Below are 57,671 nucleotides of genomic sequence, written 5' to 3' on the forward strand. Positions count from 1 at the left end.
AAAACGCCGACGTCTTGCTCAACCCTTCTTTCAAAGGGCGAACAGAACGCCGAGGATCTGGTAACTGCAGAAGCGAACCGTTCGGTCCGTCGCTGCGGTTCGGTCTCTCTAGAGGGACATATTTGGGTCGTCAACGACTATTTTGAAAAAGATCCGCCCGTCGACCGATTTCCTTCCTCTGGCAGAGATGCGTCCCACGCCCCCACCGTTCCCGGACCCGCCCGTTCCGCCAGCCCCTTCCGCGCGGCGCGCGCGATGATCAACAGTCCTGCACCGGCTGCCCCCACGATCGCCGCATGGAGCAACCAGAAGTGCGCGGGAGACAGCACCTCGTACAATCCGCCCAGCCTCCCGCTGATCACGCTGCCTGCGAAGGTTGCCAGCGTGTTCACTCCGATCATCGCGCCACGCAATCCGGAAGGCGATCGGGTTGCGTAGAGCGCGAGCGCAATCGGCGTGAAGTACAGCCAGCCAATGTTCGACAGCAGGTGGAACGCTACTGCCCAGACCAGCGGCGCTCGTCCGTCCGCGCCCGACACCAGCGGCGCGAGCGCCAGCCAGGCGGCTCCGCCTGCGAAGACGAGGCAGCCAATCGCCATCTTGGCGATGTCATCGGGCTCGCGCCCGCGGGCCGCCTGCCAGCGCCACAGCGCCAGGAACGCCGGCATCACGATGATCGGTGCCAAACCATCCAGCGCCTGCAGCCAGGGCACCGGAACCATGAACCCGCCGACGCGCAACGCGACATGATCACGCACCCACAGGTTATAGACATTCCACACCTGTGACTGCGCGATCCAGAAGCCGACGCAGAACGGCAGCAGTGCGACCAGCCAGCGTATCCGCAGACGCTCGTCCGCGGTCAGCGCCTCCCGCCGTGCCCGCACGCGCCGATCCGGATCGCGCGGGAGATAGCGCGCGCCGGCAAGATACACGGCAAGACCGACGAGCATTCCAAACCCCGCGAACGCAAACCCGGTGTGCCAGCCATAGGTTGCCGCCAGCGCACCCGTCAGGATCGGCGCGATGAACGCGCCAAGATTGATGCCGACATAATAAATCTGGAACGCGTCCGCCTCGCGTCGATCACCATCGGCGTACAGCGCCTTGATCTGCGCCGACAGATTGCCGCGCAGCAAGCCCGCGCCGAGGATCAGCAGCAACAATGCGAGCAGAAAGGAGCGATCGAACGCAAGCGAGAAGTGCCCCGCAGTCATCAGCAGCGCCCCCGCCGCGACCGCGCCACGCCGCCCCGTGATACGGTCGCCGATCGCGCCCCCGATGACGGGGGTGAAGTAGATCAGCCCGGTGTAGAGCCCGAACGTCTGCGCTGCGAGCGCCTGCGTCGAGAGCGGGCCGGTGATCGCCTCGACGATTGCGCGGTAACGGTCGAACCCGGCAATCCGCTCGATATGCCCGGGCAGAAGCAACTGCTCGACCATGTACAAAACCAGCAGCGCCTGCATGCCGTGGTAGGAAATCCGCTCCCACAGCTCGGTCGCGGCCAGCAAGTACAGGCCGCGCGGGTGATCCAGAATGCCACGCCAGCGCGCTGGCAATGCGACGTTGGTAGCCATCGGTCACCGACGATAGAAGCCAAGCGCGCGGCTGTCTCGACAAGATTGCGGGGCGGACGACCATCTTGCAGGTTCTTGGATCCCAACCCGCGGTTGCCTCACGCAACCGGCGTGGGTCGGCCCGAGGCGGTCGGCGCCTGCGATCACGATCGCAGGCGCGACGCCCGAGCCGGACCTTCAGTCCGCCTCCACCGCAGCGGCTTCGTGCCGATCCGACCATATGCCGTCGGATTGGCGGCGAACCAGCGCGTGGCCGAGGACGGCATGCTGCGCCGAAAATGCGTTCCCGGCACGCCGCGAGCGGATTTCGGCGCTTAGCAACTCGACCCCTGCCCGCGCCATCTCGGCAATCGGCTGCCGGATCGTCGTGAGTTCGGGCCAGATCGCGGTTGCAAGGATGGTGTCGTCAAACCCGCAGACGGTAAGATCGGCTGGAACGGCGAGCAACTTCCGATGCGCAACACTCACGATCGCCGCTGCCATGTCGTCGTTGCTCGCGAATATTGCCGACGGCGGATCGGCAAGGCTGAGCAACTCTTCCGCGGCATCCAGTCCCGAGCGGTACGTGAACTGCCCCTGCGCCACGTACCTTTCGTTCACCACCAGCCCAGCCTCGCGCAACGCCATGCGATAGCCGTCAAGCCGCCGGATGCTTTCGCTGTGGTTCGGATCGCCCACGACAAAGCCGATCCGGCGATGCCCGAGCGACAGGATATGCTGCGTCATCGTCCGCGCTGCGGCAAATTCGTCGATGCTGACCGCGAGCAAATCGGGCGACGGCGTGCCGCTGCCGATGGCGAGCGCGGGGACGCCCTCGCCGACGATGGCGGCGATCAGCTCGGCAGAATCGCAAAGCGGCGACGGCAGCATCAGGCCATCGATCCCGCCTTCGATCAACTGTCGTGCCACCGCGATCGCGTGATCGTCGGGCTGGCATTTCTGGACGATCATCTGGACGTTCAACTGGCTCGCCATGTCGAGACCACCCACCAGTAGCGCGCTGAGATAATTCGTACTGGGGTTGGTGAACAACAGTCCGATCCGGATCTGTTGCGCGCCGGTTAGAATGCGCGCGGCGAGATTCGGCGAATAGTTGAGCCGTTCGATCGCCGCCACGACCCGATCGCGGGTGCCGGGGCGGACCGTCGCTTCCTTGTTGACCACGCGCGAGACGGTCATCGCGGACACCCCCGCCGCCGCCGCGACATCGCGGATCGTCGCGGCTTTCGCCGGGTGCTGAGCTGGTCGCGGTTTCATTCTTACCCCCGGAGGGTGCCGCTACGGTTTTGCGCCGCGATGCGCAACGGCAGGTCCGCCCCGGTTCGGCGCATATCCGGGCCGGGCGCGTTGTGCGAAGATGCATATTGATCGCATCAGCGGCCGCTACGAGTCCTTGACCTGCGCCTCCCGCTTGCCGATGGTAACGGTATCAAAATAAGAGAGGGTGCTGTTATGACTGGATTTACGCGACGCGAAACCATGTTCGGGACGATTGCAGGCCTCGCGGCGGCACCGCTGGCCGCCGCGGCGCGGGAAGCCCCCTCCCTGGATACGCTGGCGCGGCGCAAGGGGATACGGTTCGGCTCCGCGATCGCCTGGGGCGCGCCGGGCGCGGACCGTGGTTCCTTCGCCAACCCGGCGTACGCGCGCCTCGTCTCCTCCGAATGCGGGTCGATCGTTTCCGAGAACGAGATGAAATGGCAGTGGTTGCGACCGAGCCCGACGACCTTCGCGTTCGAACGCTTCGATGCGATCCTCGGCTGGGCCGAGCGCGAACACCTCGCGGTCCGCGGGCATAACTTGCTGTGGCACCAGCCAAAGTGGTTTCCCGCCTGGCTCAACAGCTATGATTTCGGCACCACGCCCGGGCGCGAAGCCGAGCGGGTGCTGACGACGCATATCGACACGGTGCTCGGCCGCTACGGCACGCGGATCACGAGCTACGACGTCGTCAACGAGGCGGTCCGCCCCGCCGATGGCGTTCTGTACGACACCAGTCTTTCGCGCGCGCTGGGCGGTGCCGAACCGACGCTCGACCTCGCCTTCCACACCGCGCGCGCCGCCGCGCCGGGGGCGCAGCTCGTCTATAACGACTATATGAGCTGGGAGCCGGGGAATGCCGCACACCGCGTGGGCGTGCTCAAGCTGCTCGAAGGGTTCCGCCGCCGCGGCACGCCGGTCGACGCGCTGGGCATCCAGTCGCATCTCGTCACGCAGGGGCTGGATTCGAAGGCGAGTGTGGCCACGCTCGAACGCGACTGGCGGCACTTCCTCGATGCGGTCACGCAGATGGGGTATCGGCTGCTGCTCACCGAGCTCGACGTGCGCGACAATGCGCTGCCGGCCGACGTCACCACCCGCGACCGCGCGGTCGCGGACTTTACGCGCGGCTATCTCGACGTGACGCTGAGCTACCCGGCGGTGCGCGACGTGCTGAGCTGGGGCCTGTGCGACCGGTACAGCTGGATCGAGGGGTTCGAGCCGCGCAAGGATGGCGCGCGGCGCCGCCCGACTTTGTACGATACGCAGTTCCGCGCCAAGCCGATGCGCGAAGCGGTCGCCGCTGCGTTTGCGGCTGCGCCGCCCCGCTGACGGGATCGGCGATCGTGTGCCGGGGGGCTTGGTGCCCCCCGGCAGCGACGATCAGAAGTTGCCGCGCAGGATGAACGAGAAGCGGCGGTCGTTGACGAAATAGGACCTCGGCGCGAGCGTGTTCGGATCACCGCTGTACGCCTGCAGCGTCTTGGTCACCGAGTTGGTCAGATTGACGCCCTGTACCCCGATCTTCACATATTTGTTGAGATTGAGGAACGCCGAGGCATCGAGCTGGCCCGACGCGTCCTGGAAGATCGACGTGTAGGGATAGATCACGTCGGCTGCGGTCAGCAGATATTTCGACCGCCAGTTATACGCCGCGCGGACCGAGACCGGGCCCTTCTCGTAGAATAACGTCGCGTTGACGTTATGCTTCGACAGGCCTTCGAGCGGCAGGCTGCCGGTCTTGGTCTGCGCCGCGACGTTGGTCACCGGCGATCCGCCGTTCAGGAACGAGTTGGGCAGACCGGTGCTCTGGATGAACGTATAGTTGCCGGTAAAGCCGAAGCCGCTGAGCAGGCCAGGAAGGAAGTTGAAGGTCTGCTGATAGGCGACTTCCGCCCCCTTCACCTTGCCGTGCCCGGAATAGTTGGCCGGCCCGCGCGTCAGCAGGTCGAACGTCTGGCCATTGTTGGTGAGCGGCAGGCTGACCAGCGACTGGTAGAAGAAGCCGCTGATGTCCTTGTAGAAAACGTCCGCGGTCAGCGAGCCGACCCGCGAAAAATACCACTCAGCCGTAATATCGAACTGCCACGCCGTCGCCGGTTTCAGATACGGGTTGCCGACCTGGCTCTGGAAGTTGCCGTTTCCGTCGATCGAGATCTGCTGGAAATTGCGCACCAGATTGGTGTCGGGGCGAGTGAGCACCTTCGAGCCTGCGAAGCGCAGCAGAAGCTGCGGGGTAAGGCCGACCTTGAGGTTCACGCTGGGCAGCCAGTAGGTGTAATCGTTCGACGCCTGACCCAGCACGATGGTCGGGTTGGGCGCGGCGAACTGCTGCAAGCGGGCGTAACCTGCGGGACCGAGCAGGCAGACGCCACCGGGCGCCGCAGGCGTATAGCCGGCCGGCAGATTGGTCGGCGCTGCGGGGACGCACCGGCTCTGGTACGAGTCCGCGATCCCGAGGGTTGCCTGGCTCGGAATGATGCTCCCGCCGAAATTGTCCATGCCGGTATGGACGTAGCGAACCCCGACGTTGCCCGCGATGTCCAGCCCCTGGACCAGCGTCTTGGTATTGAACGAGGCCATCACATACGCGGAACTGTCGCGCTGGTGCACGCGGGTGACTTCGTTGGGCAGATACGGCGAGTCCGCACCGACGCCAGCCCGCAACGCTGCCGGCGACCAGCGAGTCGACGGGTTGGTCTGGGTTGCGGCACCGGCAGCCTCGACCTGGTTGATGAAGCCGACGGTCTTGTCATAGCCGTCAATCATGTTGCCGTTGTAATAATAAGCGCCAGCCGGCCCCGGGGTCGCGCCGCGGAAGAAGTTGTTGAAGTTGTAGAAGCTCGCGTTGCCGCCGTTGACCTGGTTGATCGAGACGGGGCTTCCGGCCCAGACCTCGCTGAGCATGCCCCAGTTATAGGCCGAATATTTCACGGTCTGGTCCCGGTCGGCATAGCGCGCGCCGAACCGGATCTTGTCGAGGAAGCTGCCGTCGACGTCATAGGTGACGTCGCCCTTGAACTGGAACTCCTTGCCGCGGCTGTCCTCGAAATGGTCCATCGCCGCGCGCCAGAATTCGACGTTCGGATCGCCGAAATATTGCGCGTCGGTCGCATTGACCAGCGCCGGGTTCGCCGGCCCCGCCCACGCCGCCGCCAGCGTCGCCGGCTTGTGCGAGACGACCGTCGGCAAATTGCCGGTGAGGTTCAGCTCCTGGTCGGCATAGGTCTCGCCGAAAATATTGAGCTGGCTGACCTGGTGGTGCGACTCGGTGTAATCGGCATCGAGTGCGATATGCAGCCGCTCGGTCGGGTGAAGCAGCGCGTTCAGGCCATAATCGTTGACCGTATTCTGCTCGTACGACTGTCCGCGCGACAACGAGATCGGTGCGCCGCCGGTGGGGATGAACGTCTGCAGCGGCGTGCCGCTCAGGTTGCTGCGATAGCCGGTCCCGGGCGTCGTGATGTAGCCGCTCTGGAACAGGCCGTTTGCGTCATATTTGTAGTTGGTGAATTGGCCGACGGGGCATTGCGCACGCACCGTGCCGGAGTTGACGTCGGTCGGGTTGGTCAGCGGGCCGGCGTTGTTCTGCTGGCAGCCGATCGGATAAGTGCTGTATTCCGAAAGGTCGGGCGCCGCCTCGAACGTATGTTCGTCCGACAGGTTGGTCGTGTGCGAGCGGATGTACTGCCCGGTAATCAGGAATCGGCGGTCCTTCGATTCGAACTGTGCGGCAACCGCGATGCCGTCGCGCTTGCGATCGAACTCCTGGGTGCGATACTGTCCGCCCAATGGCGAATACAGGCCGGACTGCGGATCGGCGAACCCGTCCGCGCCCGGGGTCGATGCCGCGCCGCAGGCGGCATTCGCGCCCGGCAAGGTGGTCGTGTCGGAATTGCCCGGCAGCGGATTGCGGCAGATCGTCGTGCCGCCCTGGCTCTGATACGTCACCAACGAGTTGTCGCGCGCCTGGAAGTTGGTGATCTGCAAACCATCAGCGCGGCTGCGCACGCGGGAGTAGGACACGTCGCCGAGCAGGCCGAACGTCCCGACACCCGTATCCCAGGTGTTGCTGACCAGGATCGACCCGGTCGGGGTCCATTTCTTGCGCAGGTCACCATAACTCGCCTCGGTATCGACGCCGATATGGAAGCCCTTGTTGTCGAACGGCTTGCGCGTGTTGAGGTTGACCGTCCCGGCGAGCCCGCCCTCGATCGAGGCGGCGGTGACGTTCTTGTACACCTCGACCGAGCCGAGCAGTTCGGCGGGCACGTCCGAGAAGTTGAGCGACTGGCCGCCGATCCCGGCAGAGAAGGCGTCGCGCCCGTTGAATTCGGACCGGACGAAGTTGAGGCCACGAATGACCACGCCCGAACCTTCGACCGAGAAATGGTCGGGATCGTTCGAGGCGGCGAAGCGACTGATCGACACGCCCGGCACGCGCTGGAGCGCTTCGGTCACCGAGCGATCGGGCAAGGCACCGATGTCCTGCGCAGTGATCGCGTCGACCACCGTGTCGGAGTTGCGCTTGATGTTCTGCGCGTTGGCGAGGCTCTGGCGGATCCCGGTCACGACGATGTCGTCGGGGTCCTTGGCGGTGTTCGCCGGCGTCGCGGTCTGCCCGTCGACGCTCGACGTCTCGCTGGAGGACGTCGGTGCCCCGGCCGTACCCGCGGTGCCCTGCCCTGCAACCGCTCCGGTTGGCGACGTCGGGTTCGATCCGGCGGTCTGCGCGTGTGCCGTCCCGGCAAGCGCGACGCACAACGCGGTGGCGGAAGCGCCGTGGAAAAAGTGGACAAGACGACGAACAGCCGCCGTCTGTGGCGTTAAGCTACGCATACACAACCCCTCACTGAACACGACGCTGTATCCGCGTCTGATTTTTGACGACGCCGTCGGTTTGTCCGATGCGCGCCAGCTATGTTTGCGGTAACATTTTGGGGAAATCAAACGCTAAATTCGAAGGAATGTGACAATCCTGCAACGCTGCTGAAACAATCAGCTAGCGGTTGACGCGGCGTTTGGAATGAAGGAGCACCCGATGGGAGCGCAAGCATAAGGCGCCGATGGAGAGCAGCGATGCCGTTGACAGCAAGGGCAAAAGTACGGGTCGTGGTGGTCGGCGGCGGGACGGCCGGCTGGATGACCGCCGCTGCGCTCGCGCGGCTGTTGCCCGATCACTGTTCGGTCCATCTGGTCGAATCCGAGGCGATCGGCGTGGTCGGCGTCGGCGAGGCGACACTGCCGCATATCCGCGCGTTCAACGAACGGCTCGGGATCGACGAAGCCGAGTTCATGGCGCGCACGCGGGCGACCTTCAAACTCGGGATCGAGTTCCGCGACTGGGGCCGGATCGGCGACAGTTACATCCATCCGTTCGGCACCTTCGGGCGCGGGTCCGGCGCGGTCGATTTCCACCACTATTGGACAAGGTTGCTGCGCGAGGGGAAACCGCTGCCGTCGCTCGACAGCCTGTCCTACGCCTGCGCACTGGCGCGCGGCGGCAAGTTCGACCGGCCCGCGACCGACCGGACGCTCGCGGGGACCTATGGCTATGCCTATCAGTTCGATGCGCTGCTGTTCGCGCCATACCTGCGCCAGATCGCCGAGGAGACCGGCGCTCGTCGCACCGAAGGGACGGTCGCCAGCGTCGAGCGCGATGGCGAAAGCGGGGACATCCGGGCGATCGTCCTCGACGGCGGCGAACGGATCGAGGGTGACCTGTTCATCGACTGCTCGGGCTTCCGCTCGCTGTTGCTTGGGTCGAAGCTCGCGGAACCGTTCGTCGACTGGTCGCACTGGCTGCCGACCGATCGCGCGGTGGCGATGCCGTGCCGGACGCACACCGCGGTAACGCCTTATACCAGCGCGATCGCGATGCCCTCGGGCTGGCGCTGGCGCATCCCGCTGCAGCATCGCACCGGCAACGGCTATGTCTATGCAAGCGCGTTCGTCTCCGACGACGACGCCCGCCGCGCGCTCGAAACCGCGGTCGAGGGCGAGGCGCTCGCCGCACCGCGCATGCTGCGGTTCAAGGCGGGACGGCGGCGGCGCAGCTGGGTCGGCAATTGCGTGGCGATCGGGCTCGCCAGCGGGTTCCTCGAGCCACTCGAATCGACCAGTATCTACCTCGTCCAGCAGGCGATCACGGCGCTGATCGAGCTGTTCCCCGAGCGCCACATCAGCGCCACCGACCGCGACGAATTCAACCGCGTGATCGACCTCGAATACGACCGGATTCGCGACTTCCTGATCCTCCATTATCACGCCACCACCCGCAGCGATTCCCCGTTCTGGGATTATGTCCGCACCATGCCGATCCCGGACACTCTGTCCGAAAAGCTCGACCTGTGGCGCACCCGCGCGCGGATCGTGAAGTATCGCGAGGGGGTGTTTCTCGATCCCAGCTGGGTCGCGGTCTATCTCGGCCAGGGAATCGTGCCCGAGGGATGGGATCCGCGCGTCGACACGGTCGCGACGGATGCGCTGCTCCACAGCGTCGAGACGCTGCAAGCCGAAATTGCGGGCGATGTCGCGCGCCGCCCCGATCACCGCAGCTTCATCGAGCGCTATTGCGCGATGGCGCAAGCCGCCTGATGCGCGGCGACCGGCTCGAGCGGATCGTGGTGGCAGGCGGCGGGATCACCGCCTGGTGCGCCGCCGCCGCAATCAAACGGCGCGCGCCGTTCCTCGACGTGACGATCCTCGCGTGCGCGGCCGCGCCGGATGCATTGGCCGACCGGATCGCCTGTACCCTGCCCTCGCTGCTGGGGTTTCAGGAGGATCTCGGGATAGGCGTCGCCGACGGGATCGTGCGGACCGGCAGCGGTTATCGGCTGGGGACGCTGTTCGCGGGCTGGGCAACCGGGCTGCCGGACTATGTCCACGCCTATGGCCGCTACGGCGCGTCGTTCGGGCCGACCGCCTTCCACCTCCACTGGGTGCGCGCGGCGCAGGACGGGACCGCGGCACCGTTCGACAGCCATTCGCCCGCAGCCGCGCTCGCGCGCGCCGGGCGGTTCGTCCCGCCGACCGCCAATTCACCGTTCGCCGATCACGAATTCGGCCTGACGCTCGACCTGCCCCGCCACGCCACGATGCTGCGCGCATTCGCGCTTCACGTCGGCGTGCACGAGATCGCGGGCGAGATCGCCGGGGTGACGCTGACTGCGGACAAGGCCATCGCCTCGGTCGCTCTGACCGACGGTACTGCGCTGACCGCTGACCTGTTCATCGATGCGACCGGCCCCGAAGCACGGCTGCGCGGCGCGATCGACACGGTGCGCGACGACTGGAGCGCGTGGCTCCCCTGCGACCGCGTCCTGCTCGCCGAACCGGGCGGGGAGCCGGCGGTTCTCACCACCGTCACCGCGCACGAAGCGGGCTGGCGCTGGTCGAGCGGCGGACAGGCGGGCTTTGCCTATGCCTCGCACGCGATCAGCGACGGCAAGGCGGCGCGCGTCCTGCGCAACGCCTCGGGTGCCACGCCCGGCGAACCGATCCGCATCCGCCCCGGCACGCGCCCGCAGCCGTGGCAGGGCAATTGCCTCGCGATCGGCGATGCCGCGACGGAGATCGAGCCGCTCGAATGGTGTAACCTCCACCTCGCGCTCAGCGCGATCGACCGGCTGATCACGATGCTCCCCGGCCGTGTCGCGACCTCGGTCGAGGTGGCCGAATTCAATCGCCAGACCCGCGCCGAAGCCGAACGCGTCCGCGATTTCCTCGTGCTGCATTACCGGACCGCGCGGCGCGACGATCCGCTGTGGCGCAGCCTCGCCGCGACCGAACCGCCCGCCACTCTCGCGCATACGCTCGCGCAATTCGCCGAACGCGGGCGCCTCCCGTTCCACGAGGAGGAAACCTTCGCGCGTGACAGCTGGGCCGCGGTCATGATCGGCCAGGGCTTCCTGCCGCGCCGCGTCGACCCGCTCGTGTCGGCCATCCCCGTCGCGTCGGTGCGCGCGGCGATGGCGCATCAGGCATCCGCGATCGCCGCCGCCCTGCCGCATGTTCCCACCCACGCCGCCTATCGTGCGACCCAGACGAGACACCTCACCCAATGAACGAGCATTCGATCCGCCGCGTGGTCATCGTCGGCGGGGGCACCGCCGGCTGGATGGCCGCCGCCGCCTTCGCCCGCTTCCTCAACAACGGCTATACCCAGGTCACCCTGGTCGAATCCGACGAGATCGGCACGGTCGGCGTCGGCGAGGCGACGATCCCACCGATCATCAACTTCAATCAAATGCTCGGGATCGACGAGAACGCGTTCCTTGCCGCGACGGCGGGGACGTTCAAGCTCGGGATCGAGTTCGTCGACTGGGGCGCGCTTGGCGAGCGCTACTTCCATCCGTTCGGCAAATATGGCCACGATTTGCAGGGGATCCATTTCCACCAGCTCTGGCTACGCGAAAAGGCACGGCGGCCGATCGAGGACATTGCGGCCTGGTCGATGAGCGCGATGGCCGCGAAGAACGGGACCTTCGGCCGCGCGAACGAGGATGCGCGCTCGCCGGTGCGCGAGCTGTTCTACGCCTTCCATTTCGACGCCTCGCTCTACGCGCGCTATCTGCGCGATTATGCCGAGAAGGCGGGGATCGTCCGGGTCGAAGGCAAGATCGCGACGGTCAACCAGCGTCCCGGCGACGGCTATGTCGAGGCGGTCACGCTCGAGGACGGGCGGCGGGTCGAGGGCGACCTGTTCATCGACTGCTCGGGCTTCCGCGGCCTGCTGATCGAGGAAACGCTCCACACCGGTTATGAAAGCTATGCACACTGGCTGCCGTGCGATCGCGCGATCGCGGTGCCGTGCGCGCTGCCCCGGCCGGGCGAGCCCGATCCGTTCACCCGCTCGACCGCGCATCAGGCGGGGTGGCAGTGGCGGATTCCGTTGCAGCACCGCATGGGCAACGGCCTCGTCTATTGCAGCGACTATCTCGACGACGAGGCGGCCGAGGCGCAACTGCTCGCCAGCCTCGAGGCCGAGCCGCTCGCCGACCCGCGCCGGATCCGCTTCACCGCGGGGCGTCGTCGGGACTGCTGGAACCGCAACGTGGTCGCGCTCGGCCTGTCGAGCGGCTTCATCGAACCGCTCGAATCGACCAGCATCCATCTCGTCCAGGCGGGAATCCAGCGACTCCTCGCGCTGTTCCCCGACAAGCGCTTCGACCCGACCGAACGCGACGAGTTCAACCGGCAGATGCACGACCTGTACGAGGACATCCGCGACTTCATCATCCTCCATTACAAGGCCACGCGCCGCGACGATTCGCCCTTCTGGGACAAGGTGCGGACGATGGAGGTGCCCGAAAGCCTGCAACGCAAGATCGACCTGTTCGCGGGCAAGGGCCGGCTGTTCCGCGAGGGCTACGACCTGTTCAGCGACCCGAGCTGGGTGGCGGTGTGCCTCGGCCAGGGGATCATCCCCAAGAGCTGGGAGCCGGCCGCCGATGCGCTCGACGAGCAGAAGGTCGCGATTGCGCTGGAACAGATGCGACGCGGCTATCTCGACACCGCGCAACGTTTGCCGACGCACGGCGATTTCCTGCGGCGGACCGCGCCGTCGCCGCTCGCCGCGCCCGCCCCTGCCCCGGCGCCCAAGCCAAAGGAAGACGTGCCGTTCTTCTCCTTCACCGCGGAATCGCCGTTCGATGTCGGTGGCGGCGGATCGCCGCTGTGACGCGGGCATGATGCCGCTCCCCACCCCCGCCCCGATCGCGGAACTACACGGCATCGACCGCGCGCGGTTCGATACCGAGATTCGCGCTGCCGCCCAACCGGTGGTGCTGCGCGGGCTCGCCGCGGACTGGCCAGCGGTCCGCGCTGCGCGGGAGTCGGACGAGGCGCTGGTCGGCTATCTCAAGACCTTCAGCCATGCCGAGCCGGTCGGCGCGATCGTCGGTGCGCCCGAGATCGAGGGGCGCTTCTTCTACGAACCCGGTCTCACCGCGCTCAATTTCACGCGCGGCCGTTCCCCGCTCGATCCGTTTCTCGACCGGCTGCTGCGCGATCGCGCGGTGCCGCGTCCCTATGCGATCGCGGTCCAGTCGATCCCGGCACCCGACCTGCTCCCCGGGTTCGCCGCGGCGCACGCGATCGACCTGGTCGATCCCACGGTCGTGCCGCGGCTGTGGCTCGGCAATGCCATCCGCGTCGCGACGCATTACGATTTGATGGAGAATATCGCGGTCGTCGTCGCGGGCCGCCGTCGCTTCACGCTGTTCCCGCCCGATCAGGTCGCCAACCTCTACATGGGCCCGTACGAACTGACCCCGGCGGGCACGCCGGTGAGCATGGTCGACCCGGACGCGCCCGATCTCGAGCGCTACCCGCGCTTCGCCGAGGCAATGGCGCATGCGCGCGCGGCGACGCTCGAGCCCGGCGACGCGCTCTACATTCCGTTCCACTGGTGGCATGCGGTCGCCTCGCTCGCGCCGGTCAACGTGCTGTGCAATTACTGGTGGGACCCGGCACCGGCGGGGATGCCCAACCCGTATGACGCGCTGTTGCTCGGGCTTTTTGCGTTGCGCACGCTACCGGAGGACCAGCGCAAGGTATGGCGCACGATGTTCGACCATCTCGTGTTCCAGACGGGCGGCGATCCGGCGGCGCATCTGCCGCCACACGTCAAAGGCGTGCTGGGTGAGGCCGACCGCGACGGACTGGAGCGGATGCGCGTGACACTGCTGCAAAGCCTGGGGCGGACCGGATAGCGTTCCAGAGACGACCAGAACTTTGACGCCCCCAAACCGACTTCGCTCGAACCGAACGGGGAGAATTGGTGAGCCGATACGATCGAAGGGTGCGCGCGCCGACGACTGCAGCTCACGGCCGCTGCAGCATCCGGATCAGGAACTGGCGGATCCTGCCCGTCCGCTCGACGCTCGCCGCCCCCAATATGCCGCGCGCCGCTTCCGGCAAATGGTCCGCAGCGCGCGCCGCGTCGGGCGCGAAGACGAGATGGTCGTACCAGCTCCGCCACGCCGTCTTCTCCGCGACCGGCAGGTCGCGCACCGCCTCGATCGCATGGACCAGCGCGAGGAAGGCGGCGCTCGAGCGATGTTCCCACCAGTAATTGACCAGCACGTTGAGCCGGTCGAACGCGCGGACATGGTGCCACCAGATCGGCGGGATGAAGATCGCATCGCCCGGTCCGAGCTCGGCGACCTCGGCATGCGCCAGCGCTTGCGCGAAGCGCGGGTAGCGTTGCAGGTCGGGCGCGTCGGGATCGACCATGCTCGAAGGCGGCCCGGCCATCGTGTGGTCGAGCGGCCCGACATACAGGTTGGCGAGCTGCTCTGGCGGGAACAGCGTGAACCGCCGCCGCCCCGCGACGACGCACGCGATGTTGATCGACGTGTCGTAATGCGTCGCGATCCGCGTGGCATTGCCTATCCACAGCCTCGCCGGTGCGTCGACCCCGAGCGCGAGCGGGTTCGCCGCCTCCCAGCCCGGCAGATGCTCGGGCGCGGTCGCGGCGTTGGCATAAAGCGCGTGCGGTCGTTCCGCTGCCGTTTCGGAGAACCGCAACAGCTCGGCGACCAGCGCGCCGATCGGCACGGGCTGGCGATGGAAGTTGAATTCCGTCAGCGTGTCATCGGCGTAGAAGAAGCGCCCTTCCGCCTCGGGTGGCGCGATCAACACGTCGAGCGGCTTGCCCCCCGCCGTCGCAAAGCCCGCGAGATATTGCGCCATCGCCCGGTCGCCCCCCGCCCCCGCGGCGACGGCAGGCCAGTGCGCGACCTGGCCGCGCAGCACGACCGGTCGATAGGCCGTCACGACCTCCCGCGCGAACGTCGCCGCGTCCACGGCAGCGCGTTCGGCGACGCGGCGTTGGGTCGCGGGCGGGGGAAAGTCCGACATTCTTCCCGACAGTAGCGGAGCAGATGGCGTCGCGACAGCATGTCTTCGGCAAAAACGTACGCGCGTGAAAGGCTTTCTTATCAAGGACACAGCGGGTTGACACGATCCGCGCGGTACGGTGTGATACCGGTAACACGGCCAGCCCGAGACGATCGCAAACGCGACCGGACCCGAGCCGTGGGGAGCAGGATGCGATATGCACGGGTGGAAAGTCCTGACCGCCGGATTGATGGCGGCGCTCGCCGCAGGATCCGCCCTCGCGGCGCCGCCGTCCCAACGGTCGTCCCCCTCCTCCCCCGCGGCAAAGACGCGGTCGGCGCGCCCGCAGATTGCCCTGACTTTCGACGACCTGCCAGCGCATGGACCGTTGCCGGGCGGGGGTGACCGGCTCGTCATCGCCCGGACGATTCTCGCCGCGCTCGCTGCGCATCATGCGCCCGCGTTCGGCTTCATGAACGCCACCTTCGGCGCGGGCGACCCCAACGCCCCCAGGGTGCTGGCGGCATGGCGTTCGGCCGGGCTGCCGATCGGCAACCATACCGCGGGCCACGTCAATCTCGACACGGTCGGGTCGACCGCCTTCCTTGCCGATGTGCTTCGCAACGAACCCGCGATCGCCGCGGTCGCTGGCGACAGCGACTGGCACTGGTTCCGCTACCCCTTCCTCGCCGAGGGGCAGGACGCCAGCGTGCGCGACACCGTCCGCGCCGGATTGCGGGCGCGGGGCTATCGGATCGCCGCGGTCACGATGAGCTTTGGCGACTATGCGTGGAACGACGCCTTCGCGCGCTGCACCGCGCGGCACGATACGGCTGCAATCGCCACGCTGGAGACGAGCTTCCTCGCCGCGGCGCGCGCGCAGGCGCAGCGGTCGCGCGATCTGGCCCGCACCGCGCTCGGGCGGGACATTCCGTACGTGCTCCTGCTCCACCTCGGCGCGTTCGACGCGCGGATGATGCCGCGGCTGCTCGACCTGTACGACCGGATGGGGTTCGGCTTCACGACCCTGCCCGAGGCGGAGGCCGATCCCTTTTACGCGGGCTCGCGCGATCTTTCGCAGCCGGGCCCGACCGCGACGCTCGAAGCGGCGGCGCATGCCAAGGGGCAGCCCATCCCCGCCAATGCCCCCCATCCGGCCGCCGAAGTTTGCGCGTGACACCGGTTGCAAGCGATACCGCTCAAGGAGCAACGCAATGAGGACAATCCCCCGCAGCCTCCGCGTAGCGCTGGCCTGTTGCGCGGCGCTGTTGCCGGTCGCGGCGAGCGCCGCGCCATCCGGCGATGCCTTCGCCACGGCCGCGCACCTGCACCGCGGGGTCAACGTGCTCGGCTACGATCCGCTGTGGAAGGACCCGGCGCGCGCGCGCTTCCAGCCGCGCCATTTCGCGGTCATCCGCAAGGGCGGGTTCGACTTCATCCGTCTCGTGCTGCAGGCGTTCGACCATATGGACGCCGCCAACCGGCTCGACCCCAAATGGCTCGCCACGCTCGATCGCGTGGTCAGGCAGGCGAGCGATGCCGGCCTGTCGGTGATCCTCGACGAACATGATTTCAACACATGCTCGGACGATCCCGAGGCTTGCGCCCCGAGGCTCACGGCGTTCTGGCAGCAGATCGGCGAGCGTTATCGCGCCGCCCCGCGGTCCGTGCTGTTCGAACTGTTGAACGAGCCGCACGGCAAGCTCGACGCGGATCGCTGGAACGCGTTGCTCGCGCAGATCCTGCCCGTCGTCCGCGCCAGCAACCCGCAGCGCACGCTCGTGATCGGGCCGACCAACTGGAACAGCCTTAGCAAGCTGGACGCGCTGACGCTGCCGGCGAGCGACCGCAACATCCTCGTCACCTTTCATTATTACGAGCCGTTCCGCTTCACCCACCAAGGTGCACCGTGGACCGACAATCGCGATCTCCACGGCATCCCGCTGACCTCCGCCGACGAGAAGCGCGTCGGCGCGGACCTCGCAACGGTCGCCGCCTGGAGCAAGGCCAACAAACGCCCAGTGCTGCTCGGCGAGTTCGGCGCCTTCGACAAGAGCGGCACGCCGATGGCGGACCGTGTGCGGTACACTGCGACCGTCCGGCGCGATGCCGAGGCGCACGGCTTCCCCTGGGCCTATTGGCAGTTCGACAGCGATTTCATCGTCTACGACATCGACCACGACAAATGGGTCGAGCCGATCCGCCAGGCGCTTGTGGGGAAACCATGAGCGCGCGCCGGCTCGTTCTGGTCGCGCTGCTGCTCGCCGCAGCGGCGGCGCCGACCCCGCCCGCGGCGATCCGCATCGATCAGGCCGGATATGAGACGCGCGGCCCCAAGACGGCCGTTTTGCTGTCCGCCGCGACGACCCCGCTTGGCTGGACGTTGCGCAATTCGCGAGGACGGACGGTCGCGTCCGGGTCCACCGTTCCGGTAGGCCCCGATGCGGCCTCCGGGCAAAGCGTGCACCGGATCGCGTTCGGCGAGTTCCACACCCCCGGCAGCGGCTATGTCCTGCATGTCGGCCCGGACGCCAGCCACCCCTTCGCGATCGCGAGCCGGCCGTTCGCCCCCGTCGCGACCGCGGCGATGGCGTTCTTCTACCAGCAACGCAGCGGGGTGCCGATCCTGCCCGCGTTGGTCGAACGGCGTGACCTGTCGCGCGCGGCGGGTCACGCGCCCGATCGCGCCACCTGCTTTGCGGGGCGCGACCAGAAAGGCGTGCAATGGCCGGGCTGCGGGTACACCCTCGACGCGACCGGCGGCTGGTATGATGCGGGCGACCAGGGCAAATATGTCGTCAACGGCGGCGTGTCGGCCTGGACCCTGCTTGATCTGCACGAACGGCTGGGCGCGTTCGGCGATGCGGCGGCCTTTGCGGACGGGCGGCTCGCGCTTCCGGAACGGGCCAATGGACGCGACGACCTGCTCGACGAAGCGCAGGTCGAGGTCAAATTTTTGCTCGCGATGCAAATCCCGGATGGCATGCCGCTGGCGGTGGCCCGGCGAAATGGCGACGCCGGCTTCGAGACGATCGACGCCGGGGGACTCGTCCACACCAAGATCGCGGACGAGCATTGGACGCCCCTGCCGACCGCGCCCGCCGACGACCACGAGCGGCGATTCCTGTACCCGCCATCGACCGCCGCGACGCTCAACATGGTCGGGGTCGCGGCGCAGGCCGCGCGGATCTGGCGGACGATCGACCCGGTGTTTGCCGCGCGGTGCCTTGCCGCCGCACGACGTGGCTGGGCGGCTGCCCTGCGCTACCCCGACCTGCGTGCCAGTTCGGATTTCACCGGCAGCGGCGGCTATGGCGACAAGGACGTCCGCGACGAATTCACCTTTGCCGCGGCGCAATTGTACGCGTCCACCGGCGAAGCCCCGTTCCTCGCGCGGTTGCGCAGCGACGGCGTGTTTGCGGACCCGGGCGACCGGATCGACTGGGGCTATCTGCGGCTTGCGGGCGCGCTGACCCTGGCGACGGTGCCAAGCGCCCTTCCGACCGACCTGCGCGCATCGCTCCGCGCGGGGATCACGCGGCTGGCGGACGGTTTCGTCGCGGAGACACGCCGCAGCGGCTACGGCCTTCCCTACGCCGGAACACGCTATTCCTGGGGATCGAACGCGACGATCCTCAACCGCGCGATCGTGCTTGGTGTGGCGTGGCAGATCAAAGCGACGCCCGCCTATCGCGACGCGGTGGTCGCCAGCCTCGACTACGTGCTGGGGCGCAACGCGCTCGACCAATCTTATGTCACAGGCTTCGGCGTGCGCAGCATGCGTCACCCGCACCATCGCTTCTGGGCCGCCACGGCGAACCCGCGCTATCCCGCGCCACCCTCGGGCGTGCTGTCGGGCGGGCCGAATTCAGACGAAGCGCGCCGTCCGGGGCCGATGCACGGGTGCGCGCCGCAGGCGTGCTGGATCGATGACTACCGGGTCTTTACGGTGAACGAGGTCGCGATCAACTGGAACGCCCCGCTGGTATGGACTGCCGCATTTCTCGACGCGAGCCGGGCGCGGTAGGGGGTGGCGCGGGCAGTGTTCCCAACACGGATTTTTCCTGCTCAAAAGGGGGCAAGCACCAGGTCGGTCAGCGCCACGCGCGTCGCGGTCAAACCCCGGATTGCAGATACCGGCGTTATTGAGCGATCGGAAGGAACGCGATGAGAATTTGTCTGTCCGCCATAAGTCTGGCGCTCGCCGTACCGGCCCTGGCGCAGGGTCCGGCGACTCCCCTGGCTTCGGCCACCACCCCGCCCGTGAACTTGCCGCGCGTGCTGGTCGAAACGAGCGCGGGAAGGATCGTGATCGAGCTGGAAACGGTGAAAGCGCCGGCTTCCGCTGCCAATTTCCTACGGTACGTGGACCAAAAGAAGCTCGATGGCACCGAATTCTACCGCGCTGTCAAAGCTGCCGATCATTTCGGTTTTGTCCAGTTCGGAGCCAATGGTGAGTTCAAGCGCCTTCTCCCGCCCATCGCGCACGAGCCAACAACGCAGACCGGCCTCCACCACACCGACGGCGAAATATCGCTTGCCCGCCTTGCGCCAGGCACCGGCCGCAGCGAGTTTACGATCAGCGTCGGAGACCAGACGCCTTCGCTGGACGCAGGCAAAGGACAGCCCGCGGACAATCTCGGGTATGCCGCGTTCGGCCACGTCGTGGAGGGCATGCCGATTATCGTCGGCATCATGGACGCGCCCGTTTCGCCGACGGCCACGCAACACGGCGCGTTCAAGGGCGAAGTGCCGGTGGCCCCGGTAAAGGTTCTGACAGTCCGTCGCCTGAAACCCTAGCCGCCGCTCTTGCCGATGCCCCGTCGGTGTCACTTGGCCGACCGCCAGCGCGACATTGCGCGCAATCAATCCGGGAGTACCGCGCGCGCCAAGGGAATCAAAGCGGTGGCGCGGGAACTCGAGCGGCAGTTCCCCACGGTGCATGGTCGCTGCGATGAGCACACCGCCCGGATCGCGCTCCACCGGGCGAGCTTCGGTCCGGAGACCCTTTCGGCCACTGCCGATGGCGGCAAGGTCAAACCGACCGGAATGGTCCGCTCTCCGCGCGATTGTTGCCTCCCAAACTCCACCACCTGGAAGGCGCCCGGCACGACCGAAGTCGAGAACGATCCGATCGTCGCCTGACGATCCACTCTCACCGCCGCCCCGGGGAAGATCGCCACGACTATCGAGGCGGTCGAGGGCGCGATTGCATATGCGCGCGGACAGTTCTCGATCGCAAACAAGACGGAGCGCGTTTTCGGTCAACCTCACGACGACAGTGGAATGGGCGGATGGGGTGCCCGTTGAGCCGAGGGGGATGATAACAACGCTGGTTCCAACCCCATCATTCCGGGTGCCGGGATAAGGGGTCCGCGCCGCTGCGCGAGTCGATGGCCTCTCTGTACCTGGTCTAGAGGCTCGCCAGATCTTGCGGCGACATGTCTCCATCCGGCATCCCCGCGTCAGCCCCTGCGCGGTCCGTGGTGGCGAATATCTGCCAGACGGCCATAAAGAAAGCCGCGATTACCGGCCCGACCACGAAGCCGTTGAACCCCATCCCCTCGAACCCGCCCAGCGTCGCGATCAGGACGACATAGTCGGGCATGCGCGCATCGCGCCCGACCAGGATCGGGCGGACGACGTTATCGACGCTGCTGATGATGAAAAAGCCGCAGAGGAACAGCACGCTCCCTTGCCAGATCGCGCCGCTGGCAAACAGATACGCCGTCACCGGCACCCAGACCAAGCCGGTGCCGATCGCGGGGAACAGCGAGAACACGCCCATCGCCACGCCCCATAGCAACGCGCCCGGAATGCCGATCGCCCAGAACACGATCCCGCCGGTCGCGCCCTGCAGGATCGCGACGATCAGACTGCCCTTGATCGTCGCGCGGATCACCGTGACGAATTGCGCGATCAACACCGCGCGCTGATCGGCCGCCAGGGGAATCGCGCGTTCGATGCGGGCGGCGATCGCATGGCCGTCGCGCAGCAGAAAGAACGTCAGGTACAGCATCACGCCGAGCGCCAGGAAGAAGCCGAACGTTCCCTGCCCGATGCTGAGCACCTGCCCCGCCAGCAGTTGGAAGCTGTTTGCAAACCCCTGACCCAATCGCGTTCGCAGGCCCGCGATATCGCCGAGGCCGATGTCGGCGAGCCACCTCCTCGCCCATCCCGGCAATCGCCCCTGCGTCTCGGTGAACAAACGACCGAAATCGATCTCCCCACTGCGGACGAGGGCATAGAAAGCCGTCCCCTCGCGCAGCATCGCCGCCGCCAGCAGCATCGCCGGCACGACGACGACCGTGACGATGACGAGCAACGTGATCGCCGCCGCAATCCCCCGGCGCTCGGGCAAGGCGCGGAGCAGGCGCGCGTTAAGCGGCTCGAACAGGACCGCTGCAATCACCGCCCACAGGATCGCGCCGGAAAAGGGGGCGACCAGCCACACGAACGCCAGCGTGGCGGCCACGACCAGGAACACCAGAAACCCCCGCGCAAGCGTCCGGCCGGGTGCCGCATCCACGCTCACGCCGCGGTGACCGAACCGGGTTGCGAAGCGCGCGCGCCCCGCGCGAGCAGCCTCCGCACCAGCGGCTTGCACCCTTCGAGCAGGACCAGCAGGACGACGCCCAACACCAGCGCCAGCGCCATGTCGGTCCAAGCGATCGAGCCGAATTTCAGCAGCGCCTGTGCTTGCGGCAGGAACAGGATCACCCCGGTCACGCCGGTGATCGCAACCCCGACATAGCGCAGCGCGGCATTGTGCCGGACGAGGGCTTCGCCGAGGGCGGCACTGAACGACCGGTTGACCAGGATCAGCGCGACGATTTCGGAAATCAGCGCAAAGAAGATCAACGCGCGAAGCTCCGCCTCCGGCATGCCGCTCCACGTCTCGACGAAGAAGACGCTCGCCAGCATGGCAAAGGCGAGACCGCCCTGGAACACGCTCCACACGATCATCGGCACGGCGAACAGGGGTTCCGCAGGATCGCGCGGCGGCCGCGCCATGATGTCGGCCTCGTCGCGTTCGGCCTCGAACACCAGCGCGCAGACCGGGTCTATCACCATTTCGAGCAGCGCGATGTGGATCGGCCCGAACAGCAACGGCATGCCGAAGAACAGCGGCAGCAGCGCCAGCCCGGCGATCGGCACATGCACCGCGAAGATGAACGCCATCGCCTTGCGGATATTGTCGTAGATCCGCCGACCGAGCCGGACCGACTGGACGATCGACCCCAAATCGTCGTCGAGCAGCACGATCGCCGCCGCCTCGCGCGCGACGTCGGTGCCGCGCTTGCCCATCGCGATGCCGATATGCGCAGCCTTCAAGGACGGCGCGTCGTTCACGCCGTCACCGGTCATCGCGACCACCTCCCCCGCCGCCTTGAACGCCTGGACGATGCGCAGCTTCTGCTCGGGCATGATGCGGGCGAAGACCGTCACCGACTTCAGTCGAGCCGTCAGCGCGGCGTCGTCCAGCTCTGCAAGATCGTCGCCGGTCAGCACGTCGCCATCGTCGATTCCCGCCTGCGTCGCAATCGACCGGGCGGTCGCGGCATAGTCGCCGGTGATCATCACGACCCGGATCCCCGCACTGCGACATTCCGCGACCGCAGCGGGCACACTCGCCCGGATCGGATCGGCCAGCCCGACAAGTCCCGTCAAAGTGTAGGCGTAATCGTCTTGCGTTTCCGCCCAGTCCCGATCGAGCGGCGTAGCGGTCGCGACGGCGAGTACACGAACGCCGCGTACCGCCATCGCCTCGACCGCTGCCGTCATCGCCGCAAGCGCATCGCCCGTCAGATGGCACAGGGCGGCGATCGCTTCCGGCGCCCCCTTGGCCGAAGTCGCCAGCGTGTCGCCATCCGCCCAGACGTTCGACATCGCCAGCAACTCGGGCCGCAGCGCATAGACATGGACGGGCGCACCGGCGGGCAAGGCGATGTCCGGCCTCTCCGCGCGCGCACCGTGCAGCGCGATGTCCATCGGGTCGGTCGGGACGGCCGCACTCGCGAGCGCAGCGGTCTCGATCAACAGATGATAGGATTCCGGGACCGCGACGCCTGCGCCAAGCTTGAGGGTTTCCCCCGTGGGCAACCACAGTTCCGCAAGCCACATGCGGTTTTCGGTCAACGTGCCGGTCTTGTCGGTACACAGCACCGTCGCCGACCCGAGCGTCTCGATCGCCGCGGCGCGCCGCGTGAGCACGCCGATCTTGCCGATCCGCCATGCCCCCATTGCCAGGAACACCGTCAACACCACCGGGAACTCCTCGGGCAGCATCGACATGCCGATCGCGATCCCGGCAAGCACGGCCTCGATCCACCCGCCGCGGAGCAGACCATACAGCAGCACCACGGTCAGCGCGACCGCGCCACCGCCGATTGCACACCAGGTGACGATCCGGGTCGTCTCGCGGCTCAGACGCGGGGCTTCGGTGTCGAGCGTCGCGAGCGACTGACCGATCCGACCGATCTCGCTCCGCGGGCCCGTCGCCAGCACGCGCGCGATCCCGCTGCCGCGCGCGACGAGCGAGCCCGAATAGACATAGGGTTGACCATCGCCGCCCGGCCGGTGCGCCGCGTCGCTCTCCGCTTCGCCTGCCACGACCTTGCCGACCGGCAGCGACTCTCCCGTGAGCAGCGATTAATCGGTCTGCAGGTCGCTCGCCTCGACCAGCACGGCATCGGCGGCGATCCGGTCGCCCTGTTCCAGCACGATCAGATCGTCGCGGACCACGTCGCGCCCGGCGACTTGAAGGCGTGCGCCATCACGGATCACCAGCGCGCGCGGCGCGGAAAGATCACGCAACGCCTCCAGTACATGCTCGGTACGCGCTTCCTGCACGACGGTGACCCCGACCGAGAAGGTCGCGAAACCGAGCAGGATCAATGCCTCGGTGAGATCGCCAAGCAGCAGATAGGCCAGGCCACCGAGCAGCAGCAGCGCCAGCATCGGTTCGCGCAGGACGTCGAGCGCGATCCGCCAGGTCGATCGCTGCCCCGCGCGCGGAAGTTCGTTGGGGCCGTCGAGCGCGAGCCGCGACGCTGCGTCCACGGACGACAGTCCGATGCCGACGGCGGGCTTCATCGTGACACCAACAAAGGCAACCGCACCGTGTCGAGCAAGCTGCGGGTAACGCCGCCGAGCATCACCTCGCGCAGCCGCGTATGGCCGAACGCGCCGATCGCGAGCAGGTCCGCGCCGTCCTCCAGCGCGAAGGCTTGCAATGCTTCCGCGTCGGATAGCGCCGCGTTGGTCACGGCCTTCCGTTCGGCGCGCAACCCGTGGCGGACCAGGTGACGAACGACTTCGTCTACACTCTCGACAGAGCTTCCTTCGTCACCTTCCTCCGCGCCGACGGTGACGACCGACACCTTCGCGCCGGGCTCGGTCATCGCCACCAGATCGTGCACCGCCCGGCGCGCTTCGGGGCAGTCTTGCCACCCCAGCACCGCGTTGTGGACGGGCGGCAGCGCAGTGACACCCGGAAGGATCAACAGGGGCGTCCCTGCACCCATCACGACCGTCTCGGACGCCCGACGCCGCAGCCACCGCGTCTCCCAGTCCGCATCGCTGCCCATCACGATCAGATCGACCAGCGGGCCAGCACGCCCGGCGCGCCGGGCGAGATCGAAGACGTCGTTGCAAAGGCCAAGCACGCGAAGGACTGCGGGCGACCCGGCGACGCTGGCGGAAATGGTGGTGATGCGCGCGGCTTCGTCCTCGGCCATCGCCCGGTCGGGGACATACATCGTCGTCAGCGGGGCGAGCGCCGGGATCAGCAGCGGGCTTGCGGTCAGCACTTCGATCGTGAGCGTGGCCGCCAACCGTTCCGCCATCGTCACGGCGGCGCGAATGATCGGATCGGCATGCGCCGAATTCTCGACGATGAGCAGGATATCCTTGATCACGATGGCTTCCTCGGCGACGGTTGCTGTTGGTGAAGTACGCTTATCGGTCACCGCCGCCTGATCCCCAGGCCTCGCCCCCTACGCCCGGCTCGCCCTCCTCGACAGAGCACGTCCCCTAAGAGGACATGTCGCGCCATCACGCATCAGGCAGCTCGAAAGTCCGCCGTCAGAGCCAGCGCCGATGCCAACCCAGCCAATACAAGACCAGCGCGACACCAATCAGCAGCCCCGAGACGAACGCAGCGATGAGATACCCTGTCGTCACGGCCAATTTCCCCGTCAGAAGCGCAGGCATGCGGTCGGCGAACGCCGTCGCTGCATCGCCGATACAGCCCCCCTGGGGTCGAGTGCCCCACCGCGAGGCCATGACGCGTGGCGTTGGCACCGAGGGGGAATATTAGGGGGTCGGTTACAGCCGCTCCATACGTAGTTCCCGCGATGCCGCCGCCTGACCGCGCCGACATCCGCCACGCCGTTCCACCGAACATTTATTTTCGATGGCCGTCAGCCTCGCTCATCATCCCCGCGACCTTGCCCGCCAGCCCCTGGCTCGTGAAAGGCTTGGTCCGCGGCTCGATACCAAGTACCGCCTAGCGTTTAGCGGTGCGCAGCGTGCTGCCAGGCTTCCACGCCGGCGCTGCGGGCTGGTCCGCGACACGCTCCACGAGTGCGTAGAAGAACCGGTTGAAGTCCGCCGCAGCATGCCAGTCGATCGGCTGCGTCAAATCGTCCTGCGGCTTGTGATAGCCGGTCTTGTACCACCGTCGATAGATACGCTCGCTCTCCGTCCCCGGCCGGTAGCCGAACACGAACGCCGTCGCGGGGATGCCCGCCTCCAGGAACGGCCATTGATCGGCGCGGCGCAGCAGGTTGCGTTCTGGTTCGGGATCGGGTTGCACCCCGACGTTCATCCCGGCGGCCACGGTGCGCGCATCGTCGCCCAGCGTCGTGTCGGTGAGCGCATGGACGGTCAGCAGCTCAAGCGGAAAGATCGGCCGCAACTGGTCGAGATTGATGTCCGCGGCGATATGATCGCGCGGCAGGGTTGGGTGCGCGACGAACCAGCGGGCGCCAAGAAGGCCTTTCTCCTCGCCGGTGAACGCCGCGAACAGCACCGGCCGCGCGAATCCCGCGCGCTGGCGCCGCTCGGCAAGACGGATCAGCAGCGCGACGTAGGCGGCATCGTCGAGCGTGCCGTTGTAGAGACCGTCGCCCGCAACCGGCTCGCCGAAGCCATAGCCGTCGAGATGCGCGGAGAGCACGATCACTTGCGCCGCGCGCGACGGGTCACTGCCCGGCAGCCGCGCAAGCACATTGGGCGCGCTGATCGTTCGCTCCGACACTTTGAAATCCGCGTGGAAGCGCCCCGGAATATCGAAGTCGGGCAGGGCGTTGCCGGCCGCGCCCGCAGCGACAAGCCGCGCAGCATCGCGGTCGCTGCCAGCATCCAATCGCCCCAATGCATCGGCGTTGAGCGTGAATCGCATCAGCCCCGCCGCTTCCGGCGGGCTGCCCTGGAGCCAAACCGTGCGTGCGTAGGCAAAGGGCCAGCGTGGCGGTTCGACCGTGAAGCCGGGGTCCGCGATGGTCAGGAGCGCGATTGCGCCCGCAGCCTTGACGGCCGCGAGCCGCTCCGCATCTGACGGCAGCCCGGCGCGGTGCGTTCCGTGGCAGATCACCGCCTTGCCGCGCACGTCGCCGAGCGTGCCCGCCTTGCAATAGCCGCGATAGGCCAGCGGCGCGTCGATCCGCGGCGGCATGCCCGGGTACGGGTTGATCATGATGTCGTAGAGGAAGCGCAGCGGCCGGGCGCCGACGCTGAACGTCGCGCGGTCAATCGACAGCGCCTGCATCGGCACGCGCTGCATGTAGCCGCCATTATCGCCCGCGGGCTCGAGCCCGGCGGCCGCGAACCGCGCTTCGACCAGCTTGGCGGCGCGTTCATAGGCGGCAGAGCCCGCGTCGCGTCCCGCCATCGCGTCATCCGACAGCGCGGCGGTCGTCGCCCACCAGGCGCGCGTATCGGGATCGGCAGGCAGCGGCCGGGACGCGCCGATCAGGAGCGGGAGCAGACCAAGCGGCGCGAACGTACGGAAGGGCTTCAGCATGAACGCGAAAGTGCCCAAAACGGGCGGCGGCGGCAAGGCCGTGCGGACGGGGGCGGCGCTGTCGGCGAGCGCGGCTCTGCAGACCGGGCCGTTCGCGGCGAAAAGCCTGCCGGCGCCGTCCGTACCGGGTGCCCGTGCTTTTTCCGAGTGCTACCGCTATTCGCCACGCCGCGATTGCGCCGGCATTGTGCGTAGTGGCCGCCAGACTCCGCTGGATACCTGGTGGCGCGCCATGACCGAACCGCCGCGTTGACCCAGAAGTCGCCGTTCAGGATCCTCCGTATCCCCTCCATCTCCAGGGCACCTTTCCGAACGAGCAAGGCGACTGGAAGCAGATCCCATGGGTTGTCGACTTTGGTCCGCTCGAAACGAACACTTCCGGATAGTGTCGGAACCGATACCGTGCGACGCAAACCAGACCTCGCCGACGATCAGTCACACGGACGCCCATGCAAAGCCCATCTCCTGCCCTGATGCGTCCCGGTCCGGCCCAGTTCGTGCTGTTCGGCGCGGGCGATTTCGCGTGCAACCTGTATTGGCAAAGTGTCTCGCTCTACCTCTTGTTCTTCTACACCGATGTCCTTGCCCTTCCGGCAGCGCTGGCGGGGACGCTCTACATGGCAGGTGCCCTTTGGGACGGGATCGCCGACCTTCTGGTCGGCATCGCAGCGCAACGCCCCGGTGTGCGGTATCGGCGGTTTATCGCAGCGGGCGCGGTGCCGCTCGCGGGGGCGTTCGTGCTGCTGTATGCAACGCCGCACCTGTCGGGCGGCTGGCTCGCGGGGGCGATCGCCGCCACGCAGATCCTGTTCCGTACGCTCTATGCCACGGTCAACGTGCCCTATGCCGCGTGGAGCGCCCGGTTCAGCAGCGACAGCCGCGACCGGACGACGCTCGCTGGGGTGCGGATGGTGTTCGGGACGGTGGCAGCGCTGGTCGTCACGGTCGGCACGCCGTGGATCGCGCTGCGCACCACCGGCGACGCGACCGGACAGTCGGGGTTCGCCGCCGCCGCAATCGTATATGGCGTGGTGGGCAGCGCCCTGTTGCTCACGCTGACTGTTTTCGCCCGCGAAAGTCCTGCCGTACAGCGTTCGCCTACCCCGCTTCCGCTCCTGACGGGGCTGCGCTTGCTGCTCGGCAATCGCGCGTTCGTGACGCTCAATCTCGCGGCGATGGTCGCAGGGCTGGCGGCAGCGCTGCTGACGCAATCGGTGCTCTATTATTTCAAGCATGTCGCGGGGCAACCAGCGCAGGGTCCGCAGACGCTCGCGTTGATGGCGCTTGCCGGGACGGTCGCGGTGCCGGTGTGGATGACGGTCACGCGCTGGATCGGGTTGCGCGGGGTGTGGTTCGTCGCGGTCGGGTGGGGACTGGCGTGCCTTGCGGTGTTCGGCGCTGGTGGCCTCGCCGCGCCGGTCGTCGTGCTCGCGCTGCTCCAGGCGGCGTTTACCGGATTCAACCTCGTCTTCTGGTCGATGCTGCCCAACACGGTCGAATATGGCGAAGCGCTTGCCGGGACCCGGGTCGAGGCGCTGGCGTTCGGTGTCGCCGCCCTCCTGCAGAAGCTCGGGCTGGCGGCGGCGGCGGGGGTGCTTGGGCTGTTCTACCGCCATATCGGCTATGTCGCGGGCGCGGTGCAGACTGGGGCGACGATCGCGGGGATCCGCGACCTGATGCTGTACGCCTGCTCGGCGGGGCTGGTGGCGTCGGCGCTGATCATGCTGGCAAACCCGCTCAAGCGCGGCGTCCATGCCGCGCTGGTCGAGGATCTGGCCGACCGCACCGACGCCTGAGGGTCAGCTCGCGACGAGGTCGAACGTCCCGCTGACACCCTCCGCCTGTGCCGACGGCGCGACCCAGATGCGGAACTGCCCCGGCTCGACCGTCGGTTTCAGCGCAGTGCCGATGAACAGCAGGTCGGCGCGCTTGAGGGTGAAGACCACCTCGACCTGCGCCCCGGCCGCCACGCGGACGCGGCGGAACGCCTTGAGCTCGCGGACCGGGCGGGTGATGCTGGCGGCGACGTCGTGGATGTAGAGCTGGACCACCTCGTCCGCCGCGCGGCTGCCATCGTTGGTGATCGTCGCGCGGACGGTGAGCTCGCCGTCCCACGCGAGCTTCCCCGTGCCGAGTTGCAGGTTGCCATAGGCGATCTTGCCGTAGGTCAGCCCGTGCCCGAACGCGAACCGCGCGGCATTGGGCGCTTCGCGGTAATGCGCCTTATATTCGGTCAGCTGTTCCGTAAGGTTCGGCCGCCCGGTCGATTTGTGCGCATAATGATAAGGCTCCTGCCCGGTCGAGAACGGGAAGCTGGCGGGCAACCGTGCCGATGGTGCCGCCAGCCCGAACAGGATGTCGGCGATCGCCGGGCCCGATTGCGACCCGAGGAACCACGTCACGAGGATCGCCGGCGCATCCAGCACCGCGCCCGACAGTTCCAGCGCGCGCCCGTTGCGGAGCGCGACGACGATCGGCTTGCCCGTCGCGGCGACCGCGGCGGCGAGCGCCAGTTGCGGCGCGGGGATGACGATCGCGTCCCGCGACTGTGCCTCGCCCGACATGTGCTGCCCCTCGCCGATCGCGAGGACGACGATGTCCGCGGCCCGTGCCGCGGCGACCGCGGCGTCGATCCCGCCGGGAAGCGCCTGCTCGATCCCGGAACCGGCGGTTGCGGTCACCATCCCGGCGTCGGCGACGACAGCGCGCACGCCCGTCAGCAGATCCACCGCCTCGCTGTCCGATCCGTAGACATTCCATGGCCCGATCAGATCCTTCTGCCCTTGCGCAAACGGACCGATCAACGCGATCCGCTTGCCCGAGCGGGGCAAGGGCAAAAGGTCGCCGTCGTTCTTGAGCAATACGATCGACCGGCGCCCCGCGTCGCGCGCGAGCGCAAGATTTGCCCTGGTCCGCACCCGCGTCCGCTCGCGCTTCGCATCGATCCGGCGGAACGGATTATCGAACAGGCCGAGCGCCTGCTTGACGCGAAGCACGCGCCGCACGGCCTGATCGAGCCGCGCCATCGGCACCGCGCCCGACGCGACCAGCGCGGGCAGGTGATCGCGGTAGAAGCTGCTCTGCATGCTCATGTCGACCCCCGCCAGGAACGCGAGCCGCGTCGCCTCGCGCGCATCGGCGGCGAAGCCGTGCGCGATGAGTTCCTCGTCACCGGTATAATCCGACACGACCAGACCGCCGAACCCCCATTCCTTGCGCAACACGGTGTCGAGCAGCCACGGGTTGGCGGTTGCCGGCACGCCCGAAATCTCGTTGAACGACGCCATCGTCGACAGCACGCCCGCGTCGAACGCCGCCTGGAACGGCGGGAAATAGACGTCGCGCAAGGTCCGCTCGGACACGTCGACGCTGTTGTAATCGAGCCCGGCTTCCGCTGCGCCATAGGCCGCGAAATGCTTGGCGCAGGCCATCACCGCATCGTCGGCGGCGAGCCCCTTGCGACCCTGGAACCCGCGAACGCGCGCGGCGGCCATCATCCGGCCAAGGAACACGTCCTCGCCCGCGCCTTCGACCCCGCGACCCCAGCGCTGGTCGCGCGCGATGTCGACCATCGGCGCGAAGGTCCAGTCGATCCCTGCCGCCGACGCCTCGACCGCCGCCGCGCGCGCGGTGCTTTCCGCCAGATCGGGGTCGAAGCTTCCAGCCTCCGCGAGCGGCACGGGAAAGACGGTTCGGAAGCCGTGGATGACATCGGCGGCAAAGAGCAGCGGGATCTTCATCCGCGACTCGCGCACCGCGGTGCTTTGCATCCGCTGCGCCATGTCGGTGCCGTGGCCGTTGAACACGCCGGTCAGATGCCCGTCACGGACTTCGGCAAGTTGCGTCTCAAACGTCGCGCCCGCCTTGATCGGGTTGAGCGCGTTCGCAGCACCGCCTGCCCAGGCGGCCGCGTTGAGCGTGAGCTGTCCCGCCTTTTCGGCAACGGTCATGCGCGCGATCAGCGATTCGATCATCGGGGACGCGTCAACTTGATCCGCCGCCGCGAGCAAGGCGCGCGCAGGACTCGTCGCCCAGGCGGTCACCGCGCCTGCGCCAAGCAGCATTGCGCGTCGTGAAATGCTCGACGTTTCCATCGCTTATCCTCCCCTTGGCGGTACGGCCACGTGCCCCCGTCCTTACCGAAACAGCCGGTCTTGAACACCGCTTTTGAATGATGTAACCGGTTACATCAAGCAGGGAGATCGGCACGGGCCACTGCCCCAGCCGACGCAACGGGCTCGCGAACGGTTTCGCGCGCCACACAGGGAAGGACGTTTCGAAAGATGGCGCAGGCCACGATCCGCGATGTCGCTCGCGAGGCGGACGTGTCGGTCGCCTCGGTGTCGCGCGCGCTCAACGGGCACAGCAACGTCCGGCCAGAACTGCGTCTGCATATCGAGACCGTTGCCGCCGCGCTCGGCTACGTCCCGCACGCGGGGGCCCGCAACCTCAGCATGGCGCGCGCCAACGCCATCGGTGTCGTCCTTCCGGACCTGCACGGCGAGTTCTTCTCCGAAACGCTGCGTGGGATGGATCGCGCAGCGTCGGAACGCGGGCTGCAACTGCTGTTGTCCAACCTGCACGACGGCGACCGCGCGGTGCGCATGCTCCACACGATGCGCGGCCGGGTCGACGGGCTGATCATCATGGCGCCGCATATCGACCCCGACCTGCTGCTCGCCGGGCTCCCGCCGAGCATCCCCGCGGTGCTCGTGAATTGCGACGCGCCGGGGAAGGACCGTCCGACGCTGCGCGTCGACAATGTCGCGGGTGCGCGGACGATGACCGAGCATCTGATCGCGACCGGACGGCGCGAGATCGTCCATCTCTCCGGCCCCGACAGCAATGCCGAGGCGCGCGAGCGCATCGCCGGCTATCGCGCCGCGATGGAAGCGGCAGGGCTCGCGCCGCACGTCGTCGCCGGCGATTTCATGCAGGAGACCGGGGTCGCGCTGACCCCGCAGATCCTGCGCGATTACCCGACGGCGGATGCGATCTTCGCGGCCAATGACATGATGGCGCTCGGCGTGCTGATCGCCTTGCGCGCGGCCGGGATCGACGTGCCCGGCCGGATTGCGCTCGCGGGGTTCGATGACGTCCCGCTGTCGCGGCTCATCTCGCCTGCGCTCACCACGATGCACGTCGACATTGCCGGGATCGGCGCGCGCGCGATCGCACGGCTGACCGAGGCGATCGCCGGCTCGACCGATCACGCGCTCGAGGTGTCGTTGCCCGAGCTGATGATCCGCGAAACGACCAAATGAAGCCCGCGTCAGTCGGGTATTAAACAGGGAACACGAATATGAGTATGCGTAACCAGAAGTTTCTTCGGCTGTTGCTCGCCAGCGCAGCCTTCTCCGCCGCGACGACGGGCCTGTCCCCCGCCTACGCCCAGACCAGCACCGCGGCGATCCGTGGGCAGGTGACCGATGCGGCCGGTACGCCGGTCGCCGGCGCAACCGTCGCCGCGGTCAGCAGCGATACCAACCAGACCTATCGCGCGACCACAGATGCAAACGGCGGATACACGCTCAACGGCCTGCGTCCGGGATCGTATCAGGTCACCTCGACCGCGACCGACGGCCAGACCAACACCCAGCTCGTCACCGTCGCGATCGGCCAGACCGCCTCGCTCGACGCGACGGTCGAGGCCCCCGGCTCCGCACCGGGTGCCACGCCATCGGGCGGGAAGGACATCGTCGTCACCGGCAGCCGCCTGCGGGAGACGCGCACCAGCGAGATCGCGACCAACGTCAGCCAGGCGCAGATCCGCGCGCTGCCGCAGACCGACCGCAACTTCCTGTCATTCGCGGCGCTCGCTCCGGGCGTGCGTTACAATGACAGCGAAACCGGCAAGGGCATCCAGTCGGGCGCATCGACCGCCAGCCAGGTCAACGTCTTCATCGACGGCGTCAGCCTCAAGAACAAGCTCAGCGAGGGCGGCATCGCCGGCCAGCAGAACAGCCGGGGCAACCCGTTCGGGCAGCTCGCCGTGCAGGAATTCCGCGTGCTGACGCAGAATTACAAGGCCGAGTACGAACAGGCGGGGTCCGCGATCATCACCGCCGTGACCAAGTCGGGCACCAACCAGTTCCACGGCGAAGTGTTCGGCCAATATACCGGCAAGGGCCTGTCGGAGACGTCGTTCATCGACAAGCGTGACGGCAACCCCAAGCCCGATTTTACGCGCAAGCAATATGGTATCGCGCTCGGCGGGCCGATCATCAAGGATCGGCTGTTCTTCTTCGGCACGTACGAGGGCAACGACCAGAACCGCGCGCTCAACGTCAAGAGCACGGGTTCGGCGGATGCGGTCAACGAATTCAACCAGGTTTCGGGCCGGCGCCTGTCCGACTTCGAGGCTCCGTTCATCAGCCCGTTCCGCGGCGATTTCTACTTCGGCAAACTGACGCTGACCCCGGATGACCGCCAGACCTTCGATGCATCGTTCAGCCGCCGCCAGGAAACCGACATCCAGAATTTCGGCGGCAACGTCTCGTATGAGAATGCCGAGAACAAGCGCAACATCATCGACACCTATCAGTTCAAATGGGCGTATAAGGGCGACAAGTTCGTCAACGAATTCAACGCCAACTATCTGCAATATACGTTCAACCCGACGTCGCTCAATCCCGACCTGCCGACCTACGACTATAGCGGCGTCATCATTTTCGGCGGCAAGGATTCGACCCGCAAGCAGGTCCAGCAGAGCTATACGCTGCGGGACGACTTCACCTATTCAGGGGTGGCGGGCCATACCTTCAAGGTCGGCGGTCGCGTCGAGATCACCGACATCTCGTTCGACAACCGGCTGTATACCCAGCCGCGCTACACCTTCCTACGCGAGCCGCAGAACAACCTCAACTTCACCTTCCCGGGCGAAGCGCGGCTTGGCCTCGGCAACGGGTTGATCCAGGGGTCGAACACGCAGATCGGCCTGTACGCACAGGACGATTGGGACATCACCGGGCGGCTCCAGCTCAACCTCGGCGTGCGCTGGGATTATGAGACGAACGCGGTCAACAACGATTATATCACGCCCGTCGCTGCGGCGGCGGCGCTGCGGTCGTTGCCCGCGACGTCCTATTTCAATCCCGAGAATTACATCTCGACCGGTACGAACCGCAAGCCGTTCGCCGGGGCGATCGCGCCGCGGGTCGGCTTCTCGTGGGACATCAAGGGCGATCGCTCGACCGTGATCTTCGGCGGGTTCGGGCGCTATTACGATCGCAACAACTTCAACAACACCGTCGACGAGCTGTCGCGCTCGATCAATCCGGTCGGGATCTTCCGCTTTTCGTCGGACGGCCTGCCGCGCAACGGCTTGCCGACGATCCGCTGGGATCCTGCGTACGGCACGCGCGACGGCCTGCTCGCGCTGCGTGCGGCGTCGACCAGCGCCGGTGCGCCGGAAATGTTCGCGGTCAAGAACAACGCCAAGCCTCCGGTCAACGATCAGGTCAGCTTCGGCGTTCGGCAGCGGCTCGGGGTGTTCGAGGCATCGGTTACCGGCTCTTACCAGCGCGGTCGCAACGGCTACACCAACCTCTTTGCAACCCGCAACGACGGTGGGTTCGGCACGTGCTGCAATACGTCGACGATCGTGCCGCTGGGCTATTCGAACGTGCTGATCGGCTATGACGGCCTCGACACACGCTACAAGGCGCTGTTCGTAACGCTCGACAAGAATTACACCAAGACGTCGGGCTGGGGCCTCAACGTCGCCTATACGCTGTCGAAGGGCGAGCAGAATGGCGGCGACCTGTTCAGCCTCGATCAGGTCACGCCGGACGCCTATGGCTGGCGGCCCCGCGACGGCGACGAACGGCACCGCGTCGTGGTCTCGGGGATCGTCGACCTGCCGCTCGGCTTCCAGTTTGCTTCGCTCACCACGCTCGGCAGCGGGCAGGCGTTCCGCGTGACCGACGGGACCAACGGCTCGAGCTCCGGTTTCAACAATTTCAGCGCGCGTTATCCGCAGAAGAACTGCCTCGGCGGGGTATTCGCCTTCTGTGAGGTCAACGTGACCTTGTCGAAGAAGATCCCGGTGCTGGGCAAGGACACGCTCGAGGCGGCGGTCGACGTGTTGAACCTGTTCAACAACAACAACTTCTCGGGCTTCGACGATTTTTACAACAACACCATCAACCCCGCCACCGGGCGGATCACCGACCCGCTCGATCCGGCGCGGATCGGCAATTCGCTGCTGACGCTGCCACGGCGGATCCAGTTCCGTCTGGGGTATCGTTTCTAAGGGGGATGTCGTCGCCCCCTTCCCACCGTCATTCCCGCCCACGCGGGGATGACGGAAGAAGGGGGGCGAACACCCTGCCCCATTACGTTCCAAAGGCTTACCTCATGATCGACCGGCGGCATTTTCTGGGCACCGGCGGGCTTGTGCTGGCCGGTGTGGCAAGTGCCGGCCTGGCCGCGCCACGGCGAGTCCGGCGTCCGGCCCGTCCGGCACCACAGGAAGCGCTGATCGGCGACCTGCAGGAACGCACGTTCCGCTATTTCTGGGACACGACCGACCCCGCCACCGGTCTCGCGCCCGATCGCTGGCCGACGCCGTCCTTTGCGAGCATCGCCGCGACCGGCTTCGCGCTGACCGCATACCCGATCGGCGTGGTCAACCGCTGGATCAGCCGCGATCAGGCGCGCACGCGGACGCTCGCGACGTTGCGCTTCTTCGCGAACGCGCCGCAAGGCCCCGCCCCGAGCGGCACTGCGGGGCACAAGGGGTTCTTCTACCATTTCCTCGACATGCAGAGCGGGACGCGCTTCCGGCAGACCGAGCTGTCGACGATCGACACCGCGCTGCTGCTCGGCGGCGTGCTGTTCGCGCAGAGCTGGTTCGACAGCGACCATCCCGACGAAGCGCAGATACGCTCGCTCGCCGAACAGATTTACGCCGCGGTCGACTGGACCTGGTTCACCCCGCGCGCGCCATTCGTCTCGATGGGCTGGCATCCCGAACGCGGTTACATCCCGAGCGACTGGGACATCTACAATGAATCGCTGATGATGTACCTGCTCGCGCTCGGCTCGCCGACGCACCCGCTGCCGGCGGAAACGTGGACGGCATGGACCGATCGCTTCGCAGCCTCGTGGAGCGACCGCTGGGGCGAGCCGCATCTCGCCTTCCCGCCGCTGTTCGGCCATCAGTACAGCCAGACCTGGGTCGACTTCCGCGGCATTCGCGACCGCTTCATCGCCACCAAGGGCCTCGACTATTTCGAGAACAGCCGCCGCGCGACCCATGCGCAGCGCGCCTATGCAATCGCCAATCCCGGCAAGTTCGCAGCCTATGGTCCCGAAATCTGGGGGCTGACCGCGTGCGATGGCCCCGGCGACTTCAAGACCCGGATCGACGAGGTCGAGCGCAGCTTCTTCAGCTATTCCGCCCGGGGCCCGGGCGACCGCGACGACGGCACGATCGCGCCGACCGCCGCGCTCGGCTCGATCGCCTTCGCCCCCGAGATCGTCCTTCCCGCTGCGGACGCGCTGCACACGCGTTACGGCAGCGCGATCTACCAGCGGTACGGCTTCATCGATTCGTTCAACCCGACCCTCACGGTCGCACGGCCCGAGATCCATCAGGGTCGCGTGGAGCCCGGGATCGGCTGGATCGACCGCGATTACATCGGGATCGACCAGGGTCCGATCGTCGCGATGATCGAGAACCGCCGGACCGGGCTGATCTGGCGGACGATGCACAAGAACCCGCATCTGCGCCGCGGGCTCAAACGCGCCGGGTTCAGCGGCGGGTGGCTCGCGTGATGCTGGCAACACTTCTGCTGGCGGGGGCCGCGCCGACACTTTTGCTGGACGGGTTCGAGACCGCGCAACCGTGGCGCGCTGACGCCTCCAACGGCGTCGATGCGCGGCTCGATCTTGTCCCGGGCGCGACGGGCAAAGCGCTGCGGCTGCGCTATGACTTTCGGCAGGTCGCGGGCTACGCTTTCGCGCGGCGCGCGCTGCCGATCGACTGGCCGCCCAATTTCAGGATCCGCCTGAAGATCCGCGGGACCGGCGGGGTCAACGACCTGCAGATCAAGGTCAGCGACGCGAACGGCGCGAACGTGTGGTGGGTGCAGCGGCGCAACTTTCGCGCGTCGTCCGACTGGCAGACGATAGAGCTGCGGCCGCGCGACTTTTCGTTCGCCTGGGGGCCGAGCGCGGACAAGACGCTGCGGCGTACGGCTGCGATGGAAGTCGTCGTGGTGCGCGGGCGCGACGGCGGTGCGGGCGAGGTCGCGATCGACGACCTCGAATTCGGGGCCCTGCCCGTGCCCGGCCCGCTCCCCGCGCCACGTGCAAGCGACCCGCGTGTGATCGACCACGATCCTGCGACCGGCTGGACCGGGCGGGGTGGCGACAGCGTCCAGATCGATTTTGGCGGAATCACATCGCTTGGCGGCGCGGTGCTGCACTGGGCGTCCGGTCGTGGAGCGCCGCGATACGGCGTACAAGGGTCGGACGACGGGCAGCGCTGGCGGACGCTTCGCACCGTGACCGATGGCGACGGCGGCGCCGATCCGATCGCGCTGCCCCAAACCGACCTGCGGTATCTCCGCGTGCAGCTTCCGCCCGGCGCACCCGCCGCGATGCTCGCCGAGATCGAGACGCGTCCGCCCGAAGTCGGTGAAACGCCCAACGCCTTCGTCGCCGCGCTCGCGAAGGATGCCCCGCGTGGCACCTACCCGCGCGGGTTTACCGGCGAGCAGCCCTATTGGACGCTGGTCGCAAGCGACACCGGCGCGACCTCCGCGCTGATCGGCGAGGATGGTGCGATCGAGGTCGCCAAGGGCGGGTTCTCGGTCGAGCCCTTCGTGGTCGCGGACGGGCGGACGTTCAGCTGGGCGGATGTCATCGCCAGCCAGTCGCTCGAGGACGACGGTTTGCCGCTACCGCATGTCGCGTGGCAGGGGCAGGGCTGGCGGCTCGATACGTCCGTGTTTGCGGATACCGGCTCGCCCCGGTTGATGGCGCGCTGGCGTCTGACCAACACCGGCACCACCCGTCGTCGGCTTCGGCTGCTGCTCGCGGTCCGCCCGCTGCAAGTCAACGCGCCGACCCAGTTTCTCGGGCAGGCGGGCGGCGTCAGTCCGATCGGGCAGATCGCCTGGGACGGGCACACGCTTGGCGTGACCAATGTGCCCGCGATTGCGGGGGATCCGCCGATCACCCGTCACCTGACGCCGCTGGTCGAGCCCGATGCCGTGGCAACCGCGCCGTTCGATCGAGGCGCGCTCGCGGTGACCGACATGCCTGCCCGGCACCGGGTCGACGACCCGGTCGGGCTGGCGTCCGCAACGCTGCGCTACGATTCGATGCTCGCCCCCGGCGCGAGCGTGGACGTGCCAATGGTGATCGCGTCGGACGCGCCGCCTGCCCCGGTCACCCGCGCCGCGTTCGACCGCGCGCACGACGCGACGCGCGCGCGCTGGCAGTCTCTGCTCGGCGGGGTGACGATCTCGGTCCCGCCAGCGCAACGCGCGGTTGCCGAAACGGTCCGCACCGCACTGGCGCAGGTGCTGATGAGCCGGACGGGTCCGGCACTGCAACCGGGGACTCGCTCCTACGATCGCAGCTGGATCCGCGATGGCGCGATGATGTCGGATACATTGTTGCGGCTCGGCCTGCCCGGCCCCGCGCGGACCTTCGCCGACTGGTATGGAACCAAGCTGTTCGCGAACGGAAAGGTGCCGTGCTGCGTCGATCCGCGCGGAGCCGATCCCGTGCCCGAGAACGACTCGAACGGCGAATACATCCATCTCGTCACACAGCTCTACCGCTTCACCGGCGACCGCGGCGCCCTTCTGCGGGACTGGCCGAGGATCGATGCCGCGCGACGCTACATGGACACGGTGCGCGCGGCCGAGCGCGGTCCTGCCGCGACGCCACTGACACGCGGGCTGATGCCCGCCTCGATCAGCCACGAAGCCTATTCCGCCGCGCCGCAATACAGTCTGTGGGACGATTTCTGGGCGCTGACCGGCTATCGCGACGCAGCCTTCGCCGCGACCGTGCTACGCCGGCCTGAAGCCCGCGCAATCGACGCCGCGCGTGCAAGCTTCGCGACCGATATCCACGCCGCCATCGGTGCTGCGACTACGACGTTCGGGATCGACTTCATCCCCGGCGCGACAAGCCTTGGTGATTTCGACGCGACCTCGACCACGATCGCGCTCGACCCGGCGGGGGAACAGGATACGCTCGATCCGGCGTTGCTGCGCCGGACGTTCGAAAAACAGTGGACGCGCGTTCTCGCGCGGACTGCGCCGGGGGCGGACTGGGCAGACTATACGCCGTATGAACTGCGCAATGTTTCCGCCTTCGTCCGGCTGGGCTGGGCGGAGCGGGCGAACCATCTCCTCGAATTCTACATGGCGGGGCGGCGTCCTGCGGCATGGAACGGGTGGGCCGAAGTTGTCGGCCGCCTGCCGCGCGAGCAACGCTTCATCGGCGACATGCCGCACGCTTGGGTCGCCTCCGACTTCATCCGCGCGGCACTCGACCTGTTCGCTTACGAGCGCTCGTCGGACCATGCGCTCATTCTCGGCGGAGGGCTCACGGAACGCTGGCAGGTCGGGCGGGGCAGCGCAATCCGCGGGTTGCATACCGCTTATGGTACGCTCGACGTATCGGTCCGCCGCCAATCGGGGGCGCTGGTGATCGAAATCGGCGGTACGGCGCGACCGCCCGGCGGGTTCGTCATCCCCTGGGTGTCGGGGGGACGGCCGGGCCAGGCGCGGGTAAACGGGAAGTCGCGGCGCTTCGCGTCGGACGGGCTGCATGTTCGGGCAAACGGCAAGCGAGTCCTGGTCGTCGTCACGATGCCTCATTGACGTCGACGACGCTCAACGGTCGTTTATGCATACGCACGGGCCTCAAGGCACCGTCTCACGCGGCATGCCACACACCCAACGATCGTAAGCGGTGGCCTGGACCCAATGTCCGTCATTCGCACCGCCCGAAGCGCGTTTCCAAACCGGACGTTCGTTCAACCGGCTTTCGTCCGCATCGCCTTCTCGACGCTTTCCTGCGGCTATGCGTTGATATCGTTTTCAGTGCCGCCACAACTCGTAGATATTGAGCGCGACCTCGAACGCGATCAATCCGATCACGGCAAGCTCGAGCCGCAACGAGCGCTTGTCCTGCACCAGATCGAGCAACCACTCGGCGGCATCGCCGATCACCTCGAGCTTGCGTTCCATCGCACGGGCTCGGTCCCCAAGCTCGAACTCGGCTTCCAGACGTCCATAAAGACGGTCGAGCTCTGGATGATCCCAAAGCAGGTCCGGCTTCTCCATGATCTGCGCGCGACCGACGACCCGATGCTGCGCCGCGAGGACATCGCCGATGCTCCGCATGACCCGCCGGATCGGCATCACCGCGCGGCCATGGACGCGGAGTTCGTTGATCAGCGGCTCCACGCGATCGAAGGCTTCGGCGATGCGACCTTCGTCCCGCGCCAGGACGACGCTTCGGGCGACAACTGTGGCGGTCAGCAACAGGCGTTCGCGCGACGCCTCTTTCAGCCGTATGTGCCCGTCTGCGCTGACGGTCTCCTCGCGGTCTGCAAGGATCTCTATCCAGGCGGTTTCAGTCTCCGGCGTGGCGAGCGGTTCGATGACGTGATCGGAAAGATGTTCGATCAAGCGGCGTTCGGTCTCGGCCGAAGCGCCGATCAGGACCAGAACGCCGTAACGGAAGACGAAGGCCGCCCCAACGCCCGACAGGTTCAGGGTTTCAGGTTCGGCAAAGTCTTTCAAATTGCGGGTATCGACGCGCGTACCAAGCAGGAGGGCGCGGACGTCGCCTTGCGTTGGTTCGCCCGGTAACGCAGCTCCGAGCACTTCACGGATTCCCACGCTGATCGTTCGCAGGGGACTGCCCTCAACCATGTCGCGTCAGAACCATGAGACCGGCCTTCTTATCGTTGCGACACATCGATCCCGAACCGCATCGACGGCATTCGGGAACCTACGGAGCGTCACATGATTCGTGGGTGCCGTGCAACCGCCGGAAGACTAGCTGTCTTCTCAGCGATCATGGCTTATGGCGTACTCTGACATACGCCCAATTTCAGGCCGCTGATACGTCAGCTTCGGTTTTGATATGCCCCTGGCGGGGGTGGTTCGTAAACTCGGCGGGTGCCAGCCCGCCAAGGCTGCCGTGGGGACGGACGGTGTTGTAGTCCGTCCGCCATGCCTCGATGATCCGCTCCGCCGCAGCCAGCGAAGGGAACAGGTGCCCGTTCGGGCACTCGTCGCGCAAGCGACGATTAAAGGATTCCACGAAACCGTTCTGCTGGGGCCTGCCCGGCGCGATGCAATGCCACGCGACCCCGGTGCCTTGGCACCGGGCGAGAACGGCGTAACGCGTCAGCTCGGCTCCGTTGTCGCTGACCACCATGCATGGCAGTCCACGACGCGCGCATGACAGATTTTAGGAAGCGAAGACAGCCATCTTGCATCGTGTATGGTGGCTCGGTTGACAGCAGACCGGAAAGACCGCGTGGCCCGTATCCCCTTCTATACCGCCGATGTGTTCACAGCGAGCCGCTTCGGCGGCAACCCCCTCGCCGTGGTGACAGGTGCCGACGCCCTCGACGATGTGACCCTGCAGGCCGTAGCGGCGGAGTTTAACCTAAGCGAGACGACCTTAGTGCTCGCGCCCGTAGACCCTGCCAACACCGCACGCGTTCGCATTTTCAATCGAACAGCCGAAATGGCGTTTGCCGGTCACCCGATGGTTGGAACCGCTTTTTTTCCTTGCGAGACAGGACCCCGATCTCAACGTCGCTACCTTTGAAATTCCCGCCGGTATCGTGCGTGTCCGGATCGACCGCGATGCTTGGGGCGAGCCGATCGGCGCCACCATAGCGGCACCCCAACCGCTCAGTATCAGCGGCACGATTTCACCCGAGGTCATCGCCCGAGTCTTGCAAATACAGCCCGACTCCGTGGTGACGGCCCATCACCTTCCGACTGTCGCCTCGAACGGCAATCCTTATGTCATCGCCGAGCTTACCCGCGAAGCATTGTCGCAATGTGAACCTGACCTCGCAGCGTTTCGGACCGCGCTCGGCGCCCATCCGCAGTTCGGCAACCGCTTTTCTGTTCACGTCTACAGCAAGGATGGCAGTGCCCTCCGCGCCAGAATGTTCGCACCGTTGGCAGGCACCTGGGAGGACCCCGCGACCGGCAGCGCCAACGCGCCGCTCGCCTGTTTGCTGCTATCGCTCGACCCGGATGCCGAGGAGGCCAAGTTCGAAATTCATCAAGGCGTTGAGATGGGTAGAGCAAGCTTGCTGCATGTCGATGCGCGACGGACCCCGAACGGTATCGTCGCGACATTGCGCGGATCATGCGTGCCCGTAATGCACGGGGAGATCGATCTGTAACTGCGTGCCCGCGGTTGTATGCCCCCGGACGCCCGGTGGCGGCAACGCGCAGGCGAGCGACGCGCGACGATATGCGGTAGCGACCGCTTTTCCGCCTAAGCCTCTGCACCTGTATTCAGCGTCGCGAAACGAGCCGCGAGGAAATCGACGAACAATCGTATTTTCAGGAAACGCGCGCGACCGGTCGGAAACACCGCGTGCAGTTCCGGCATGCGACCCGTCCAGCCGCTCAGAACCGGTAAGACGCGACCGGCCTTGACCAGAGGGGCGACCAGAGCATCGGTCGCCAGCATCAAGCCCCGCCCGGCTTCAAGCGCGGCGAGCAATGCTGAGGGATCGTCGGCGATCATCACCGGCGCGATCGGATAGTCGCGCATCGCGCCATTATTGATCAGGCCCCAAGCATGTCCCTCCTTGCGCTGGGCGAGGCGATTGGCGAGCGTCGCATGTACCATCAGGTCAGCCGGCTGCAGCGGCGCACCATGCTGCTCCAGATAGGCAGGTGCCGCATGGACCCGGTTAGGAAATCGCGTCAGCCGTCGCGCGACCAACGCGCTGTCGGAAAGCGGGCCCATCCGCAGCGCAATATCGACATCGTCCGCGACCAGATCGGCCGAACGATGATCGAGCAGCAGGTCGAAGCGGATCCGGGGATGGAGCGTTCCGAATTCCACGAGGAGTGGCGCCATCGCCCCCACAGCCAGCGAATGCGCGAGACTGATCCGGATCCAGCCAGCCGCCTCGCCCTGGAGGTCTTTGACCGCCTGCTCGGCCTCGACCAGCTTCGTTCCCCAATCGCCCAGATGCTGGCGGTACGCCTGGCCAGCTTCGGTCAGTGACAGCGACCGAGTTGTCCGATCGAACAGCCGAGCCCCGAGCGCCGACTCGAGCGCGCGCACGCGTCGCACCAGATTGGTCTTGGGCTGGCGCAATCGCACCGCCGCCGCGGTGAAGCCCCCGAATTGCGCCACCGCCAAGAAGGCGAGCGTATCGTCTGCGGACATTGGCGGATCCTATTAGACCGAAATCGGTCTGCTCAATACCATAATTGTTGGCTAATCCCGTCGCCCAATTGCACCTATCTGCGCTCTCGACAGGAGACGAACGATGGGTATTGCCAGGACTTTGATCGCCGCCGGAGCACTTGCCGCCATGCCCGCCGCCGCGCAGGCTGCATGGCCGCAGGCGCCGGGCTATTACCGGATGCAACTCGGCGATTTTCGAGTAACGGTGCTGTCGGACGGGTCGGTGGAGCGCGATCTGCCGACCATCATGAGCCAGCCGGATCTGGTCCGCACGCGCTATCGCGCGCAGCACCAGGCGCTGCCAGCCCGCCTCTCGATCAACTGCTATTTGATCGACACTGGCGACCATCGCATCCTGATCGACACCGGCGCGGGAGAACTGTTCGGCGCGGGCGTCGCCGGCCAACTCGTCGCCAATCTGCGCAGCGCCGGCTATGCGCCCGAGGATATCGACACGATCCTCCTGACGCATATCCACGGCGACCATTCGGGCGGCCTGTCGATCGGCGGGCGTCCGGTCTTTCCCGCCGCGACGGTCTATGTCGACGGCGCCGATCCCGCGCTCTGGCTGAACAAGGCGATGGAAGCCCTCGCACCGGAAGCGCAACGCGCCACCTTCGAACAGTCGCAAAAGACGGTCGGCCCCTATGTCGCCGCGGGACGATTAAAGACCTTCACGGCGCCTGCCGCGCTGTTTCCCGGCGTACGCGCGATCGCGTTGCGCGGCCATACCCCGGGACAGAGCGGCTATATCATCGAAAGCAAGGGCCAGCACTTGTTGCTGTGGGGCGACGTCATCCACTCCGCCGAGGTTCAGTTCGAAGATCCAACGGTGACGATCCATTATGATGTCGATCCCAAGGCGGCCGCCGCGACGCGTGCGGCGATCTTGGCGGAGACGGCCGAGAGCGGCATCCTCGTCGGCGGCGCGCACATCTCTTTTCCCGGCCTGGGGCATGTCGTCCGCAACGCAAGCGGCTATTCCTGGGTGCCTCGACCCTGGTCATCCCAGCCCTGACATGGGGAGATCGTTTCCACATCACGGCAACGCCCCACGCGCCCGGATCAAACCCGCCTGTGCGGTCGTCGCGCGACGGCGAACGCTGCTCAGCGGTGGTCTAAAGACTAGTGCCCCAGAGGGGGCGAAGCCGGGCACTCGAATCATTGGGAAATATCGGTCCGACGGGTTTCTAGCCGCGGTCCTGGATGGCTACCGGATGTCTAAAGGTCATAGCTCGGGGCCCCGTCATCTTCGGGCGGAAAATCGGGGTAGACGACTGGCTTATCCCCGAAGTGCCGCTTCACAATCCGGTCACGCCGCTCGAACGTATCCTCATTCGAATCGATGTCGTCGGCATAGGTGTATGTCACCTCGAACGTGTCGCCCCTGATAAGATACTCAATTTCCGCCCAGCGGTTTTCTGGCGTCTCGGCATCCCAAAGATCCAGAAGTGCGTCGCCCAATCGGTCCAGGTCGGGGCGGCGGTATACGATAGTACCCCCCCGGTTTTTGAAGATCGATGGCGCGACGTAATTCGTATTAAGCCGAGCATAGAGCAATGTGTCATCGAGCAGATACGCGGTGTCTGCCGCCAAAAGCTGGCCAATCTCGCCAAGCAGGCGATCCGTCACGTCATTTGCCACCATGCTTCTCCTTCGGCTCATTCGCAAATCTCACGCTTTCTTGGTGCCCGTTGATCGTGAACCAGACGTTGATCACTGCAGGACGTTTTGACGCACCAGCATAGCTTGGCACAATCGTTACCGTGACGTTACTACCGGCTCGCTTCGCTCTCGCCCACTGGTCCTCCAGCGCTCGGTAGCTTCCGCGGTTGAAGTTCGCATCCTGCGCAAAGTGGTTGAATGCGTCGGTCGGCCCATTGAACCGTGCTGCGATATAGTGACCGCCATCGTCGGTAGATCGCCGATCGGCACCACCGGCCTGCGCTTGTACCGTTTTCGATCGCACTTGCGTGTTGGCAAACTCGAGGGTCCCTGACACTGTGCAGTGACGTCCCGTCTCGTCGATCTGATATTCGTAGCCGCTGCGGACCTCGCGACGAAGTGGTCTCGCGGCGCTGGAACGCTGGGCTGTCGTTGTCGGCGGTACCGATACTTGCTGCTTCGTGGGGGTCGATGGGGCTTTCGCACCCGTCCGCTGCTTTGGCGGATCGACGCCCCAATCGCCCGACGCCCCCGCACCGCCGAAGCTGCCACCACCGCCTCGCGTAAAGCCCCCACCGCCCCAGCTATTATTGGAACTCGGTCGTTGCGCGTTTGTGTTCGGGGACGGGCGAGGGGACGAGCCGGACGCCTTTGCTGTGGGAGTCGGGCCCGGGCGTGGTCGCTGTCGGTTCGTGGCCGAACGAGCTTCGCCCGGCCAATCGGCGCGAGACGACGCACTGCCGCCTGATCCCCCGCTGCTGCGAAACCCGCCACCCCCGCTTTGGCCATAGTTACGCCCCGACCCAGCAAAGGTGAACTGACCGTCCGCGGGATCATGCCGAGGATTGGACTTGAGTTCTACGTCGTCCGCGATGGCCACGCTCGGCAATCTGCCGGTCCGCAGCCAGATCGAAAAAGCGCGTCACCGTTCGTTATCGGTTATGGGAATCATGCCGCCCACACTGTCTCGCGCGGCGAGAACATTTGAGCAACATTTTTCTACAAGTCAAATTGCGAGTGCGGCGATCGACGGCGCGAAGCTACCGCATTCCCCAGCTTTGTCCTGTACGACGTCCGATTTCTTGAAAATGGTGCCCCGCAGAGAACAAAGATGGGCACTCCAATCATTGGGAAATTTCAATTCGACGTCGTTGGTAGGCGATCGTTACGCAATCAGCCTCGTATTAACGTTAAGCGTCATAACTTTAACCTTTTAGTCCATCGCATCACGCAATGCTTCCAATTCTGCCAACCGTATCGGATCGTCAACCGCGAGTGCTTCTTCGAGATAAAAATAATGCGGTATTTTCCGCACCAACTCCGCCGTCTCACCGCTGTAATCCGAAGCAACCAGTTCAAAGGCGTCAACCAGTTCACGTAGGAACCTTTTGTCGAGTTCTTCTAGATCGCCGCCGATGACCTCCATAAGCTGTACAGCGGCGTCAGGATCAACGATATCGTCACCCGACGTTTCCAAAAATACGACAACACTCCCTATGATGCTTGCTATCTGTCTAGCTATCATGGCTTGACCACCCTTACCTTTATATTGGTAACACCCATTCTTTGCAGAAGTTTTTGAGCTTTTATTTTCTGTTTTAGAGTAGGAACTTCCCACATGCCATTCTTGCCGTGCTGCGCCAGCGCTTCGGATTGCCGTAATACCTGTGCTCGCGCATTTGGAGCGTCCGTAACTTTCCACTTTCGATCGATTACATGGTCCCCATGTATGCCATCGAACTTCACCAACCTTGTCGAGCCGTCCACCATCTTTCGGGTCAATGCCGGCGCATAACCTGGCCGCGCTCCGGTTGCCGCATCATTGTATGCCTTCCAGGCCTTCGTGCTTCTAGAGGTTTCCTTCACCCAATGAATTGGTGGCGGGTTGAAGACAGCTTCCGACGCCACCGTTTCCACCGCACGCAATGCGGAGACTTTAACTATCACTGCTCCGGGGACTGCTGCCACCACAACATTGCCGGCGACTAACCCGGTTGCCCTCCCCCAATCGCGCGCCGAGGCATTCGTAACCGCAGTTGCTGCACGCGCGATGTGGACGGTCATTGGTGTAGCATCGGCCACGAGCGCCGCGTCGATCGTACTCGCAACTCCGATCCCGACATTCTGGACAGTTGTGATAGGATTGGTCGTGAGTACGGAGTACACACCTGTTACTGTACCCGCGCCGACGCGGTACAGACCCTCGCCGACGCCTCCGGCGAATTCTGCAACCGGATTTGGCCGATCGATCCGTCGCGATGCCGCGGCTACCGACTCAGGCTCAGCCGTTGAGCGAGTTCGCGGAGTTTCGCCAACGCGTGTCGGTTTATTGGAAGATTGAGTTTCCCTGCGCGGCATCGTCGCGCCGCGCGATTCCGCCCCAGACTGCCCGCGATGACCCGTGCCTGGTGACCGGTCGCTGGTGCGGCGCTTTGGTTTCTGCGCGGCACCGCCATGGTAATGCCCTGAACCAGCAAAGGTGAACCGACCGTCGGTCGGATCATGCCAATTATTGAATTTGAACTCGACGACGTCCGGGTTCGCGATGTGTGGCAATCTGCCTGTTCGCAGCCATCGAGAAAACGCTGTCTGTCGCTCGTCATCTGCAGATTGTGCCATGCCGCCTCGCCCCCATCGATACGACGAGAACATTTGAGCAACATTTTCCAACAAGTCAAGATTAACGCCATGGTACCCCTATCGGATACCATTCACCGTCCTGTACGAGATTAGGTAGTCTAAAGACTGGTGCCGGAAGAGTACTCACACTCTGACGCTAAGAGTTTGATATCAAAATTAATATATTGATCATATTTTGCAATGGCCCGATTTATGGCCCACTCTCGCGTTTGCAGCGATGGTTCGAGTGCTGATCACCTGCAATTTTTACGCGCAAACCGATATCAAGACTTCACAAATGTCTCAAGATTTCCTGATTAGGGACCGGCGGCTTCTGAGCCGTGAGCCATAGGAAGCGTAAACTCATCCGGCTGTCCAGCCGAGCCGCCATAACCCAAAGGCGGCCACTCGCTGCCCCATTCGCGTTCCGGAAGCGGACGTACGTTCTTCCGCCGCCACAGCGCTCGTTGGCTTCTGCAAACGGTCGAGCTCAACGGCCAGAGTTGGGACTTTTCTGCCGTTCGGCAGCGATGGGTCGAACGGCGGGTTCTGTCAGAAACCGACATCCGTCGTTCGCCCGAGATGCACGGGATAACGGCTGAAGCTGGGCCGGTTGCCTACTGGCGGCTGTCAAGCGGCATTGTCGCGATAGCGGACGTTCGAGACGAACAACTTAGCAATGCTGAAAGTGGACCGGTTGCAGACTGGCAGGTTTCGAGCGGGCTGAAGGCAATGCGCAAATTCGTCAGCAACGTGACAAAGCAGCCAAGACCCTGACCCGGCCTTTGACGTTACATCGTTGCCTTCCAGAAGCCGCCAGTCGTGTATGTCGTTTCACTGGCAGATTACCGTCCGCTTCCAGTTGCCTTTGAATTTATCGGGAAGTTCAAGGATCGCGATGATAGTGTGAACAATGGAAATGACGTGGTTGGCCTCTTCGGCGCTCGGCTCATGTCGTTGATGCACGACGCTGTTGCGGATCGAACGCATCTCGTTTGCACGTTTGATCAATGGCCCCGGCTCACCGTCAAAGTGGCGCAACAGGTGCGGCAACACGCGGTTGACGAGCATTTTTAGGGTGAGATCGTCGGGCGCGAGATTGCTTGAACTCTTGGCACGCTCGCCGGCCGGCAAGCGGTCGCGGGCCTGCAGCAACCCTACTTCGAGGAGCGAGACTGCCTCGACGATAGCCGCGCGGCGGCGACCACCGCTGAAAGCAAGATCGACTAGCCGTTCAAGTTCGACCAGATTTTCGCTCAGCGCGAAGCCGTTGCAGAGATGCGCATTGAGATCATAGGACCGCTTTTCAAGCAATTCGGGTGTAACATCATGATCGCGCAACGATCGGACGCCACGTCCAAGCGCGGCGATCGAAAGGTGCAGTTCATTCGGCCATGCTTCAGCAATCCGTTTGTCGAACGGCAAAGCGCGTTCCTGAGCCGAATAAAAATAACGGCCGACGCGAAGCGGTGTAGTCTCGATTGGGACGGCGGACGGCATTTCGAGTCGTGGATCCTTGTGCACGAAGCGGTAGGCGCCGACGAAGCGCCCGACGAGCTGGTCGTGCGCGATGAGCCCGGCGGGAGAATCCAGGGTCATGATCTCCGTTAATGTCTGGATTTCGGTGAACACGTCCTGGTAGAAAATGCGTCCGTCGCGCCCCTTCTCGATCGCGATCGTCGGTGCGCCTCGGCCCTCAAGGCCCTTTGCGTCCACAACATTGGAAGCGTCTTCGATGTCGCCGATCGGCCGCTCGAGCCGAGTGTAGATCGCACCGTCCTCGCCCTCGGATCGGGTCAGGCCGTTTAGGAAATCGGTGACGACGAGCGGCCGAACGTGGCGAAGGACATGCACGCCACCGCGCAGCCCAGCGCCATCAACCAAGTACAACGTGTTTGGGAGTACATCGATGAAGCCGGGATAATATTGATGGACGATATGAACCCCGATCGGAAGCGCACTGGGGTCTAAGTCGGGCGAATCGGAAGCGTCATCCATCGCTAATCGTCGCACACCGCGGGAGTCTTTCGCCAGGGCCAAGCGCTGCAAGTCGCAAGCGTCCTATGCCGATCTATCATACTCATTTATCGCCGCAACTCGGTCGGACCTTGAGCCACGGTGGGGCTAAATAAGATATCCGGCCCCTGGCGATCGAGAACGCTAGCGGCGCACGCTCCTCGACATCCGCAAACGACCGGGCCGTCACCTAGCCGCGGCGAACATTGCATTCCGTGATGAAATGAATATATTCACTTGAAGAGACAATGCGAAGGGTGCCGCAGTGAATATGGAAGACGGTGCGATTCTTGCCGAACTGCGGGGCGCCTCGGGGCAGACGCAGCGCCAAGTTGCAGAACGGATGAGTGCCAATCAGACTCGCGTCTCGCGGATCGAGGCCGGCGATGGCGACGAAGCGGATATCACCGCCTATCTTGCAGCCGTGGGCACGCCCGAAGCGGAGGCACTTGCCCGACTTCTCGCGCTGGAATGGGTGCATTTGCCCCGGCCCTCGCTCCGCCATCCCGACCTCGAGGCCCTGGTTTCGGTCGAACGCGGTCTTGGCCAGGTGCGCGAATTCCTCGACGACGGTCAGGTGCCGACCGTGCTTGCTGGTCAGGCGCAGCTGCTCGACCGGCGGCTTGAGGAAGCCGGACGCTACCTGCTCTCGCTCGATCATGAAGTTGTCTATGTGGGCGAGATCGGCGTTGGCAAGACGACCGCCGCCTGCCGACAGGCCGGGCTCGTGCTCGACGAAGCCACAGCCTCGGATCTCAAGGGCATGCTGCTCGATACCGGCGGCGGCCGCACGACCTTGTGCGATGTCCGTGTCGAAACCGGCGAACGGTTCGCGCTGACGGTCGAGCCGGTCAGCGACGAGGAGATTTACAAACTCGTCGGCGAAGTCTGCAAAGGCGTGTTCGAGAAGCTGTCGGGCGAGACGTCGCCGAGCACGGTGGAGTTCAGGCCAGCCGAGGAAGTGGAGCGCGCGCTGCGCAACATGGCCGGGCTTCCCCGGCCGGCGCGCGCGCGCAAGGGCATTTTTGCCGCACCCGATCCCGCGGCTGAACTGGCGAAGACATTCGAGACGTTGGAGGCGTTCACCGCCGAGTTCGCGGCACGCCTCAGCCTGTGGCGCCGCAGCCGGCGGACCGTCGAGTTCGAAGGAATCGACGCCAGGGCCGGGCGGCAATGGCTGCGCGCAACGTTCACCGGGATCAACAATGGCCGGCACGAGGACTTCTCGCTGCCCGACCGCATCACGGTCACCGTACCGTTCGCGCTGGTCTCGGATGCACGCTTGTCGATCACCGTCATCGACACGCGCGGCGTCGATGGGAGCGCGGTGCGGCCCGACATTCTCCTGCATATGAAGGATCCGCGCGCGGTAACCTTGCTCTGCTCGAAATGGGGCAGCGCGCCGGACCCGAGCGCACAGGCCCTTCTCACCCACATCAACGAGACTGACGCCGACCCGGCGCTGCTCGATCGCGTGGCGATCGTGGCGCTGGCACGGCTAGGAGACGCGCTGTCGATGCGGCACGATTCAGGCGAAGCGGCGGAGGACGTAGCCGAAGGCTATGAAATCAAGCTGGGTCAGGTCGAGGACGCGCTGCAAAAGATCGGCCTCGCCGGGATCAATGCCTTCGCCTTCGATGCGAGCGCTGACGACCCAGGCGATCTCACCGCTTTCGTGCTCGAACGAATCGTCGCGGTGCGCAAGGCGCAGGCGGACGCGGCGCAGGCGACCGTCGCGGCGATCGCCCAGATGATCGGCAACCGCGCCGAAGCCGAGGCGATGGCTGCGCTCGCAACGGTAAGCGGCAACCTCACCCGGTTCGCCGACCGCAAGGCCGGTCTTCGCGGTGCAAGGCGCCACCCTTACGAGAGGCTCCTTGGCGCCGTCACCAGCCTGCATGCCCGAACCGTATGGGCCGCGACTCTGCGCAATGGCCGGTTCTGGAACTTCGATGTCTTCCAGTATCTCGGCGATGGCGCCGCGGCGGAAGCGAAAATCCGGTCGACCGAAGTGGTCGTCGGGCTGACGGCGATCATCGAATCTGACCTGGACAATGGCGAGCTCGAGACCGCGCGCGGGTTCCTGATGCAGGTACACGCCAATGCCGCCCAATGGGAGGCGGACTTCGTCAACGCAGCGCGGCATCACGGTGCCGCCGTCTATCTCCAGCCGCTCAGCCGCGCACAGGAACTGTGGGATGCGTGCGAGCATGATTATGGGCTCGGCATGGGCGGGTATCGCGCTGGCGTCGCCGATCGGCTGAGGACCTGGTTCGAAGACAATGTCGAATTGCGCGAGGAACTCGAACGGCGTGTGGCGCGCGCCTGGGAGACGAGCTTCATCGCGCCGCTGAGGCAGGCGGCTGGCCTGAGCGGGGAGAGTGGTTCCGCCGATGGAGTGCCGGGCCAGGCCGATCAAACGCGAGTGGAGGAATAAATGATGGTTAGCTTCAGCAACTTCCACCGGCTCGATCCCGCGGCGCGTGATGTCACGATCGAGTTGCTCGAGAACGCCAACGGGCAGCCGCCCTCCTTCATGGCGTTCGTCTATCGCTGGATGGCGTTCAACGGCTGGATGTCGGCGGTGACGTTGGGAGACAGCGATCGCGAGACGATCGATGCGCTTGCCGCCGCGCCCCGGCTCGTCGGCGCCTTTGATGAGCTCATGGCCGGGGACGCTGCGTTCGCGGAGGCGGTCACAGCCTTTGCTGCGATGTGGCCGGTGCTCAATGTCAAAAGTGTGCGCACGAAGCTCGGCTATGCAGCATTCAACCAGCATGACCGGCCGGCACTGCTAGCGCTGTGCGCGGTCAACAATGTCAGACAGCAACCGCAGGTGTGGGTGGCGGGCTCGGTGCCGAACTGGGAACAGCTGCTGCGCACCATCTACCAGGTACGGTGCAACCTCTTCCATGGCGAGAAGTCGCCGCAGGCATTCCGGGATTACGAGCTCGTCACGGGTTCGGACAAGATTCTGGCGCGCTTCATTGCAGGGACCGGGTGCTTCGGCTGGTTCGATCTGTGAGCGCGCTCGCACCGTGGACGATGGACAAGACGGTGGCGCTGGGCGGTGAGCGCCGTCACCTCCACAAAGGCGCACTGGTGGCGCCGGCATTCAGCGCACCGTCGCTCGCGTCGCAAATTCAATTCTCGCCCACGGCGCTGGCGGCAGCGATGGCACGCACCGCCACCTTGCAGAACGCGCCTCCGGAGTTGCTGACGCATATCCGTGACAGCGCGCTCAGCGAAGCACGGATCCTGCTCGCCGAAGGGGCCGGCTTCGAATTGTCGCCGTTGCTCGCCGACCTTGCGGACAGCGAGCGCACCCATTTCGCATCGCGAATGGGCGCCGGTATCACCGATCTGTACATGAACGCGCTGGGCTATGCGTGGCGGAACAATGCCGCATGCCTCTCGACGGCGCTCAAGCCGCACGCAGACTTTCTCTATCATGGCGGCAACGCTCTGGGGCACGGCGTGGTGCTGGCCGAAGCGCGCGGATCGTTCGCGGCAAACGTGAGCGACGCCGGGATGGCAGCGGCGGCGGAACGCAAATATCTCAGGCAGGTCCTACCCTATATCGGGGCGCTCTCGCCGCATGGCCGAGTCATCCACGGCTATTCGATCGGGTTCGGATCGCGGCCCGGGACAGTTGGAGCGTTCCTGAGACTGTCGCAGACACGTCGCGGAAAGCCCAAGGCCAAACCCGGCATCCCGAAAAGTCCAACGCCGCCAGCTGGCGCGGTAGCGCCGGCGGGATCTGTCCCGACCGGTATGGCGCTCGCGAGCCACCGCTCGAACTTCGCGCTGATGGACGCGATACCGGTTGCGAAGTGGATCGACTGGGTCGGCGGTAAACGCGATGTGCCCGAAGACACCGGGCCGATCACGTTCCTCAAATTCAACTATGCCGGCCGCCCATTCCTTGCGCCGGCGCAGGCGTTGATGCCCTTCAAGTCACCCTATCTGTGGTTCGAGGCTCTGCATGGCCATCCGTTCTGGCGAGAGCAATGGGAGCAATATGTCGCGGGCCCCTTCGCGCCGTTCTTCGCGTTCGCGATGGAGGAGAGCGCAGCGGCGTCCTTCCTCGACACGCTCACCGGTCTGATCCGCTTCGGAACGCGCCGGCTACCCGATGCCCTCGACCTGCCGACCGGCGATCTCGCCGGGATCATTAGCGGCGACAGCCGGGACGGCCGTTTCGTATCGGCGCGCGACGAGCTTGCACGCGGCGACTATGACTATGCCCTGTTCCGTGATGGCTTGGCGCTCATCGCCGGCCCGCCTCCGCGCAAGCTGACGGGCGTGCGCAGCTGGCACCCAAAGGAAGGGTTGGACTGAACCGATGACAGTCGCGTGCATGGCGTCCTATTGGTCCCCTCCAGTTACCACCGGCTCGCCGCTCGGCGTGTCAGCCTCGGAGTCAACCGGCGGGAAATGCGCGAAGCGGTAACCGCCGACATGCGAAATATACTGCCCGCGATAGCCGATTGCGGTGAGCAGGAAGCGCACCACGAGTTCGCGCACGATCGTCATATGATCCCACAGATCGGGCCCTTCCTCCGCCGTTGGATGATGCCCACTATGGACGATCGCGTTGCGCGCCTTGATCGCCTGGGTGATCTGCGTGTCGCTGATCCCCTCAAGCGGCACGTTCCAGCGCGCTGCCAGCAGATAGAGTTTGCGCCGCAGCGGTCGGCGATTGAGGTCGAGCAGCTTCTCGCCCAACTCCTCCCGCGCGGCCTCGGCGCGATCGGGTGACCACCGGTCGAGACAGGCCCGGATCACCTTGCGCAAGACCTTGCGCGTCTTGTCGAACTCCCGCCTGGGCTCGATCAGGGCCTCCTCTTCGGTGAGGTTGGAATCTATCAGGTTTTCGAGCGCGGTCATCGCATTGACCAGCCGCACCTCATTATAGGTCGTCGCCATCGCGAACCACTCGATCGCAAAGAACAGGTTCTTCGCTTCGACCGGCGGATCGAAGAAACTGACAATCGCGGCATCGAGCACCGGCTGCAGGTTGAGCTTGTGAAACACGCGCATCACCGGCGCGTGCTGGCGGGTTTGCGACAGCACCTCGGTCTCGTAGCTATCGCCGGCCACAAACTCGAGGATCGGCGCCTGAAGCATGGTCGACGCAGCGACCGACAGGATGCGGCGCAAATGCTCGGCGAACCTCTCGGCTTCCGCACGCCAGACGCCGGTATCGGCCGGTGGCTTGTCGGCCTCGATCACGATCCAGCCGGTGAGGCGGTCGGCCTCGCTCAGCGTCGTCTCGCCAGCGACCTGGATCTTGCCGAGTGCGCAGGTTGCGTAGAGCGGCGGAAAGCAGTCGAACCCCTTCAGATGCAGCTTCAGGACAGGCAGCTCGCGCGCGGGATCGATCGTCCTGAAATACTGAACCTTGCCGCATTCGGCGCGCGGCTTCGACCAATGCCGGTTATGGACGCCGCTGAAGCGCGACCCGAGGCTGTTGAAGGAAAGGCTGTCGGTCTCGAAGCGCAGCCCATCGGCGGTGACGCCGTTCAGCACGAATTCGGCGACATCGTCCCGGGCCTGAAACCGCTCGCGCACGAACCAATTGGCTTTGGTGATCCGGAACGCATGGATATCGAGTTCGACCTTGCCGTCTGTACCGATCCGAGCCTTGAAGCGCACCGGCATCGACCGGTCGCCATCGCTGAGCGTGCCGCTGAACCGCTGAAAGCTGCGCAGATCGTCCTTGTCCGGCTTGCGGGTCCTTCTGGCACGGCGTGGCATCGCGGGACTTTGCGGGCTTTTCGTGCATTGGCAAAGTGCTTCCGGTGCACGGCGGTTGCCCAAGCTTTGCTTCGTCGGCAGGCGGCACGCGACTATGAGCGGTGAATGACCGAGACAGTCCAACAGCCCGTCCAGCCGCCCCGCCCGGGGGGCCGCATGTTTGTCTACAAGGAACAGGAACGTCCCGGCGGTGGTCCATTGCGCACGATTGCGTTCACCGATGTCGACATCAGGCCGCGGACCTATGAGGAACTCGCGTCGGCGAAGCTCCACGCCGGCATCACGATCCCGCTCGAGATGTATAACGGACGGATCGTCGAGACCGACGTCGAGGGCATCGACACCAGTAAATACGCGCATATCACGGCAACACTGGTCAGCCCATTCACCGCGAAGGCGATCGGTCTGGTGCGGGGCGGCTGGCTGCCGTCTGCCCTCGCGGCGACACGCGAAACCGCGGTCATCCTTCCCGATCGCAATATCATCACCGAAATCTCCGGGCGTTTCGACGGCGGAAAGAGAGTCGGCAGGGACCCGGATTTCCTCGATCTGTTCGAGGACGAGCCGATCCGCATCAATCCGATGCTGTTCGCGATGGAGGGCAATGGGCGAACGCTTCCAACGCCGGAAGCTGCGCGCGGGCAGATTGAAGAGGCGGTGGCGAAGCTCCGCCAGGCGCTGCCGGCGGCGACGCTGATGGTCGGACCAGGATCGATTGATGGTCTGTTGGGGGTGATCGAGGATGTACGTCCAGGCATGGCGCGCAAGCAGGCATTCCTGCGCCACGTCGCGCCCATCCTTGCCGCACCGGTCGCGCGCCGCGATGTCGACCGGCGGTGGCAGGAAGTGCTGACGGCCGCGAAAGACTTCGGCGTCGAGCAAGCCTCGCTTGTCGTCCTCGCCGTGCTCAGCACGATCGTGAACCCGGCGCGCTGCGCGGCGAAGAGCCTGCTCAAGTTTCACGTCACCTATAGCGACGCTGACGCCTATAACGCGCTATCGGACCTCCAGGCGCTGGACCTGCTGCTCTATTGCCTGGCCTGCTTCCCCGAGATGCACACCCAGCTGTGTACCGCCGATCGCAACCTCGCCTTGTTTTGGGTCGGGGCGAACGCGTCGGACATCGCTCGCCAGGGCGACGGCATTCGCTTCACGATGACGCCGCACGACGCGGTTCTTCCCGAACCGTATGCAAAGCGCTGGGCCGCCGAGGTGAAAGCGGCCGGATGAGAATCTCGGGCTTTAACGGTTCCTTGGCGGATACCCTTGTTTGTGGACGCGACCTAAGCGGAGAAAATAGAAGTCAGCAAATGCGAAAGCCGGCTTTCCTCAGGAAATCGCATGCGCGAGGCGAATGATGACATTGCAAGAAGCGGAGCAATTCTGGCTGGATCAGACGACCGACGAAGACATCCAGTTTGCGTTATTCGCCGAGCCCCGCCGGCTCCGCCGCCCGAAAACCGGCATGAAGGCGTTGGCATCTCTTGTGTTCGGCCAGTACAAGGATCTTTGCAATGAAACCATCGCCGACGATCGTGTGATCTGGCTCGCGATGATCATGTCAGAGCAGCCCGGCGAAGGCGCGCGATTGCTGGGGCAAATTTGTAAGCTCGCTCGAGCAAGCGGCATGGCCATCTGCGGGGAACCAGTGTCGCTCAAACCTGCCAACTGGGATCTCCAGCGCCATTGGTCAGGCAACAATAACGACCTGATCGCTTGGTATCTACGCAACGAATTCCGCATCGTGCAGACCAAGTGGGAGACGCGGCTTTGGTATGTGCCGCCTGGAATCGAACTTTCGGTTCAAGTCCAACTTGCCAGCAAGCGCTTGCCCCAGCCCTAGGTATAGGCGAAGATCGCTAGAGTTAATTGCCTGTGCGAGCGACGCTTTTAGGATTGGCGGCAGCCCTACCGAATGACCGAACTTTGGGCGCAAAGCCGACATTGAGCCTCTAACGCACCGAAATAACTCGAGACGTCTGCCATAAGCTCCATAACGATATCGGCGCCAAACTTGGACTTCGACTCGAAGGGTCTAAATATCCGATATGCCGGGACGGGATAACTTCAGCGCACCAACAAAGCGGACCATCGCTGAGCGCGCCGGCTATGTCTGCTCCTTCCCGGGCTGCGGTCGCCTGACGATCGGGCCTTCCGACGATCGTGCCAGCGGCGTCACTATGACGGGCACTGCCGCCCATATCGTTGCCGCGGCGTCGGGCGGCCAACGAAGCGATGCCGCCTTAACTTCTGCCCAGCGCAGTTCAGCAGACAATGGCATCTGGATGTGCGCGATTCACGGCAAGTGGATCGACGACAATCCGTCGATCGCCACGGTACCGACACTGCTGTCGTGGAAGGCGGACCACGAAGCGGAGATCAGCGCTTGGGTTGCCCATGGTCATCCCGGCATCTTTCAGTCTTGGGACCGATTGGCAGCACTCACACGCGATCAGCGCGAGACG

The 57,671-nt window shown here is 65.6% G+C and carries 42 protein-coding genes and 3 pseudogenes (1 of these 45 running past the window's edge); 25 read left to right on the top strand and 20 right to left on the bottom strand.

Going from position 1 to position 57,671, the window contains the following annotated elements:
• Positions 1–137: 137 nt before the first annotated feature.
• Both RH91_RS01630 and RH91_RS01635 read right to left on the bottom strand, forming a co-directional pair.
• Positions 138–1,577 carry a peptide MFS transporter gene (locus RH91_RS01630; RefSeq protein WP_010160743.1) on the bottom strand — a complete coding sequence of 480 codons (1,440 nt, stop codon included), beginning with the start codon at positions 1,575–1,577 and terminating at the stop codon, positions 138–140.
• 177 nt (positions 1,578–1,754) lie between these two features.
• A complete protein-coding gene (locus RH91_RS01635; RefSeq protein WP_010160744.1) occupies positions 1,755–2,834 on the bottom strand; it encodes a LacI family DNA-binding transcriptional regulator in 1,080 nt (359 codons plus the stop codon).
• 195 nt (positions 2,835–3,029) lie between these two features.
• Between RH91_RS01635 and RH91_RS01640 the strand changes: the two genes are divergently transcribed.
• Positions 3,030–4,169 carry an endo-1,4-beta-xylanase gene (locus tag RH91_RS01640; RefSeq protein ID WP_010160745.1) on the top strand — a complete coding sequence of 380 codons (1,140 nt, stop codon included), beginning with the start codon at positions 3,030–3,032 and terminating at the stop codon, positions 4,167–4,169.
• Positions 4,170–4,220: 51 nt separating this feature from the next.
• Here the strand turns inward: RH91_RS01640 and RH91_RS01645 are convergent, their stop codons facing one another.
• Complete coding sequence (locus tag RH91_RS01645) at positions 4,221–7,676, bottom strand: TonB-dependent receptor (RefSeq protein WP_037478440.1); 3,456 nt, start codon at positions 7,674–7,676, stop codon at positions 4,221–4,223.
• A gap of 240 nt (positions 7,677–7,916) precedes the next feature.
• On the opposite strand from RH91_RS01645, the gene RH91_RS01650 reads away from it, so the two are divergent.
• The 4 genes from RH91_RS01650 to RH91_RS01665 are packed head-to-tail and all read left to right on the top strand — an operon-like array spanning position 7,917 to position 13,552.
• Complete coding sequence (locus tag RH91_RS01650) at positions 7,917–9,434, top strand: tryptophan halogenase family protein (RefSeq protein ID WP_029623515.1); 1,518 nt, start codon at positions 7,917–7,919, stop codon at positions 9,432–9,434.
• Positions 9,410–10,903 carry a tryptophan halogenase family protein gene (locus tag RH91_RS01655; protein WP_010160748.1) on the top strand — a complete coding sequence of 498 codons (1,494 nt, stop codon included), beginning with the start codon at positions 9,410–9,412 and terminating at the stop codon, positions 10,901–10,903. The genes RH91_RS01650 and RH91_RS01655 overlap by 25 nt, the downstream gene beginning before the upstream one ends.
• Complete coding sequence (locus tag RH91_RS01660) at positions 10,900–12,519, top strand: tryptophan halogenase family protein (protein ID WP_010160749.1); 1,620 nt, start codon at positions 10,900–10,902, stop codon at positions 12,517–12,519. Before RH91_RS01655 ends, RH91_RS01660 begins: the two co-directional genes overlap by 4 nt.
• 7 nt (positions 12,520–12,526) lie before the next feature.
• Positions 12,527–13,552 (top strand): cupin-like domain-containing protein, encoded by a 1,026-nt coding sequence (locus tag RH91_RS01665; RefSeq protein ID WP_051116704.1) that lies wholly within the window; start codon positions 12,527–12,529, stop codon positions 13,550–13,552.
• Positions 13,553–13,664: 112 nt separating this feature from the next.
• On the opposite strand, the gene RH91_RS01670 is transcribed toward RH91_RS01665, so the two are convergent.
• Positions 13,665–14,702: a cupin-like domain-containing protein gene (locus RH91_RS01670; protein WP_010160751.1), complete on the bottom strand. Its 1,038-nt coding sequence runs from the start codon at positions 14,700–14,702 to the stop codon at positions 13,665–13,667.
• A gap of 196 nt (positions 14,703–14,898) precedes the next feature.
• On the opposite strand from RH91_RS01670, the gene RH91_RS01675 reads away from it, so the two are divergent.
• The 5 genes from RH91_RS01675 to RH91_RS01695 all read left to right on the top strand — a co-directional run bounded on the left by RH91_RS01675 (position 14,899) and on the right by RH91_RS01695 (position 19,826).
• On the top strand, positions 14,899–15,858 hold the full coding sequence (locus tag RH91_RS01675; protein ID WP_081469483.1) for a polysaccharide deacetylase family protein: 960 nt from the start codon (positions 14,899–14,901) through the stop codon (positions 15,856–15,858).
• A gap of 37 nt (positions 15,859–15,895) precedes the next feature.
• A complete protein-coding gene (locus tag RH91_RS01680; protein WP_232283377.1) occupies positions 15,896–16,909 on the top strand; it encodes a glycoside hydrolase family 5 protein in 1,014 nt (337 codons plus the stop codon).
• Positions 16,906–18,708, top strand: coding sequence for a glycoside hydrolase family 9 protein (locus RH91_RS01685; protein ID WP_010160754.1), 1,803 nt, complete (start codon positions 16,906–16,908; stop codon positions 18,706–18,708). The genes RH91_RS01680 and RH91_RS01685 overlap by 4 nt, the downstream gene beginning before the upstream one ends.
• Positions 18,709–18,944: 236 nt before the next feature.
• Positions 18,945–19,481: a peptidylprolyl isomerase gene (locus tag RH91_RS01690; RefSeq protein ID WP_010160756.1), complete on the top strand. Its 537-nt coding sequence runs from the start codon at positions 18,945–18,947 to the stop codon at positions 19,479–19,481.
• Between the two features lie 33 nt (positions 19,482–19,514).
• Entirely contained in the window at positions 19,515–19,826 is a 312-nt protein-coding gene (locus RH91_RS01695; RefSeq protein ID WP_010160757.1) for a hypothetical protein, read from the top strand.
• Between the two features lie 268 nt (positions 19,827–20,094).
• On the opposite strand, the gene RH91_RS01700 is transcribed toward RH91_RS01695, so the two are convergent.
• The 6 genes and pseudogenes from RH91_RS01700 to RH91_RS01715 all read right to left on the bottom strand — a co-directional run bounded on the left by RH91_RS01700 (position 20,095) and on the right by RH91_RS01715 (position 26,709).
• The gene (locus RH91_RS01700; protein ID WP_051116705.1) at positions 20,095–21,216 is read right to left on the bottom strand and encodes an AI-2E family transporter; all 1,122 of its coding nucleotides are present in this window, start codon (positions 21,214–21,216) and stop codon (positions 20,095–20,097) included.
• Complete coding sequence (locus RH91_RS01705) at positions 21,213–22,925, bottom strand: cation-translocating P-type ATPase (RefSeq protein ID WP_442852550.1); 1,713 nt, start codon at positions 22,923–22,925, stop codon at positions 21,213–21,215. Before RH91_RS01705 ends, RH91_RS01700 begins: the two co-directional genes overlap by 4 nt.
• Positions 22,920–23,777: pseudogene (locus RH91_RS23545) on the bottom strand (P-type ATPase); the annotation flags it as partial. The gene RH91_RS01705 and the pseudogene RH91_RS23545, both read right to left, overlap by 6 nt.
• Complete coding sequence (locus tag RH91_RS01710) at positions 23,774–24,601, bottom strand: universal stress protein (RefSeq protein WP_010160759.1); 828 nt, start codon at positions 24,599–24,601, stop codon at positions 23,774–23,776. The gene RH91_RS01710 and the pseudogene RH91_RS23545, both read right to left, overlap by 4 nt.
• 166 nt (positions 24,602–24,767) lie before the next feature.
• Positions 24,768–24,896, bottom strand: a complete 129-nt coding sequence (locus RH91_RS23405; protein ID WP_269724630.1) for a hypothetical protein — start codon at positions 24,894–24,896, stop codon at positions 24,768–24,770.
• Positions 24,897–25,191: 295 nt separating this feature from the next.
• A complete protein-coding gene (locus RH91_RS01715) occupies positions 25,192–26,709 on the bottom strand; it encodes a M28 family peptidase (RefSeq protein ID WP_010160761.1) in 1,518 nt (505 codons plus the stop codon).
• On the opposite strand from RH91_RS01715, the gene RH91_RS01720 reads away from it, so the two are divergent.
• The gene (locus tag RH91_RS01720; RefSeq protein WP_010160762.1) at positions 26,708–26,962 is read left to right on the top strand and encodes a hypothetical protein; all 255 of its coding nucleotides are present in this window, start codon (positions 26,708–26,710) and stop codon (positions 26,960–26,962) included. The two genes, RH91_RS01715 and RH91_RS01720, sit on opposite strands and share 2 nt — an antisense overlap.
• A gap of 220 nt (positions 26,963–27,182) precedes the next feature.
• Entirely contained in the window at positions 27,183–28,505 is a 1,323-nt protein-coding gene (locus tag RH91_RS01725) for an MFS transporter (protein ID WP_010160763.1), read from the top strand.
• A gap of 3 nt (positions 28,506–28,508) precedes the next feature.
• On the opposite strand, the gene RH91_RS01730 is transcribed toward RH91_RS01725, so the two are convergent.
• The gene (locus RH91_RS01730; protein ID WP_029623517.1) at positions 28,509–30,803 is read right to left on the bottom strand and encodes a glycoside hydrolase family 3 N-terminal domain-containing protein; all 2,295 of its coding nucleotides are present in this window, start codon (positions 30,801–30,803) and stop codon (positions 28,509–28,511) included.
• 189 nt (positions 30,804–30,992) lie between these two features.
• On the opposite strand from RH91_RS01730, the gene RH91_RS01735 reads away from it, so the two are divergent.
• The 4 genes from RH91_RS01735 (at position 30,993) to RH91_RS01750 (ending at position 39,560) form a co-directional block, all read left to right on the top strand.
• A complete protein-coding gene (locus RH91_RS01735) occupies positions 30,993–31,973 on the top strand; it encodes a LacI family DNA-binding transcriptional regulator (RefSeq protein ID WP_010160765.1) in 981 nt (326 codons plus the stop codon).
• A 38-nt stretch (positions 31,974–32,011) separates the two neighbouring features.
• Entirely contained in the window at positions 32,012–34,963 is a 2,952-nt protein-coding gene (locus RH91_RS01740) for a TonB-dependent receptor (RefSeq protein WP_232283379.1), read from the top strand.
• Between the two features lie 104 nt (positions 34,964–35,067).
• The gene (locus tag RH91_RS01745) at positions 35,068–36,489 is read left to right on the top strand and encodes a glucoamylase family protein (RefSeq protein ID WP_010160767.1); all 1,422 of its coding nucleotides are present in this window, start codon (positions 35,068–35,070) and stop codon (positions 36,487–36,489) included.
• Positions 36,489–39,560, top strand: coding sequence for a discoidin domain-containing protein (locus RH91_RS01750; protein WP_010160768.1), 3,072 nt, complete (start codon positions 36,489–36,491; stop codon positions 39,558–39,560). Before RH91_RS01745 ends, RH91_RS01750 begins: the two co-directional genes overlap by 1 nt.
• A 219-nt stretch (positions 39,561–39,779) precedes the next feature.
• On the opposite strand, the gene RH91_RS01755 is transcribed toward RH91_RS01750, so the two are convergent.
• Both RH91_RS01755 and RH91_RS01760 read right to left on the bottom strand, forming a co-directional pair.
• Positions 39,780–40,619, bottom strand: coding sequence for an RMD1 family protein (locus tag RH91_RS01755; RefSeq protein ID WP_010215200.1), 840 nt, complete (start codon positions 40,617–40,619; stop codon positions 39,780–39,782).
• Positions 40,620–40,800: 181 nt separating this feature from the next.
• Positions 40,801–41,145, bottom strand: a pseudogene (locus RH91_RS01760) (integrase core domain-containing protein); the annotation flags it as partial.
• Positions 41,146–41,196: 51 nt separating this feature from the next.
• Here RH91_RS01760 and RH91_RS01765 point away from each other — a divergent pair.
• Positions 41,197–42,121: pseudogene (locus RH91_RS01765) on the top strand (PhzF family phenazine biosynthesis protein).
• Between the two features lie 95 nt (positions 42,122–42,216).
• Here the strand turns inward: RH91_RS01765 and RH91_RS01770 are convergent.
• Positions 42,217–43,125 carry a LysR family transcriptional regulator gene (locus RH91_RS01770; protein WP_010160775.1) on the bottom strand — a complete coding sequence of 303 codons (909 nt, stop codon included), beginning with the start codon at positions 43,123–43,125 and terminating at the stop codon, positions 42,217–42,219.
• A gap of 103 nt (positions 43,126–43,228) precedes the next feature.
• On the opposite strand from RH91_RS01770, the gene RH91_RS01775 reads away from it, so the two are divergent.
• On the top strand, positions 43,229–44,164 hold the full coding sequence (locus RH91_RS01775; protein ID WP_232283380.1) for an MBL fold metallo-hydrolase: 936 nt from the start codon (positions 43,229–43,231) through the stop codon (positions 44,162–44,164).
• 203 nt (positions 44,165–44,367) lie between these two features.
• Here RH91_RS01775 and RH91_RS01780 read toward each other — a convergent pair whose 3' ends face one another.
• Together RH91_RS01780 and RH91_RS23415 are read right to left on the bottom strand one after the other, a co-directional pair.
• Positions 44,368–44,793: a hypothetical protein gene (locus RH91_RS01780; protein WP_010160777.1), complete on the bottom strand. Its 426-nt coding sequence runs from the start codon at positions 44,791–44,793 to the stop codon at positions 44,368–44,370.
• Positions 44,780–45,691, bottom strand: a complete 912-nt coding sequence (locus RH91_RS23415; protein WP_010160778.1) for a DNA/RNA non-specific endonuclease — start codon at positions 45,689–45,691, stop codon at positions 44,780–44,782. Before RH91_RS23415 ends, RH91_RS01780 begins: the two co-directional genes overlap by 14 nt.
• Here RH91_RS23415 and RH91_RS22970 point away from each other — a divergent pair.
• Positions 45,684–46,028 carry a hypothetical protein gene (locus RH91_RS22970; RefSeq protein WP_157136821.1) on the top strand — a complete coding sequence of 115 codons (345 nt, stop codon included), beginning with the start codon at positions 45,684–45,686 and terminating at the stop codon, positions 46,026–46,028. The genes RH91_RS23415 and RH91_RS22970 overlap by 8 nt on opposite strands.
• Here the strand turns inward: RH91_RS22970 and RH91_RS01785 are convergent.
• From RH91_RS01785 to RH91_RS01790, 3 genes are all read right to left on the bottom strand, one after another.
• On the bottom strand, positions 46,025–46,336 hold the full coding sequence (locus RH91_RS01785; RefSeq protein ID WP_010160780.1) for a hypothetical protein: 312 nt from the start codon (positions 46,334–46,336) through the stop codon (positions 46,025–46,027). The genes RH91_RS22970 and RH91_RS01785 overlap by 4 nt on opposite strands.
• Positions 46,333–47,430 (bottom strand): hypothetical protein, encoded by a 1,098-nt coding sequence (locus RH91_RS22165; protein WP_157136822.1) that lies wholly within the window; start codon positions 47,428–47,430, stop codon positions 46,333–46,335. The genes RH91_RS01785 and RH91_RS22165 overlap by 4 nt, the downstream gene beginning before the upstream one ends.
• 834 nt (positions 47,431–48,264) lie before the next feature.
• Positions 48,265–49,428, bottom strand: coding sequence for a hypothetical protein (locus RH91_RS01790; protein WP_010160781.1), 1,164 nt, complete (start codon positions 49,426–49,428; stop codon positions 48,265–48,267).
• 289 nt (positions 49,429–49,717) lie between these two features.
• Here RH91_RS01790 and RH91_RS01795 point away from each other — a divergent pair, with 289 nt between their 5' ends.
• The 3 genes from RH91_RS01795 to RH91_RS01805 are packed head-to-tail and all read left to right on the top strand — an operon-like array spanning position 49,718 to position 53,787.
• A complete protein-coding gene (locus RH91_RS01795) occupies positions 49,718–51,883 on the top strand; it encodes a helix-turn-helix domain-containing protein (RefSeq protein WP_010160782.1) in 2,166 nt (721 codons plus the stop codon).
• Between the two features lie 3 nt (positions 51,884–51,886).
• A complete protein-coding gene (locus RH91_RS01800; protein WP_029623519.1) occupies positions 51,887–52,471 on the top strand; it encodes a hypothetical protein in 585 nt (194 codons plus the stop codon).
• Complete coding sequence (locus RH91_RS01805; RefSeq protein WP_010160784.1) at positions 52,468–53,787, top strand: hypothetical protein; 1,320 nt, start codon at positions 52,468–52,470, stop codon at positions 53,785–53,787. The genes RH91_RS01800 and RH91_RS01805 overlap by 4 nt, the downstream gene beginning before the upstream one ends.
• Positions 53,788–53,814: 27 nt before the next feature.
• Here RH91_RS01805 and RH91_RS22755 read toward each other — a convergent pair whose 3' ends face one another.
• Positions 53,815–55,992 carry a hypothetical protein gene (locus RH91_RS22755; protein WP_198283213.1) on the bottom strand — a complete coding sequence of 726 codons (2,178 nt, stop codon included), beginning with the start codon at positions 55,990–55,992 and terminating at the stop codon, positions 53,815–53,817.
• On the opposite strand from RH91_RS22755, the gene RH91_RS22760 reads away from it, so the two are divergent.
• The 3 genes from RH91_RS22760 to RH91_RS01825 form a co-directional block, all read left to right on the top strand.
• Entirely contained in the window at positions 55,963–56,436 is a 474-nt protein-coding gene (locus RH91_RS22760; RefSeq protein WP_198283214.1) for a hypothetical protein, read from the top strand. The two genes, RH91_RS22755 and RH91_RS22760, sit on opposite strands and share 30 nt — an antisense overlap.
• Positions 56,437–56,563: 127 nt before the next feature.
• Positions 56,564–57,049 (top strand): hypothetical protein, encoded by a 486-nt coding sequence (locus RH91_RS01820; protein ID WP_232283382.1) that lies wholly within the window; start codon positions 56,564–56,566, stop codon positions 57,047–57,049.
• Positions 57,050–57,254: 205 nt separating this feature from the next.
• A protein-coding gene (locus RH91_RS01825) for a hypothetical protein (protein WP_157136825.1) crosses the window boundary here: on the top strand, positions 57,255–57,671 show its 5' portion. 4,392 nt of this gene lie beyond the right edge of the window; 417 of the gene's 4,809 nt are visible here — the first part of the coding sequence; the start codon lies at positions 57,255–57,257; its stop codon lies beyond the right edge, outside the window.

The organism is Sphingomonas sp. PAMC 26617 (genome assembly GCF_000242835.1).
Taxonomy (GTDB): domain Bacteria; phylum Pseudomonadota; class Alphaproteobacteria; order Sphingomonadales; family Sphingomonadaceae; genus Sphingomonas.

Bases quoted from the DNA above. Each gene is read 5' to 3' on its own strand.
- RH91_RS23405 (WP_269724630.1), bottom strand. From the start codon at position 24,896: ATGCCTGCGCTTCTGACGGGGAAATTGGCCGTGACGACAGGGTATCTC.
- RH91_RS01820 (WP_232283382.1), top strand. From the start codon at position 56,564: ATGACATTGCAAGAAGCGGAGCAATTCTGGCTGGATCAGACGACCGAC.
- RH91_RS01720 (WP_010160762.1), top strand. From the start codon at position 26,708: ATGAACGCGAAAGTGCCCAAAACGGGCGGCGGCGGCAAGGCCGTGCGG.
- RH91_RS22760 (WP_198283214.1), top strand. From the start codon at position 55,963: ATGGCGCGCAAGCAGGCATTCCTGCGCCACGTCGCGCCCATCCTTGCC.
- RH91_RS22970 (WP_157136821.1), top strand. From the start codon at position 45,684: ATGGCCACGCTCGGCAATCTGCCGGTCCGCAGCCAGATCGAAAAAGCG.
- RH91_RS01675 (WP_081469483.1), top strand. From the start codon at position 14,899: ATGCACGGGTGGAAAGTCCTGACCGCCGGATTGATGGCGGCGCTCGCC.
- RH91_RS01800 (WP_029623519.1), top strand. From the start codon at position 51,887: ATGGTTAGCTTCAGCAACTTCCACCGGCTCGATCCCGCGGCGCGTGAT.
- RH91_RS01705 (WP_442852550.1), bottom strand. From the start codon at position 22,925: ATGGGGGCATGGCGGATCGGCAAGATCGGCGTGCTCACGCGGCGCGCC.
- RH91_RS01730 (WP_029623517.1), bottom strand. From the start codon at position 30,803: ATGGAAACGTCGAGCATTTCACGACGCGCAATGCTGCTTGGCGCAGGC.
- RH91_RS01735 (WP_010160765.1), top strand. From the start codon at position 30,993: ATGGCGCAGGCCACGATCCGCGATGTCGCTCGCGAGGCGGACGTGTCG.
- RH91_RS01715 (WP_010160761.1), bottom strand. From the start codon at position 26,709: ATGCTGAAGCCCTTCCGTACGTTCGCGCCGCTTGGTCTGCTCCCGCTC.
- RH91_RS01775 (WP_232283380.1), top strand. From the start codon at position 43,229: ATGGGTATTGCCAGGACTTTGATCGCCGCCGGAGCACTTGCCGCCATG.
- RH91_RS01790 (WP_010160781.1), bottom strand. From the start codon at position 49,428: ATGGATGACGCTTCCGATTCGCCCGACTTAGACCCCAGTGCGCTTCCG.
- RH91_RS01665 (WP_051116704.1), top strand. From the start codon at position 12,527: ATGATGCCGCTCCCCACCCCCGCCCCGATCGCGGAACTACACGGCATC.
- RH91_RS01740 (WP_232283379.1), top strand. From the start codon at position 32,012: ATGAGTATGCGTAACCAGAAGTTTCTTCGGCTGTTGCTCGCCAGCGCA.
- RH91_RS01630 (WP_010160743.1), bottom strand. From the start codon at position 1,577: ATGGCTACCAACGTCGCATTGCCAGCGCGCTGGCGTGGCATTCTGGAT.
- RH91_RS01645 (WP_037478440.1), bottom strand. From the start codon at position 7,676: ATGCGTAGCTTAACGCCACAGACGGCGGCTGTTCGTCGTCTTGTCCAC.
- RH91_RS01755 (WP_010215200.1), bottom strand. From the start codon at position 40,619: ATGGTTGAGGGCAGTCCCCTGCGAACGATCAGCGTGGGAATCCGTGAA.
- RH91_RS01685 (WP_010160754.1), top strand. From the start codon at position 16,906: ATGAGCGCGCGCCGGCTCGTTCTGGTCGCGCTGCTGCTCGCCGCAGCG.
- RH91_RS01745 (WP_010160767.1), top strand. From the start codon at position 35,068: ATGATCGACCGGCGGCATTTTCTGGGCACCGGCGGGCTTGTGCTGGCC.
- RH91_RS22165 (WP_157136822.1), bottom strand. From the start codon at position 47,430: ATGGCACAATCTGCAGATGACGAGCGACAGACAGCGTTTTCTCGATGG.
- RH91_RS01670 (WP_010160751.1), bottom strand. From the start codon at position 14,702: ATGTCGGACTTTCCCCCGCCCGCGACCCAACGCCGCGTCGCCGAACGC.
- RH91_RS01795 (WP_010160782.1), top strand. From the start codon at position 49,718: ATGGAAGACGGTGCGATTCTTGCCGAACTGCGGGGCGCCTCGGGGCAG.
- RH91_RS01770 (WP_010160775.1), bottom strand. From the start codon at position 43,125: ATGTCCGCAGACGATACGCTCGCCTTCTTGGCGGTGGCGCAATTCGGG.
- RH91_RS01785 (WP_010160780.1), bottom strand. From the start codon at position 46,336: ATGATAGCTAGACAGATAGCAAGCATCATAGGGAGTGTTGTCGTATTT.
- RH91_RS01660 (WP_010160749.1), top strand. From the start codon at position 10,900: ATGAACGAGCATTCGATCCGCCGCGTGGTCATCGTCGGCGGGGGCACC.
- RH91_RS01640 (WP_010160745.1), top strand. From the start codon at position 3,030: ATGACTGGATTTACGCGACGCGAAACCATGTTCGGGACGATTGCAGGC.
- RH91_RS01635 (WP_010160744.1), bottom strand. From the start codon at position 2,834: ATGAAACCGCGACCAGCTCAGCACCCGGCGAAAGCCGCGACGATCCGC.
- RH91_RS01650 (WP_029623515.1), top strand. From the start codon at position 7,917: ATGCCGTTGACAGCAAGGGCAAAAGTACGGGTCGTGGTGGTCGGCGGC.
- RH91_RS01680 (WP_232283377.1), top strand. From the start codon at position 15,896: ATGAGGACAATCCCCCGCAGCCTCCGCGTAGCGCTGGCCTGTTGCGCG.
- RH91_RS01725 (WP_010160763.1), top strand. From the start codon at position 27,183: ATGCGTCCCGGTCCGGCCCAGTTCGTGCTGTTCGGCGCGGGCGATTTC.
- RH91_RS01750 (WP_010160768.1), top strand. From the start codon at position 36,489: ATGCTGGCAACACTTCTGCTGGCGGGGGCCGCGCCGACACTTTTGCTG.
- RH91_RS01780 (WP_010160777.1), bottom strand. From the start codon at position 44,793: ATGGTGGCAAATGACGTGACGGATCGCCTGCTTGGCGAGATTGGCCAG.